This is a genomic window from Amycolatopsis sp. CA-126428 (assembly GCF_002904335.1).
In the GTDB taxonomy this organism is placed as follows: Bacteria; Actinomycetota; Actinomycetes; order Mycobacteriales; family Pseudonocardiaceae; genus Amycolatopsis.
The window spans coordinates 112,375-168,092 of record NZ_PPHF01000157.1 but is presented as its reverse complement, the minus strand read 5'-3'; the positions used below and the strand labels follow the sequence as shown (position 1 = coordinate 168,092).

The following is a 55,718-nucleotide window of genomic DNA, read 5'->3' as shown; positions in this document are numbered from 1 at the left end:
TGATCGAGCACCACCAGGCGGTGATGGCCCACGCGGACTGGCTCATCGACCTCGGCCCGGGCGCCGGCCACGACGGCGGGCGGATCGTGTTCGAGGGCACCCCGGCGCAGCTGGTGAAGGCGCGGAAGAAGACGCTGACGGGCAAGCACCTCGCGGAGTACGTCGCCTGAGTCCCGAACCGGTCGTGAGTGGTAAGGCGGGTTAGAACCCGCCTTACCACTCACGACGAGTCCGGCGTATACCAGGGCGGGCGGTAGGGCTGGCCCCCGCAAACCGGCTGGGGCCCGCAGGATTCCGGCGCGCGCTCCCACGGCGAAGACTCGGGTGGGTGACCACCACAGAGAACCGCGTCGGCAGCGACTTCGCCCGGCTGAGCCACCGCATCACCGCCGCCGGGCTGATGGCACGCCGGCCCGGCTACTACGCCGCCCGGATCGCCGTCGTGGCCGGGTTGTTCGGGGCCGGCTGGGTGGCCTTCGCGCTGCTCGGGAACTCGTGGTGGCAGCTCGCCGTCGCGGTCTTCATGGCCGTGCTGTTCGGGCAGATCGCGCTGCTCTCCCACGATCTCGCGCACAAGCAGGTGTTCCGGCGACGGCGGCCCACCGAAATCGCCGGGCTGCTCGCCGGGAACCTCGGGATCGGGATGAGCTACGGCTGGTGGATGGACAAGCACACCCGCCACCACGCCAACCCGAACCACGAGGAGCTCGACCCCGACGTCGACCCGGACATCCTCGTCTGGTCGAAGGACCAGGCCCGCGCCAGCCGTGGCGTGCCCCGGTTCATCGGGCGGTACCAGGCGTTCCTGTTCTTCCCGCTGCTCACCCTCGAAGGCCTGAACCTGCACTGGTCCGGGATCCGCGCGGTCCGCAAGCCGGGCCTGCGCCGCCGCGGCACCGAAGCCGCCCTGCTCGCCGCGCACTTCGTCCTCTACTCCGGCGCGCTGCTCACCGTTCTCAGCCCCGGGATGGCGTTGCTGTTCTTCGCCGTCCACCAGGGACTGTGGGGTGTCTACATGGGATCGATCTTCGCGCCCAACCACAAGGGCATGCCGACGCTGACCGGGCGCACCGAGCTCGACTTCCTCCGCAAGCAGGTGCTGACTTCGCGCAACGTCCGCGGCGGTGCCGTCACCGACGTCGCCCTCGGCGGCCTCAACTACCAGATCGAGCACCACCTGTTCCCGAGCATGCCGTCGCCGCACCTGCGGCGGGCGCAGCCGATCGTCCAGGCCTACTGCGCCGAGCTGGGCGTCCCGTACCTGCAGACGAGCCTGGTCGAGTCCTACCGGCAGGCCCTCACCCACCTGCATGAAGCTGGGGCGCCTCTCAGGAAGCGTTCGTAGACTCGGGGCATGAGGAAGACCGGATTATGAGGAAGACGGTCGCGGCCCTGCGGGACCTGCCGGCCGCGTTCGGCGCGAAGGCCACCGGCGCCCGGGCCGAGCGGGTCCGCTCGTCGCCGCAGTTCGACGGCAAGGTGTTCCGCAACGCGGCGCCGCGGCACCCGATGACCGCGGGTTCGATGCGGGCCATGTTCCGCGAGATGTTCTTCGGCGAGCACCGTGAGCTGCGCAAACCGGCCGGCGCGGTGCCGCTGGTCGCGGCGGCGCCGGTCGAGTCGGCTGACGGCCTGCACCTGACCTGGTACGGCCACGCGTCCACGCTGGTCGAGCTCGACGGCGCCCGCGTGCTGCTCGACCCGGTGTGGAGCGACCGGGTCTCCCCCGCGGCGTTCGCCGGCCCGCGACGGCTGCACGAGCCGCCGGTGCCGCTGTCGGCCCTCGGCCGGATCGACGCCGTGGTGATCTCCCACGACCACTACGACCACCTCGACCTGGCGACCGTCCGCGCGCTGGTCGCGTCCTCCGAAGCGCCCTTCCTCGTGCCCCTCGGCGTCGGGGCGCACCTGGAGCGCTGGCACGTCCCGGCCGGCCGGATCATCGAGCTCGACTGGCACGAAGAGGCGACGGTGGCGGGCGTCCGGTTCGTGGCGACGCCGGCCCAGCACTTCTCCGGCCGCGGCATCACGAACGACGACACGCTGTGGACGTCGTGGGCGCTGCTGGGCCCGGGGCACCGGGTGTTCTACACCGGCGACACGGGGTACTTCGACGGGTTCGCGGCGATCGGCGCGGAGTTCGGCCCGTTCGACGCGGCCCTGATCCAGATCGGCGCGTACGCCCCGCTCTGGCCGGACATCCACATGACGCCGGAGGAGGGCGTCGCGGCCGGCCTCGACGTCCGGGCGAAGCTGCTGGTCCCGGTGCACTGGGCGACGTTCCAGCTGGCGATGCACCCGTGGGGCGAGCCGGCCGACCGCGTGTGGAGCGAGGCGAAGGAGGCCGACCTCCCGCTGGCGATCCCCCGCCCGGGCGAGCGCATCGACGCCACCGAGCCCCCCGAGGTCGACGGCTGGTGGCAGTCGCTGTGACCCGGCCGCCGACACGCGTGATCAGAGCGTCGACACGCGTGATCAGGAAGCCGACGCGGGCCGCCGCCGTGTCGGCCCGCCAATCACGCGTGTCGACTCGTGGATCACGCGTGCCGGCTGGTTCCGCACGGCGTCGAGGCCGGGAGGGCGCGTGAAGCTGAAGCTGGACCTGCACGACGTCTACAACCGCGGCGGCGAGATCGACCGTGCCCTGCGGGCGATCATCGACGAGGCCGTGGCCAAGAAGGCGCCGCTCGTCGAGATCATCCCCGGCAAGGGGTCGGGGCAGCTGAAGAAGCACGTCCTGCGGTTCCTCGAGCGCAAGGACGTCAAGGCGCTCTACCACCGGGTCGAAAAGGACAAGGACAACTTCGGCCGGGTGTTCGTGCACTTCCGCTGGAAGTGACCTCAGAACCGGCTGTCGTGGCGGGCTTCGGACCAGGCCCGGTCCCAGGCCGCCGCGTGGAAGCGGGCCAGGACGAACCGGACGGTGCCGTACAACCCCGCCAGGGCGCCGGTGATCGCGGCCCACAGCAGGATCGCCGCGAACACCCCGTCGGCCGCCGAGGTCGACGCGGACAGGGGCTCGCCGGTCAGTTCGCCGTGCTGGTCCAGCCACACCGGGACGCGGGTGCCCGCCGGGCTGCCCGGGTCGGCGAGGACGTCGCCGGTGTGGCGGGTGCCGCGGGCGTCGAACCAGGCCGCCGGGACCGTCGTCTGGGCGGCCGGGGCGCCGGCGCCGTCCGTGCCGTAGGACTGGCCGGACGCCGCGGCGAGGGAGACGGCCGTGGCCGGGTGGCGGGTCGTGCGCTCCTGCGCCGCGCGAGCGGTCTGCGCCGCGTACGTCTCGGAGCCCAGCGCCGCCGCGAACGGGATCGCGAGCAACGCACCGGCGACGGCGAGGAGCAGCAGCAGGGCCTCGACGCGGTCGCCCGCCCGGGCCAGGGGGTTGCGGCCCGGCAGCAACCGGCGCCGGAACCGGGCGATCCGTCCGGTGGGCCCACGCATGCGCGACTCACTCCTCCCGGGAAGGTGTCTTCTCGGTAACAGTGTGCGCGCCGGGGCTCGACTTTCTCTCGCGAATGGGATGCGGCCCACCTGTGAAGCCCTCCACAACCACCCGGTGGAGTCAACGCGGTCACAGCCAGTCGTCGGGGCGCGGCCAGGGCATCAGGGCCGAGAGCGCGTCCCGGGCTGGCTCGGTGACGGCGTACCGGCCGCGGTGGAACAGCAGCGGGCGGGCGTCGGACGGGGCGCCCAATGCGGTCACCCGGCCGATCACGACGTAGTGGTCGCCGGCCTCGTGCACCGCCTCCAAGGCGCAGTCGATCCAGGTCAGCGCGCCGTCGAGCAGGGGCGCGCCGGACGGCGCGGGCGTCCAGCCGACGCGGGCGAACTTGTCGTCGCCGCGCGCGCCGAACACCGCGCTGACCTCCTGCTGGTCCTCGGCCAGGACGTTGACCGCGAACCGGCCCGCCGCGGCCAGCACCGGCCACGTCCGTGACGTCCGGGCCGGGCAGAACAGCACCAGCGGCGGGTCGAGCGACAGGGCGGCGAACGACTGGCAGGCGAACCCGGCGAGGGTGTCGCCGTCGCGGCCGGTGACCACTGTGACGCCCGTGCAGAAGTGCCCGAGCACGCTGCGGAACTCGGTCTGGTCGACCGCCACGGACGTCATGCGCCCGGAGGCCGCGCGCCGACGGAGAAGTCGTGGCCCCACAGCGAAACCGCGGTGCTCTCGCGGGCGATCCAGTTGTCGTCGTCGACCTGCCGGCCTTCGCAGCCGAACTCGACGTCGAAGCCGCCCGGGGTCTTCATGTAGAACGACAGCATCAGGTCGTTGACGTGCCGGCCGAGCGTGGCCGACATCGGCACCTTCCGCCGGATCGCGCGGTCGAGGCACAGGCCGACGTCGTCGGTGTTCTCGACCTCGACCATCAGGTGCACGATCCCGCTCGGCGTCGGCATCGGCAGGAACGCCAGGCTGTGGTGGCGCGGGTTGCAGCCGAAGAACCGCAGCCACGCGGGCGGACCGTCCGCGGGGCGCCCGACCAGTTGCGGCGGCAGGCGCATCGAGTCGCGCAGCCGGAAGCCGAGGACGTCGCGGTAGAACCGCAGCGACGCTTCGTCGTCCTTTGTGGACAAGACGACGTGGCCGAGGCCCTGCTCGCCGGTGACGAACTTGTGGCCGTACGGGCTGACCACGCGCCGGTGCTGCAGCGCGACGCCGTGGAACACCTCCTGGGTGTTGCCGGACGGGTCCTCGAAGCTGATCAGCTCGTCGACGCGGCGGTCGGCCAGCTCGTCCGGCGTGCCTTCCTTGTACGGCACCGACGCACTGTCCAACCGCGACCGGATCTCGGCGAGCTCGCCGGCGTTGGCCACCTCCCAGCCGGTGGTCGCCAACCGGTCGGCCGGACCCGGCGAGATCACCAGCCGCGCGGGGAAGTCGTCCATGCGCAGGTAGAGCGCGTCGGGGTTGGTGCCGCTGCCTTCCACCATGCCGAGCACCTTGAGCCCGTACTCGCGCCAGGCCGCCATGTCGGTGGCTTCGATGCGGAGGTAGCCCAGTGACCGGATGCCCATCAGGAACTCCCGAGGAAGTCGAGGGCCAGCCGGTTGAACTCGTCGAACTTCTCCAGCTGGGCCCAGTGCCCGCAGCCGCCGAACACGTGCAGCTGCGCGCGCGGAATCGTCTTGAGTGCCAGCAGCGCGCCGTCGAGCGGGTTGACGCGGTCCTCGCGCCCCCAGATCAAGAGTACGCGCTGGCGCAGGCGGTGGGCGTCCCGCCAGAGCAGGCCTTCTTCGTAGGTTTCGGGATGAGTGAACGACTTGCCCATCGCGCGCATCGCGGCGAGCGACTCCGGGGTGTTCGCGGCGGCGAACCGGTCGTCGATCAGCTCGTCGGTGATCAGCGACTGGTCGTGGACCATGCTCCGCAGGAAGGCTTCCATGCGTTCGCGGCTGGGGTGCGCGCCGAACCGCCTGATGTTCTTGACGCCTTCGGTCGGGTCGGGGGCGAACAGGTTGACGCTCAGCCCGCCCGGCCCCATCAGCACCAGCCGCCCGGCCCGCTTCCCGTGGTTCAGGGCGAACCGCACCGCCGCGCCCCCGCCGAGGGAGTTGCCGACGAAGTGGGCGCGTTCGATGCCGAGGGTGTCCATCAGGCCGGCGATGGCGTCCGCGCTGTGCCGGAAGTACTGGGGGTGCTCGGTCGGTTTGTCCGACCGCCCGAAGCCGGGCTGGTCGATCGCGATCGTCCGGTAGCGCTTGGCGAACTCCGGCACGTTGCGGCCGAAGTTGCTCCACGCCGACACGCCGGGCCCGCCGCCGTGCAGCAGGATCACCGTCTCGGCGTGCTCGGCGCCCGCCTCGTGGTAGTGCAGCGTCAGCGAACCCACCTGGGCGTACTTTCCTTCGGGCGCGGCCATCAGTACATCGCGTTCTCGACGGGGAGCCCGAAGACCCCGGTGCCGTACATGACGTACGCGCGCTCGGCGTCGTTGGCCGCGTGGACGCGGCCGGCGTGCGCGTCGCGCCAGAAGCGCTGGATCGGCGTCCCGCGCTGGATCGCGCGGCCGCCGGAGTTCTCGAAGAGCCGGTCGATCGCCGCGATCGCGCGTTCGGTGCCGCGCACCTGGTCGCGCCGGACGCGCAGCCGCAGGTCCGACGGCAGCCGTTCCTCGCGCTTGGCGAGCTCGTACAGGTCTTCGATGTTGCGGGTCAGCTGCAGCCAGGCGGCGTCGATCTCGCTGGCCGCCTCGGCGATCCGCACCTTGGCGAACGGGTCCTCTTTGGACTGCTCGCCGGCGTAGGCGGCCCGCACGCGCTTGCGCTGGTGCTCGACGTGCGCGTCGTAGGCACCTTGGGCCATGCCGATGATCGGCGCGGTGATCGTGGTCGGGTGCACCGAACCGTACGGGAGGCGGTACAGCGGCCCGGGGTTGACGGCCTGGCCCGGCACCTTGCACTTCGACGTCGCGATGAAGCTCAGCGCCCGGTGCTGCGGCACGAAGACGTCCTCGACGACGATGTCGTTCGACCCGGTGCCGCGCAGGCCGATCGTGTCCCAGACGTCCACAATGGAGTAGTCGGCGATCGGCAGCAGGTAGGTGCAGAAGTCGACCGGCTTGCCGTCCTTGAACGCCGGTCCCCCGAGCAGCACCCACGTGCAGTGGTCACAGCCGGAGGAGAAGCTCCACCGGCCCGAGAGCCGGTAGCCGCCTTCGACGACTTCGGCTTTGCCCATCGGCGCGTACGACGAGGAGATCCGCACGTCCTGGTCGTCGCCCCAGACCTCCTGCTGCGCCTGCGCGTCGAACAGGGCCACGTGCCACGGGTGGACGCCGAGGATGGAGGCCACCCAGCCGGTGGACCCGCACGCGCTCGCGATCAGCTTGACCGCGGTGTAGAAGCTCACCGGGTCGGCTTCGAAGCCCCCGTGGAGCGCCGGCTGCAGCAGCTTGAAGAACCCGGTCTCCTGCAGGGCCTTGACGGACTCCTCGGGGACGCGGCGCGCGTCCTCGGTGTCCTGGGCCCGTTCCCGCAGGACCGGCAGGAGGTCCCGGACCCCGGCGATCACCTGCTCGCTCATGCGCAAGTTCCTCTCTCTGGTTGCTCACTCCAGAGACTAGAACACGTTCTCGTTTTTGTCGAGAACGCCCTGCGCCAAGGCACTGTTGATCCCCGCTCTGCGGCCGGAAAACACGCAGTCCGCCAGCGACAGGCCGCTCACGTAGGACCTGGAACAGAGTCCCACGGCGGTGCGGCCGGCGGCGTACAGCCCGGGGATCGGCTGCCCGGTCGTGCTCCGCACCGCGCCGGTGTCCTCGCCGACGACGAGCCCGCCGAGGGTGAGCATCGGCGTGGGGTACCCGAGGTTCGGCCGCACCGAGATGTCGATGAGCGAGTACGGCGGGTTGTCCAGGCGCCGCACGAACTCGACGGGCTTACCCGCCGGATCCCGGTCGCCGTGGTAGGCCTCGACGCTCGCGCGCAGCCCCTGCGGGTCGACGCCGGCCCTGCACGCCACCTCTTCGACCGTCTCCCCCACGACCCGGCCGCGCCGCAGCAGGTACCGCAGCTGGAGCCATTGGAACCACTGGCTCTGCTTGCGGCCGTCCCGGCGCGCCTCGGCCACGATCGGCGCGTCGACGAGCAGCCAGCCCTTGCTCTCGTGGTCCTCGATGAGCTTTTCCCCGACCGCGGCACCGTAGCGGGACTCGTCGATGACCCGCCGGCCCGCGGCGTCGACGATGATCCCGCCGAGGAACGCGCTGGGCGGGGTGACGAACCGCCACGCGGAGATCCGGCCCAGCTCGCCGGTCGCCCCGCCGGCCTCGACACCCATCCGGATGCCCGAGCCGTCGTCGGCGGACGTGCCGAGCGCCAGCCCGCCGCGGTACTTCGGCGCGTGCTCGCGGACCATCTCTCGGTTCGCGATGAAGCCACCGGCGGCGAGCACGACCCCGCGCCGGGCGGAAATCCGCAGCTCACGGCCATGGGCCCGCTCGAAGCGTTCGACCCGGCGGTGCAGCGACTTGCGCAGCGACGGCACGTAGATCCCGGGCTTCGCCGCGTACTGCGCCAAGCGCCGGTGCCGCGCCCGCACCGACGCGGGGGCGTCGCTCAGGGTGTCGGCGACGAGCCCGGTGACGCGGCCGTCCTCCTGCACGAGGCTCCGGGCGTGCGTCTGGGTCAGCACCCGGATCCCGCGGGCGCGCACGGCCGCCTTGAGCCGCGCCATCAGCATCTTCCCCGAGGTCCCGGGCCCCTTGACCCGGTGCCCGCGCGGAGCCGGCTTCGCCGCGTCGCGGAACCCGCCGGCCGCCTCGCTGCCGGAGTAGTAGAGGTAGTGCGCGTCGCTCGGGTATGACGTCTTGTGCGGGCACAGGCTGCCTTCGAACGGCACGCCGTTGCCCTCCAGCCAGGTGATCATCTCGCGGCTGCCCTCGCAGAACCGCCGCAGCGTCGCTTCGGAGACGACGTCCCCGGCTTCGAGCCGCAAGTAGGCGTACATCGCGTCGACGGAGTCGTCGACGCCCGCGTCGAGCTGCTGGGCGGTACCGCCGCCCGCGTAGACCACGCCGCCGCTGACCGCGCTCGCGCCGCCACCGGCGAACCGTTCGACGATGATGACCTCGGCGCCCGCGTCGGCCGCTTCGAGGGCGGCACAGGCGCCGGCCGCCCCGAACCCCACGATGACCACGTCCGCGAAGAGCTCGTCCATGGTCGCTACCCTAGAACTGAAACACGTTCTCGTCTATGGTGACGGAAGCGGCTCCCAACTGGGTACTCATTTCATGTAACACGTTGCAAGTGAGGTGGCATGACGGAGCAGTTCGACGTCGTCGTGGTCGGCAGCGGCGCCGCCGGGATGACCGCCGCGCTGGCTGCGGCCCACAACGGCCTGAGCGTCGTCGTCCTGGAAAAGGCGGCCTGCTTCGGCGGCTCGACCGCGCGCTCCGGCGGCGGCGTCTGGCTCCCCGGCAACCACGCGCTGCGCGCCGCCGGGATCGAGGAACCACCCGAACGGGCGCGCGAATACCTGGCCTCGATCGTCGGCGACGTCGTCCCGGCCGTCCGGCGCGACACGTTCCTCGCGCACGGCCCGGAGGTGCTGCGGTTCGTCTGCGACCACACGCCGCTGAAGTTCCGCTGGGTCCGCGACTACAGCGACTACCACCCCGAGGCCCCCGGCGGCCGGCCCGGCGGCCGGTCGGTGGAGCCGATGGCCTTCGACGGCAAGCTGCTCGGCGCCGAACTGGCCCACCTCGAACCGCCGTACAGCGCTCCCCCGCTCGGCGTGCCGATCACCCAGGCCGACTACCGCTGGCTGAGCCTCCTCGCGAGGCATCCGCGCGGGGCCGTCCGGCTGCTGTCGCTGGGCCGGCAGTGGCTCGTCGGCAAGCTCCGCGGGCGGCAGCTGCTGAGCATGGGGCAAGCGCTTGCGGCCGGCCTGCGCGTGGGCCTGGCCAAGGCCGGTGTCGAGGTCCGGCTGAACACGCCCCTGGTGGACCTGCGGGTCGAAGGCGACCGCGTCACCGGCGTCGTCACGTCGCAGGGGGTCGTCGAAGCCCGGCGCGGGGTGATCCTCGCCAGCGGCGGGTTCGAGCGGAACCTCGAGATGCGCGAGAAGTACCAGCGGGCGCCGATCGGCGTCGACTGGACCGTCGGCGCGGCCGCCAACACCGGCGACGGCATCACCGCAGGCCTCAAGCTGGGCGCCGCACTCGACCTGATGGACGACGCCTGGTGGGGGCCGACGCTGCCGCTCACCGGCGGGCCGTGGTTCGCGCTGGCCGAGCGGTCGCGGCCGCGCAGCATCATGGTCGACGCGCGCGGCGAGCGGTTCGTCAACGAGTCGGCGCCGTACGTCGAGGCCGTGCACGCGATGTACGGCGAAGGTGACGGGCCCGGCGAGCACATCCCGACCTGGCTCCTGTTCGACCAGCGCTACAAGGACCGGTACATGTTCACCGGCATCGGGCCGCGCCAGCCGCTGCCCGGCCGCTGGTTCAAGGCCGGCATCGCGGCGAAGTCGTCGACGCTGGCCGGGCTGGCGGCGAAGATCGACGTCCCGGCTCAGGCGCTGGAAGCGACGGTCGAGCGGTTCAACGGCTTCGCGCGCCGGGGCGTCGACGAGGACTTCCACCGCGGAGTCAGCAAGTACGACCACTACTACGGCGACCCGCGCAACAAACCCAACCCCAGCCTCGGTCCCCTGGACAAAGCGCCGTTCTACGCGGTGAAGATCGTCCCGGGCGACCTGGGCACGAAGGGCGGGCTGCGCACCGACGAACACGCGCAGGTGCTGCGCGAGGACGGCTCGGCGGTCCCGCGGCTGTTCGCCGCGGGCAACGCCAGCGCGGCCGTGATGGGCCGGACGTACGCCGGGCCCGGCGCGACCATCGGGCCCGCCATGGTGTTCGGCTACCTTGCGGCGACGCGGCTGGCGAACGAAGATCAGGGGACCACGGAAGGGCAGCGATGACGCAGGATTCGGTACGCACCATCTACGCCGGTGAGCCGCCGACCCGGTTCGCCCGCGGCTGGCACTGCCTGGGCCTGGCGCGGAACTTCCGTGACGGGAAGCCGCACGCCATCACCGCGTTCGGCACCAAGCTCGTGGTGTGGGCGGACTCGGCCGGGCAGCTGCACGTGCTCGACGGCTACTGCCGGCACATGGGCGGCGACCTCACCCAGGGCAGCGTCAAGGGCGACGAGGTGGCCTGCCCGTTCCACGACTGGCGCTGGAACGGCAAGGGCAAGTGCGTCTCGATCCCCTACGCCAAGCGAGTTCCGCTGCGCGCGCGGACGCGGTCGTGGACGACGGAGGAGCGCAACGGGCAGCTGCTCGTGTGGCACGACCCGGAGGGCAACCCGCCGGCCGACGAGCTGGCGATCCCGCGGATCGAGGCCGCCGACAGCGCCGAGTGGAGCAACTGGACCTGGGACGAGATCTTCATCGAGGGCTCCAACTGCCGGGAGATCATCGACAACGTCGTGGACATGGCCCATTTCTTCTATATTCATTACGCCTACCCGACGTACTTCAAGAACGTGTTCGAAGGCCACATCGCCACGCAGTACCTCAACACCAAGGGCCGCCCCGACATGGGCATGGCCTCGAACTACGGCGGCGAGGAAAACCTGCTGCGGTCGGAGGCTTCGTACTTCGGGCCGTCGTACATGATCAACAAGCTGGTGAACTCGTTCCAGGGCTACGAGATCGAGAGCGTGCTCATCAACTGCCACTACCCCGTCACGCCGACGTCGTTCGTGCTGCAGTACGGGATGAAGGTGCGGAAGCCGCCGGGCATCTCGGACGAGCACGCGGACAAGATCGCGGCCAAGCTGGCCCGCGGGATCGGCGCCGGCTTCCTGCAGGACGTCGAGATCTGGAAGCACAAGACGCAGATCGACAACCCGCTGCTGTGCGAAGAGGACGGTCCGGTCTACCAGCTTCGCCGGTGGTACCAGCAGTTCTACGTCGACGCCGCCGACGTCACCGAGGACATGACCGGGCGGTTCGAGTTCGAAGTGGACACGACCAAGGCGAACGAGGCGTGGTCGGCGGAGGTCGCGGAGAACCTGGCGCGGCAGAAGACCGAGGCGGAAGTGTGACCACGGCCGAGCGAACCGAGTTCCTGTCGGGCGGGCTGCGGCCGCACGAGTGCCGCAGCTGCGGGACGTGCGTGCTGGTGAAGAAGAACAGCATCCAGCACACGAGCATCCAGTGGACGTCCCGGCCCGCCGACACCTGCCCGGTGTTCGCGGGCGCGGGAGGCCCGTCGGCGCTGCTCGACACGTGCCCGAAGCTGGCCGACAGCATCTCCGACGCGGTGCGCGAAGGCACGCTGGCGGTGGCCGATGGCTGAGCGGGTCTACACGCTGACCGTCGCCGACGTCGTCGTCGAAACGCCGGACGCGCGCTCGGTGGTCTTCGAGATCCCGCCCGAGCACGCGCCGGCGTTCGCCTACCGGGCCGGGCAGTTCCTGACGTTGAAGATCCCCAGCGACCGGACCGGTTCGGTGGCACGGTGCTACTCGCTGTCGAGCGCGCCGCACGAGAACCGCGTGCAGGTGACGGTCAAGCGGACCGACGGCGGGTACGGCTCGAGCTGGGTCTGCTCGTCGTTGAAGCCGGGGATGCGGATCGACGTGCTGGCACCGGCGGGGGTGTTCAGCCCGGCCTCGGTGGACGAAGACTTCCTGCTGTTCGCCGGCGGCAGCGGCATCACGCCGGTGATGGCGATCCTGAAGACCGCTTTGGAGACCGGGTCCGGCCGGGTGGTGCTGGTCTACGCGAACCGCGACGAGAATTCGGTGATCTTCGCGGGCGAGCTGGCGTCGCTGGCCAAGCGGTACGGCGATCGGCTGGTCGTCGTCCACTGGCTGGAGAGCGTGCAGGGGCTGCCGGACGTCTCGCAGCTGCGCGGGCTGGCGTCGGCGTACACCTCGCACGAGGCTTTCCTGTGCGGCCCGGCGCCGTTCATGGCCGCCGTGCGGGAGGCGCTCGGGCAGCTCGGCGTGCCGCGGGACCGGGTGCACGTCGAGAAGTTCACGTCGCTGACCGGGAACCCGTTCGAGGACGTCGCCGAGGAGCCCGAACCGGAAGCGGAGCCGGAGTCGGACGAGGCGCCCGCGTCGCTGACGGTCGAACTGGACGGCGAGACCCGGTCCATGGCGTGGCCGCGGCGGCGGAAGCTCCTGGACCACCTGCTGAGCGCGGGCCTCGACGCGCCGTACTCGTGCCGCGAGGGACAATGCAGTGCGTGCGCGTGCCGGGTCGTGTCGGGCGAGGTGAAGATGCTGCACAACGAGGTCCTCGACGCCGAGGACATGGCGGACGGCATCGTGCTGGCCTGCCAGTCCCTGCCGGTCACCGACGAGGTCTCGATCAGCTACGAATAGGAGCTCCCGCGTGCCCATCGATCCCGCGATCGCGATCGGCGCCGAGATCGGCGAGGTGAACTTCGCCTGGACGTCGTCGGACGTGCTGCTGTACCACCTGGCGCTCGGTGCGGGCCCGGACGAGCTGCGCTACACCTACGAGCAGGACCTGGTGGTGCTGCCGACGTTCGCGACGGTCGCGGCCAACCTGCGTGTGTTCGACCCGCCGGCGGTGTCGTTCCCCGGGGTGGAGATCGACCTGGCGAAGGTGCTGCACGGCAAGCAGGAGATCACCCTGCACCGGCCGATCCCGGCGTCGGGCAAGGCGGTGGCCCGCTCGCGGATCGCGGACGTGTACGACAAGGGCAAGGCCGCGGTGGTGATCCAGGAGGTCGCGGTCACGTCGTCCTCGGGTGATCCACTGTGGACGGCCCGGTCGAGCATCTTCGCCCGCGGCGAGGGCGGGTTCGGCGGCTCGCGGGGGCCGTCGGATCGCATCGACTGGCCGACGCGTTCGCCGGATTTCGTGCTGGAGACGCCGACCCTGCCGCAGCAGGCGCTGCTGTACCGGCTGTGCGGCGACCGGAACCCCCTGCACGCCGACCCGGCGTTCGCCCGGGCGGCGGGGTTCGACCGGCCGATCCTGCACGGGCTGTGCACGTACGGGATCGTGGCGCGGGTGCTGGTGAACGAGTTCCTGGACGGCGACCCGGCGCGGGTGGCGTCGTTCGCGACGAAGTTCGCCGGGGTGGTGTTCCCGGGCGAGACGCTGCGGACCCGGGTGTGGCGCGCGGAGGACGGACGGCTGCTGGTGACGACGTCGGCGGCCGAGCGGGACGACGCGCCGGTGCTGGCGGACACGGTGCTGGTGTCCACTTCCTGAGCGGTGCCGCCGGGGCCGCTACCGTGGTGGGGAGACCTCGGGAGGACGAATGCCGGAATACTTCGTGGTGCGGGGAACGGTCGAATCGGGCGACAAGCGCGGCCGCGAGCTGGGCTTCCCCACGGCCAACATCGCCCTGCGCGACCAGGACGGCTCCCTGGGCGACGGCGTGTGGGCGGGCTGGATCGGCCGAGCGGACGGCACCCGCCTCCCGGCGGCGATCTCGGTCGGCCGCCGCCCGACGTACTACGGCGCGGACGGGTACCGCCTGCTCGAGGCCCACGTCCTGGAGTTTTCGGGCGACCTGTACGACGAGACGCTGGTGGTGTGGCTGGGGTCCCACTTGCGGGAGCAGGAGAAGTACGCCTCGGCGGAGGACCTGATCACGGCGCTGAAGAACGACATCGCGGCGGCCACCCAGTGGACGGCCGAGCACCCGGCGGCTTCGCTCCCGGAGCCGGGGGAAAGCGCGCTGGGCGAGGTGCGGCGGATCGCGAGCTGAAACCTGCCGCGGCCCGAAACTGTCGGTGGTCTCCGGTAACGTGAAATCCGGGGGACCCCCGGGCCGGGGACCTCTCGGTGCCGTGCTCACCAATCGCGTGCTCACAAAGCCGAGGCCAGCAGCATGTAGCCCATCCCCGCCCCCATGACCGTCCGGCACACCGCGCGTGACGCGTGCCCGGAGCCGGCGGCCGGTCCCGCGGTGGGTGAGCCCCGCACCACCAGCACGCCGGACCACGCCGCGTCGGCCACGAAGTACCCCGCCGCCACCACCGCGATCAGCGGCACCGCCAGCCGGGCGTCCATGGTGGCCATGGTCAGCCAGGGCCCGTGGTCCCCGCCGCCGTGGGGCATCGCCGTTACCATGTACAGCATCGCCGCCGCCGACAGCGCGTGGTGCGCGCACGTCCGGCTCCGCCACCAGGCCACCGCGAACCAGGCCGTCGTCAGCGCCAGGACCGCCTGCCAGCCCGCCGCCGGGATCGGGCCGCCGACCGGGGAGAACATCGCCACCATCGCCACCACCAGCAGCAGTTCCGCCAGGTCGCCGTGGCGGACCCGGTGGCCCAGGCGTGCGTAGTCGAGGCGGACCAGCCGCAGCACGCAGGGCAGCGTCAGCGCCGCGAACACCGCCGTGAGCGCCCAGTCGACGACCATCGCCAGTTCGGCCTCACTCTCCGTCGCAGGTGGTGTCTCCACCGTGACACCCACGCCGGTCGCGCACCAGCCGTCATTGAGGTGACACTCAGTCACCCGTCAGGAGGAGTCCGCTCGTCGGCACGCCCGTCCCCGCCGTGACCAGCACCCGGGCCGCGCCCTCGACCTGGTTGGCCGCCGTGCCGCGCACCTGGCGGACGCCCTCCGCGATGCCGTTCATGCCGTGGATGTACGCCTCGCCGAGCTGGCCGCCGTGCGGGTTGAGCGGCAACGCGCCGTCGAGCTCCAGCGCGCCGCCGGCGATGAAGTCCTTCGCCTCGCCCCGGCCGCAGAACCCCAGTTCCTCCAGCTGCATCAGCACGTACGGGGTGAAGTGGTCGTACAGGACGGCGACGTCCACATCGGACGGTCCGAGCCCGGACTGGCCCCACAGCTGCCGGCCCACGACGCCCATTTCCGGCAGCGCGGCCAGGTCGTCGCGGTAGTAGCTGGTCATCACGTACTGGTCGGGCCCGCTCCCCTGCGCCGCCGCCGCGATCACCGCGGGCGGGCGGGCGAGATCACGGGCTCGCGAAACGCTGGTGACGACCAGCGCGACGCCGCCGTCGCTCTCCTGGCAGCAGTCGAGCAGGTGCAGTGGCTCGGCCACCCAGCGTGACGCCTGGTGCTCTTCCAGGGTGATGGGCCGGCCGTGGAACCACGCGTTCGGGTTGGTCGCCGCGTGCTTGCGGTCGATGACCGCCACGCGGCCGAAGTCCTCGCTCGTCGCGCCGTAGTCGTGCAGATAGCGCCGGGCCACCATGGCCACCGTCGCCGCCGGGGTCGCGATGCCCATCGGGTAGTGGAACGCGTTGTCCACCCCCGAGGAGTTGACCTGGCCGGCCGCCGCGGACGACACCTGGCCGAAGCGGTGCCCGGACCGCTCGTTGAACGCCCGGTAGGCGACGACGACGTCCGCGACGCCGGTCGCCACCGCCATCGCGGCCTGCTGCACGGTCGCCGCCGCGGCACCGCCGCCGTAGTGGATCCGGCTGAAGAACTTCAGTTCGGGGATCCCCAGCTCGCGCGCGACGGCGATCTCCGCGTTTCCGTCCATGGTGAACGACACCAGACCATCCACATCGGACGGTGACAGCCCGGCGTCGGCGAGGGCGTGGGAGATGCATTCGGCCGCCAGCCGCAGCTCGCTGCGCCCGGAGTCCTTGGAAAACTCCGTCGCGCCGATCCCGGCGATGGCCGCCTTCCCGGAGAGCGTCACGGCAACGTCACCTCCACGGTCCCGGCGACGTGCTCGCCGAGACTGTCCACACCGGACACCGAGACGACGACGTCGTTGCCCGCACGGGAGACCACCCGGCCGGTGAACGTCAGCGTGTCGTAGGCGTAGCAGGGCACGCCGAGCCGGATCTTGATCGACCGGATCAGCGCCTCGGACCCGGCCCATTCCGAGACGAACCGCTGGACCAGCCCGGTGTCGGTGAGGATGTTGAGGAAGATGTCCTTCGAGCCGCGGGCCACGGCCGAGTCGCGGTCGTGGTGGACGTCCTGGAAGTCACGGGTGGCCAGCGCCGTGCTGACGACGAACGTCGGTGTCGCCTCGATCGTCAGCGGCGGCAGCTCGGTCCCTTCGGCGACGACGGTCATCGGGCCACCTTCCACGCGGGCAGGGTCAGGTCGTCGTCCACCTTGACGAACGCCGCGACGACCGGCAGTCCGATGTGGACCTCGTCCGGGGACGCGTCCAGGAGTTCGGCCATCACGCGGACCCCTTCTTCCAGTTCCACCAGGGCCACGACGAACGGGAGTTCCTTGCCCGGCACCGGCGGGTGGTGGTGCACGACGAAGGAGTACACGGTCCCCCGGCCACTGGCGACGACGTAGTCGGGCTTGGTGTCCAGCGAGCCGTCGGGCGGCATCGGCCCCGGCGGGTGCCGCAGCGTCTCGCCCCAGCGCTGGATCCGCAGCTCCCCCTCGCGAAGACCGTCCCAGAAGAACTCCGTGTCCCGGCTGATCACCGGCCGCAGCACCGGCGCCGGCGGCGGCTTCGGGGCGGGCGGGCGGAACTTCAGGACCCGGAACACCATCTCGGCGACGGCTTCGGAGCCGACGGACCAGGTCGTCCGGGTGGTGACGAACCAGCCTTCGCCCAGCGCCGTCCGCTTCGGGCCGACGACCGTCTCCAGGCGGGTCGCCGCCGCCACGTGTTCACCCGGCCGCAGGTACCGGTGGTAGGTCTGCTCGGAGTTCGTGGCCACCACGGAGGTGAACCCGGCCTCGTCGAGCACGGCCATCATCGCGCCGAGCGGGTCGTCGTCGGCCCGGCTGCCGTGCAGGCCGTTCATCGTCCACACCTGGGCCATCGCGGGCGGCGCGACCAGTCCCTTGTGGACACTGGCGGCGGCGTACTCCGGGTCGGTGTAGACCGGGTTGCGGTCGCCGATCGCCTCGACCCAGTTGTTCACCATGGCCTGGTTGACGGGATCCCGGGCCAGCCGCGGCGAGGACTCCCCCTGCGCGGCGATCGCGGCGGCGGCTTCTTCGATGGTCATCGTGGCACCCTCGGCAGGCCCAGGCCGATCGAGGCGATCAGCTCCCGTTGGATTTCGCTGACGCCGCCGCCGAAGGTCAGCACGATGTTGCGCTTGGCGGTGAGGTCGAGCCAGTCCGCCAGCTCGGCGGTGTCCGGATCGGCCAGGTCGCCGTGGCGCGCGACGACTTCCTCGAGGTTCCGGCCGATCCGCTGGATGGCCTCCGAGCTGAACACCTTGGTCGCCGACGCGTCGGCCACGCCGACCGGCGCACTCGCCGCGGACACCGCCACCTGCCAGTTCAGCAGTTCGTTCACCCTGGTCACGGCCATGGCCTCGGCGAGCACGGCCCGCACGTCGGCGAGGTCCAGCAGGCCGTGCGCGCTCGCCCACGCGTGCACGCGGTCGTACAGGCCGCCGATCCGCCCGGCCGGCCCGAGCATGACGCGCTCGTGGTTGAGCTGCGTCGTGATCAGCCGCCAGCCCGCGTTTTCCTGCCCCACCAAGCGGTTCACCGGCACGCGGACGTCCGAATAGTACGTCGCGTTGACGTGGTGGGCGCCGTCGCAGGTGATGATCGGCGTCCACGAGTAGCCGGGATCGCTCGTGTCGACGATGAGGATCGAGATGCCCTTGTGCTTCGGCGCGTCCGGCGCGGTCCGCACGGCGAGCCAGACGTAGTCGGCGTCGTGCCCGCCGGTGGTGAAGATCTTCTGGCCGTTGACGACGTATTCGTCGCCGTCGCGCACCGCCGTCGTCCGCAGCGACGCGAGGTCGGTGCCCGCTTCCGGCTCGCTGTAGCCGATCGCGAAGTGGATCTCCCCGGCCAGGATCTTCGGCAGGAAGAAGGACTTCTGCTCGTCCGTGCCGAACTCCTGCAGCGTCGGCCCGACCGTCTGGAGCGTGACCGAGGGCAGCTGGACGTCGGCGCGCGCGGCCTCGTCGACGAACAGGTGCTGTTCGATCCCGCCGAAGCCCTGGCCGCCGTACTCGACCGGCCAGCCGACGCCGAGCCGGCCGTCGCGGCCCATCCGGCGGACGATCTCGCGGAACACCGGCCCGTGCCGCTCGCGCCGCATCGCCTGGCGTTCCTCGGCGCTGATCAACCCGGCGAAGTACTCGCGCAGTTCGGCGCGCAGCTGTCGTTGCGCCGTGGTCAGTTCGACGTGCATCCGCTCACCCCGCCACTCGTTCGCCGAGCCGGCCGAGCCGGTGCGCGGCCCCGCCCAGCGTCCGGCCGAGATCCTTGACCGCCGACGAATACCGGTGCAGCGGATAGGTTTCTTCGACACCGACCCCGCCGTGCAGGTGGTGGCAGGTCGCCAGCGCTTCCGGGGCCCGCGAGGCGAACCAGTAGGCGGCGACGTCCAGGTCGGCGTCGGCGTCGAGGCCCGAAGCCAGCCGCCACACCGCGGACGTCACGGCGAGGTGCACGGTCCGGGCGGCCACGTAGACGTCGGCGATCTGGCCCGCCACGGCCTGGAAGGCGGAGAGGGGCCGGCCGAACTGGGTCCGCTCGCCGACGTGCTTGACGGTCAGCGCCAGCGCGCCGGCCAGCAGGCCGTCGCCGAGGGCCAAGGCGCCGGCCAGCGCGAACCGGTGCAGCGCCGCCACGGCACCGCGGTCGAACAGGAGGTCCGTTTCCTCGACGGCGACGTCGTCGAGCCGGACGGTGTACTCCGGTGTGTCGGAAGAGGTGGGCGTCCGGACGAGCGTGACCCCGTCGGCGCGCGGGTCGACGAGGTAGACGGCGCTGCCGTGCGCGGTGGTCACCGGCGTGAGGATCCGGGTGGCTTCGGCGGCGTACGGGACCGCGGTCTTCACGCCGCTGAGCAGCCACTTCCCGTCTCCGGCCCGCGCGGTCGCGGCGGGCTCGGCGGCCAGGGGCGCGGAGGGCTCGTTCAGGGCGGCGGTGAGCAGTGCCTCCCCGGCCGCGACCGGCGGCAGCAACTCCGCGCGCTGGGCCGGGGTGCCGAGCGACTCGATCGGCAGGACGCCCAAGGCGAGCGCGGCGTACGCGGGCACCGGCGCGGCGGCCCGGCCGACCTCGGTCAGGACCTGGGCGACCTCGGTCACGCCCAAGCCGTCGCCGTCCAGCTCCGGCGGCAGGGCCAGGGCGAGCAGGCCCGCCGTAGCGAGGGCGCGCCAGGGATCGTCCGGCGACCCGAGCACTTTCGCGGCGAGGGCGGCGATCTCGGTCTGCGTTTCGTCAGGGGCGAAGTCCACGCCTGTCCTCCGGATCGGGCGCAATATTGAAACCTGTTCTAGTCTTAACCGGAAAGGACCGGCTCGGCAACCCCCGGAGGAGGCTGGATGGCGGCGACGCGGCGGCTGGTCACCGTGCCGCCGACCGCGGGCGTGCCCGAGCCGGTCTCCCTGGAGCTGCCCGGCCGCGGGCGCACCGTGGTCACCGACATCGGCCCGCGCGACGCGCCCGCCCTGCTGCTGTTGCATTCGGTGGCCTGCACCGGCCTCCTGACCTGGTACCCGGCTCTCGACCTGCTGGCGCGGCAGCACCGCGTCGTCGTGTTCGACCAGCGCTGGCACGGCCGGGGCATCCGCTCGCCCGAGTTCCGGCTCGCCGACTGCGCGGACGACGTCACCGCGGTCGCCGACGCGCTCGGCATCGGGCGGTTCACCCTCGCCGGGTACTCGATGGGCGGTATGGTCGGCCAGCTCGTCGCCCGCGCCGAACCAGAACGTGTTACCGGACCGGTGCTCTGCTCGACCGCGAGCACCTTCCGCCGCGGGCTGCGCCAGCGGATCGCCCTCGACGTGTTCGGCCGGACCGTGCGGCAGCTACGCGAGCGCGCGAAACCGCCGGCCGCCCCGGCCGGGGTGCCGCGCGCCCGCGTCGAAGACCACCGGTGGGGGCTGCGGGAGTTCCGGTCGACGACGCCGTGGGCGATCGCGGTCGCCGTCGACGAAATCGGCCGGTTCGACTCGACGCCGTGGCTGCCCACGCTGGCTGCCGGCCGCGGTCGTCGTGACCGCCCGCGACCGGTTCATCGCCCCCGCCCACCAGCGGTCCCTGGCCCGCCGGATCCCCGGCGCGGCCACCTACGAGGTCGCGGCCGGGCACGCGGCCTGCGTGCTGGCCGCCGATCGCTGGGTGCCCGCCCTGCTCGCCGCGGTCCACTCCCTCCGAGGAAGGAACTCCTGATGGGACGCTTCAGCCTGCCCGACCAGAAGCCCGAGGGCCTGGATTCCCCGGTGACGGCGAAGGTGATGAAGTACGCGGCGAAGGCGCAGGTGGCCGTCTTCCGGCTGACCGGCGGCCGGGTCGGCAGCACGTGGCGGATCGGGGCGGGGTTCCGCAAGCCCGTGCCGACCCTGCTGCTGGAGCACCGCGGCCGCAAGTCCGGGCGCCGGTTCACCACCCCGCTGCTCTACCTGCGCTCCGGCGACGACGTCGTCATCGTCGGCTCGCAGGGCGGGCTGCCGCGGCACCCGCAGTGGTACCGCAACCTGCTGGCGCACCCCGAAACCCGCATCGACCTCAAGGGCCGTCGCGGCGTCCCGGTCACGGCCCGGGTCGCCGGGCCGCCGGAACGCGCCGAGTTGTGGCCGCGGCTGGTCGAGCTGTACGCGGACTTCGCCAAGTACCAGGCCTGGACCGAGCGGGAGATCCCGGTCGTGGTGCTCAGCCCGCGGCCTTGAGCAGTTCGGAGAGCGCGTCCGGGAGCGCGTCGGCGAGCGGCCACAGGTCCTTGACCAGCTCCCGCGCGCCGAGCAGGCCGACGTGCAGCTTCCCCGCGTTGGACAGCACCGTGACGTTCAGCCCGGCGCCGTGGAAGACCGGGCCAAGCGGGTAGAAGCCGGTGATCCGCGCGCCCAGGAAGTACAGCGGCATCGGCGGCCCGGGCACGTTGGAGACGACCAGGTTGTGCACCACCGGGTGCTTTTCGGCCAGGCGCAGCGCCGAATACGCGCGCACGGCGAGCCCGAACGCCGTCGCGGCCGAGAACTGCGCCCAGTCCTGCAGCATGTCGGCGTCGATGTCGTGGTGGTGTTCCTTCGAGCGCCGGTTGGCCTCGGCGAGGAAGAACACGCGCGCGGCCGGGTCGGGCAGGTGCGTCGGCAGGGAGGCGAAGAACGCCGAGACCTTGTTGCTGCCGTGCTCGCGTTCGGTCCGGTCGTGCACCGAAACCGGGACGGTCGCCACCAGCGGATCCTCCGGCAGCTCCCCGCGCGCGACGAGGAACTCCCGCAGCGCCCCGGCGACGAGCGCGAGCACGACGTCGTTCACCGTCACCCCGAAGGCGTTCTTGACGTCCTTGACGCCGGCGAGGTCGAGCTGGGCGAAGGCGACGCTGCGGTGCCCGGTGATCGTGCCGTTCAGCGACGTCCTCGGCGCGGTGAACGGCACCGGCATTCCCTTGCCGCGCAACGCCCGGCCGACCCACCGCGGCACCAGCCCGACGAGGTCGGGCAGCAGCCGTGCGACCTCGGCGGGCCGCTTCACGACGCTCTCGACCCCGGAGCGGAGCAGGTCCAGCGGCGAGGGCATCGCGGCGTTCCGGTGCTCCTCGATCTCCGGCATCGGCTCGTCCGGTTCGAGCCCGGCGAGGGAAGTGATCAGGCTGGCGCCGCTGACGCCGTCGACGCTCGCGTGGTGCATCTTGAGCAGCACGGCGAGGCGCCCGTCGGCCAGGCCTTCGATGACGTACAGCTGCCACAGCGGGTGCGCGCGGTCGAGCTGCTGCCCGGCGATGTGGGCGCAGAGGTCGGCCAGCTCGGCGCGGTCGCCGGGGGCCGGGACGCCGATGCGGTGCACGTGGTGGTCGAGGTCGAAGTCCTCGTCTTCGACCCACACGGGGTGGCTGAGGTTCCAGAGTGGATTGTGCAGTTTGCGGCGGAACGCCGGGATCATCCGGACGCGCTCGTCGAGGCGTTCCTGGAGCTTCGCGAAGCTGTAGCCGCCGGGGACGGTCGAGCCGTCGAGGATGAGCAGCCCGCAGACGTGCAGGACCTGCGACGACGTCTCGAGGTAGAGGAAACTCGCGTCGAGGCCGCTCAGTCTCTGCATGGCGCCAGGGTAAGCCACGTCCGGTGAGCGGCGCGTCACCCTACTCACCGGTACAATCGCGGTGGTGCAGCCGAATTTCCTGATCCGTCGCGCGGTCCAGCTCGGTCTCACCGCCAACGCCCTCCGCCCGCTGCGGGCCCGGTCCACGACGATCCCGGCGTTCTTCGCCGGGTGGCTGACCGGCGAGCTGGCGCCCCAGTTCCTGGCGCTGACGGCGGCGGATTCCCTGCTCCACGTGGCCCGCCACGGCACCGGCGACCGCTCGACGAAGGCGGGCCTGGCGATGGCGGCCGCGTCCGCCGCCGGGCTGGCCGCGCTGATCCGCACCGGGCACGGCGCCCGCGAGGAGATCGAGAACGCGCTGACGTCGGCGCTGGGCGAGGACTACGCGTCGGAGCTGGGCCGCTCGGACCTGGGCCTGCCGTGGGGTGAGCTGGCGCTGCCGTTCCGGATGGGCGCCCCCGACGTCCGCATCGACCGCAACATCGCGTACGCCCCGGGCGGCAAGCGGTTCCTGCTGGACGTGTACCGCCCTGTCGAGCCGGTTTCGGGCGCGCCGGTGCTGCTGCAGGTCCACGGCGGTGCGTGGGTGATCGGCAACAAGGAGGAGCAGGGCCGGCCGCTGATGCGCTACCTGGCGCGCCGGGGCTGGGTGTGCGTCGCGATCAACTACCCGCTGGCACCGGCACACCGCTGGCCGGCGCACATCGTCGCGGCGAAGCAGGCGCTGGCGTGGATCCGCTCATCGATCACTTCGTACGGCGGCGACCCGAGTTTCGTGGCGGTGACGGGCGGCTCGGCGGGCGGCCACCTGTCGGCGCTGCTGGCGTTGTCGCAGAACGATCCGGCGTTGCAGCCGGGTTTCGAGGACGCGGACACGAGCATCCAGGCATGCGTCCCCCACTACGGGGTGTACGACTTCGCGGCAACGTCCGGCGCCCCGGCGAGCAAGTACCGGCTGGAGAGCCTGATCGCCCGCCGCGTGTTCGCCCCGGACCGTGACCCGGTGGCGCACTTGGACGACTACATCGCGGCGTCCCCGCTGGATCGGATCACCTCGGACGCACCACCGTTCTTCGTGATCCACGGCCGGGACGACTCGCTGGTCCCGGTACGGGAGGCACGCGAGTTCGTTTCGCGGCTACGGGAGAAGTCGCGGCAGCCGGTGGCGTATGCGGAGCTGGCGGGGGCGCAGCACGCGTTCGACGTGTTCACGTCGGTGCGTTCGGCGCACGTGGTCCGCGGGGTCGCGCGGTTCCTGGACCACACGTACAACGGTTGGAAGGCCGAGCACCGGTAAGCGCCTGCGCTCAGGGGCGTGCGGTCCCGCGCGAAGGTCAGTAGGCGAGGTCCACCGGGCTTGCCGAGGGCGGGCCGTCGAGGCGCCACTCCGGTCCTTCGCGGACGAAGCGGTACCAGCGTGCGTCGCGGCCGTAGCGCAGTTGCAGCTCTCCGTGGGTCACTCGGTTGCGCCAGATCTTCGGCTTGCCCGGGAGGCCCGCGTCGGCCAAGAGCGACTCGGCTTCCGCGAGGGGGCCCGGGCCGGGCTGCCAGGTCTCTCGCAGGGCCGCCAAGCCGTCGCGGCCTGCTTCGCGCCAGGCCTCGGCCCAGCGGGTCAAGTCTCGTGGGAGCACTCCAGCCGAAGCGGCGAGGGCGGTGATCTCCGCGCCGGACCGTCCCGCCGCTCGGCGGGCGAGGTCTTCGTCGAACGTCAGCTCCGCCGCCGTCGGACCGCCGGTCAGGAGGTCGCGGGCGAGGGCGGCCGCGTCGGCCGCGAGGGCGGCCAGCCCCGCCGCCGTCCAGCCCGTGCCCGGTGGTGGGTCGAGGTCCAGGACCGCCGGCGGTCCGGGGATCCGCGGTGGTGGGGGCAGGGTCGGGATCGCGCCCGGCCGTCGTGCGTAGGCGGCGCGCGGGGTCAGTCCTTCATCGACGCGCTTGGGGAGCTTCGGTTTCTCGCCGCGCGCCGGCGAGCGGCGGGCGCGGAGCTCGGCCAGCACGTCGGCCCGCGGGCGCCCGCGCAGCAGGAAGAGCGTGAACGGGTCGCGGTCCACCTCGTCGGCGACCAGGTAGTACACCGCGGCGACGTGCTTGCACGGGTTCGCCGAGTCCGGGCACGAGCACCGCGGCCGCAGGTCGCCCGGGCCCGGCAGCAGGTCGACGCCCGCTTCGCGCGCCTGCTCGGTGAGCGCGCCCGGCAGCTCGCCGTCGAGCAGCGCCGCCGCGTGGCCGAGCTGGGTGCCGACCACGCCGAGCAGGGTGTCCCACTCGCCGTCGGTGAAGGTGCGCATCGTGATCGTCACCTTGTACGGCTCCGGCCGGCTGCCGCGCACCCGGGCGCTCACCGCGCCGGCCCCGGCGTGCAGCTCGCTGACCGTGCCCTTCCGCGCGTACGTCCGCCCGCGGGGCAGCCGGTTCGGGTCGAGCTTCGCGCGCTGCTCCAGCGCGTCGACCCAGGCCCGGCCCCACCACGTCGTGCCGAAGTTCCGCCTCGGTGGCATCACCCGCCCCCGAGCCGGACCAGGTCGGCGAGCTCGTCGTCGGACAGTTCGGTGATCCAGTCCTCCCCCGCCCCGACGATCGACTCGGCGAGGCCGCGTTTCTTTTCGAGGACCTGCGCGATCCGCTCCTCGAGGGTGCCTTCGGCGATGAGCCGGTGCACCTGGACCGGCCTGTCCTGCCCGATCCGGTACGCGCGGTCGGTGGCCTGGTCCTCCACCGCCGGGTTCCACCAGCGGTCGTAGTGGATCACGTGGGTGGCCCGGGTCAGGTTGAGCCCGACGCCGCCCGCCTTGAGCGAGAGCAGGAAAACCGGGATCTCGCCGGCCTGGAACCGGTCGACCATGTCCTGGCGCTTCGCCGGCGAACTGGCGCCGGAGAGCAGTTCGGTGGGCAGCCCACGGTCCTTGAGCCGCCGCTCGAGCAGGCGGCAGAGCTGGACGTACTGGCTGAACACCAGGACGCTTTCGCCTTCGTCGAGGATCACGTCCAGGAGTTCTTCGAACGCCGCGAGCTTGCCGGAGCGGCCGGTGAGCGCGCCGTGCGGTTCCTTGAGGAACTGCGCCGGGTGGTTGCAGATCTGCTTGAGCTCGGTGAGCAGCTGCAGCACCTGCCCGCGCCGCTTGATGCCCTGCGTTTCCCGGATTTCGGCGAGGTTCTCCCGCACGACGGCCTCGTAGAGCGTGGTCTGCTCGGCGGTCAGCGGGACGAACCGGTCGGTCTCGGTCTTGGGCGGCAGTTCCGGGGCGATGTCGGGGTCGGACTTGCGCCGCCGCAGCAGGAACGGCCGGACGGTGGTGGCCAGCCGCTCGGTGACCGCCTTGTCGCGGTCGCGTTCGATCGGCCGCGCCACGGTGCGGCGGAAGCGGTCGAGCGGGCCGAGCAGGCCGGGCGTCGTCCAGTCCACAATGGACCACAGCTCGGTGAGCCGGTTTTCGACCGGGGTGCCGGTGAGGGCGACCTTGGCTTGCGCGGGCACCTTGCGCAGTTCCTTGGCCGTGGCGGAGAGCGGGTTCTTGACGTGCTGGGCCTCGTCGGCCGCGATCAGCCCCCAGTCCACTTCGGACAGCGTTTCGCGATCGCGGCGGAGGACGCCGTACGTGGCCAGGACGACCTCGTCGGGCGCGAGGTCGTCGAGGTGGCGGCCGCCGCCGTGGAACCGGCGGACGGGGATTTCGGGGGCGAAGCGGGCGAACTCGCGCTCCCAGTTGCCGAGGAGGGAGGTGGGACAGAGGACAAGGGTGGGGCCGCCGGTGGTTCGCGGGACCCCGGCACCGCCCGGCGAGACCTCCGCGCCAGTGGACGGGAACTCAGCACCAGCCGACCGAGCCTTGTCGCCATCGGGCGCTGCCGTGCGACCAGCGGACAGCGGCTGCACGCCGGCGAGCACTGGCCCATCGCCACCCGGGACCGGCTCGGCCCTCGGCAGCGGCTCCGCTGCCGAAGATGCGGGCAAGTCGGACGGTGCCAAGCCCGGCCTCAGCTCTCCAGACCGCGCCAGGTCCCGGCGATGCAGGTGGAGGGCGATCAGCTGGATCGTCTTGCCCAGGCCCATGTCGTCGGCCAGGCAGGCGCCCAATCCCAGCCCCGTCATCGTCGCCAGCCAGGACAGCCCCGCCTGCTGGTACGGGCGCAGCGTCGCGTGCAAGCCCGGCGGTGGCGCCACCAGGGTGTCCGCCCGGTCGCGGATGCGCGAAGCCAGCCCGCCCAGCGCCGGGGGTGCCGCGAACTCGACGCGTTCGCCGTCGAGCTCCAGCTCGCCCGTCAACGCCGCGGCCAGGGCCTCGCCCGCGTCCAGCTTGCGGGTGCGGCCCCGCACCCGGGCCAGGAGCTGCGGGTCGACCCGGACCCACTGGCCGCGCAGGCGGACCAGCGGCCGCTTGGCTTCCGCGAGCGCCGCGACCTCGGCCTCGGTCAGCTGCTCGCCGCCGAGGCTCAGCTGCCAGCGGAACTCCAGCAGCGAACGCAGGGCGAACTCCGCCTCCGTGACGCTCGCCGGTGCCTGCGTCGCGCTCGCCTTCGCCTTCACCTCCGCCGCGAACAGCCCCTTCGACCAGAGCACCTCGATACCGGCGCCACCGAGGTCGCGGGCGCCGTCGGTGAGCAGGTCGACGACCTCTTCGTCGGACAGCTCCAGCGAAGCGGGCGTCGCCTGGGCCAGCACCCGGCCCAGCGGCGCCCAGGCCCGCGCGCCGCGGCGCAGGCCCAGCAGCAGCTGCGTCTCGACCTGGTCGCCGAGGCGGTTCAGGACCGCGTCCGGGGCGTCCCACAGCGTTGCCGCCTCCACCACCAGGCTCGGCTCGGCCATGCTGCGCACCGCCAGCACCCCGGCGAACGAGTCGTCGTCGAGGCCCTCGACCCGCAGGAGCACCTGGATCCCGCGGGGCTCGCGGGCCTCCAGCTCCGCCAGCCAGGCCGCGCCGTCCGGGCCGAGCAGGGCCGGTTCACGGGCCGCGAACGCCGGATCGCCCGCGCCCACGGGAGCTGCCGGGCTGCGCACCAGCAGGTCGGCCGTCGCGTCCCAGAGCGCGCGGACCAGGGAATCCGGCGAGTGCAGGCGGATGCGTTTCAGCCCGGTCAGGGGCAGCGCGTACGCCTCCGGTGGCAACGCGCCGGCCAGCCCCCGCAGCAGTTCTTCGTCGGCGGCGTCCAGCGGGCCGATCCGCCAGGCCGCCGCCCCGCCCGGCGAGGCGGCCGGCCGCAGCCGCCCCCGGGCGACGAGGTTCACCCCGGCGTTGACGGCCGCCGACCACGCCGCGACCGCCGGGCTGGCCTCCTCCCCCACCGACAGCAGCCGGGGCAGCGCCCGCTCCAGGGGGACCAGCTCGGCGTCGACCTTCGTCCGCGCGAACTTGGCTCCCCGGGGCAGCACGAGCTCGATCGTGGTCCCGCCGGCCACGTCGTCGCCCCACAGGGCCAGCACCCCGTCCCGCGGGGGATCCGCGGGGAGGTAGGTGGCCTGGGTGCCTGCGCTGAACTCCACGACCGCAACGCTAGAACACGGCACCGACAGTTTTGCCCTCGGCAGCGCGAACGGGCCGTTCGCACCGTTGCACAACGCAACCCACCCGTGCGCCGCGGGGCATCACGCGTGCTTCAAGAGGCATCACGCGTGATTGGCGGGACGACACGCGTGATGGGCGGGGCATCAGCCGCGGGGCAGGCCCAGCAGGCGTTCGGCCGTGAGGGAACGCAGGACCTGGGTCGTGCCGCCCGCGATCGAAAGGCAGCGGGTCAGCAGGAATTCGTGCTGCGGCGAGCCGTCGGCGAGCAGCGCGCCCGAGCCGGCCAGCTCCAGCGCGAACTCCGCCACCTCCTGCCGGTGCTGGACGCCGAGCAGCTTCCGGACGCTCGACTCCGCACCCGGGTCCTGGCCCTCCAGCCGGCGCAGGGCCGCCCGCAGGTCCAGCACCGAACCCGCGACCCCGTCGGCCACCAGGGAACCGAGCCGGTCCAGCGCGACGTCGTCCAGAACCGCCGCGTCCACTGTGGACACCAGGGTCTGCACGCTCTCACCGACCGCCGACCCGCTGCCGATGGCGACCCGCTCGTTGGCCAGCGTCGTGCGCGCCAGCCGCCAGCCGCCGCCCGGCGGGCCGACGACGTCGGCGTCCGGCACGAACACGTCGTCGAGGAACACCTCGTTGAACACGGCCTCGCCGGTGATCTCGCGCAGCGGCCGCGTCGTGATGCCGTCGGCGCGCATGTCGACCAGGAAGTACGTGATGCCCTTGTGCTTGGGCGCGTCCGGGTCGGTGCGGGCGAGGCAGATGCCCCAGTCGGCTTCGCGGGCGAGTGACGTCCACACCTTCTGCCCGGACAGCCGCCAGCCGCCGTCGACGCGCCGGGCCGCCGTCCGCAGCGCCGCCAGGTCGGACCCGGCGCCGGGCTCGCTGAACAGCTGGCACCAGGTGAGCTCGCCGCGCAGGGTGGGCCGGGCGAACCGGGCGCGCTGCTCGTCGTTGCCGTGCTCGAGGATCGTCGGCACCGCCCACGCGCCGATCACCAGGTCCGGACGGCGAACCCCGGCGGACGCCAGCTCGGCGTCGATCCGCAGCTGCTCCGCGGCATCGGCGCCGCGGCCGTAGGGCGCCGGCCAGTGCGGCGCCAGCAAACCGGCGTCGGCCAAGGCGACCCGCTGATCGCTGGAGGGCAGCTCGGCGATCCGCGCGACCTCCTCCCGCAGCGAAGGATCGTCACCGACGTCGACACCCAGCGTCCGCTCGGTCCCGGAAAGCGCCAGCGACGCCGCCCGCCGCCGCCACGACCCGCCGAGCCACTGCCGCAGGGCCACCGCCCGGCGCAGGTACAGGTGGGCGTCGTGCTCCCAGGTGAACCCGATGCCGCCGAGCACCTGGACGCAGTCCTCGGCGTTGGCGACGGCCGCGTCGAGGGCGACGACGGCCGCGCTCGCCACCGAAAGCGGGTGCTGACCGGAGGCCGCGTCCCAGGCCAGCGCTTCGGCGGCTTCGGCACGGCACAGCATCTCGGCGCACAGGTGCTTGATCGCCTGGAACGCCCCGATGGGCTTGCCGAACTGCTCCCTGACCTTGGCGTACTCGACGGCGACGGTCAGGCACCGCCGCGCCACGCCCGCCGCCTCGGCGGCCGCCAGGGTCGCCGCCGGCGGAGCGACCGGCGGCAGGGTGAAGACATCGCCACGGACGCCCGAGAACCGGATCCGCGCCAGCGGGCGCGAGAAGTCGAACGCGGCCAGGGGCTCGACGCTCACCCCGGGCGTGCCGGGAGCGAGCAGGACGTGGCCACCGTCGGCCGGCACGAGCAGCCAGGTCCCGGCGTCCGCGCCGGGCACCGGCCCGGTGACGCCGTCGTCGAGCGACGGCGCGTCCAGCAGGACCGCGACCGTGGCCTCCCCCTCGGCCAGTGCCGGAAGCAGCTCCTTCGCCTGGGGCACGTCGGCGAGCAGCAGCCCGGCGAGCGCGGTGCTCAGCACCGGCCCGGGAACGAGTTCTTCCGCCGCCGCGGCGAGCCCGGCGGCGAGGTCGGCGACGCTGCCGCCGGCCCCGCCGGCCGCCGCGGGCAGCGCGACACCGAACAGGCCGAGCGCGGCGAACCCGGCCGGGATTCCCGCGCCGGAACCGGTTTCCGCGGCGCGCACCGCCTCGCGGGGGTGGTGCGCCGCGGACCAGGCGTGGATCGCCTGGGCCAGCGCGGCCTGTTCCTCGGTGAGCGCGACCGGCATGGGGCCTCCTCGCGGTTTCGGCGACACTACTCGCGAGTGTAGAACGTGTTACAGTTTTTCGGCCAGTGGGTCAGCTGTCGCGAGGTTCGCCAGGACAGGTAATCTACGTCGTGAACTGGAACAAGTTCCGAAGGACGGGGGAATGCCGATGCCAGGCAAAACCAAGGCCCGCGGCAACGGCCTGAGCGCGATCGGCGCCGACGAGCTCGGCTCGGCCGCCCAGCGCGACCGCCGCCGCCGGATCATCGACGCCACCCTCGCCCTCGCGTCGAAGGGCGGCTACGACGCCGTCCAGATGCGCGCCGTCGCCGAGAAGGCCGACGTCGCCCTCGGCACGCTGTACCGGTACTTCCCCTCGAAGATCCACCTGCTCGTCTCCGGGCTGGCCCGCGAGTTCGAGCGCGCGCAGGAGAAGCTCGAGCGCCAGGCCATCCCGGGCGACACGCCCGCCGAGCGGCTGATGTTCGTGCTCGGCCGCAACACGCGCATGATGCAGCGCGACCCGCACCTGACCGAGGCCATGGTCCGCGCGTTCATGTTCGCCGACACCTCCGCCGCCGCCGAGGTCGAGCAGGTCGGGCGGCTGATGGAGAACATGTTCGCCAAGGCGATGGGCATCGCCGAGCCGGCCGAGGCCGACCGGGACATCTTCCACGTGGTCGCCGACGTCTGGATGGCGAACCTGGTCGCGTGGGTGACCCGCCGCGCCTCGGCGGCCGACGTCGCCAACCGCCTCGAACTGTCGGTGCACCTGCTGCTCGACAAGTAACCGCGCCGCCTCAGCGGTGCGCGGCGGCCACCTCGGCCAGCTCGTCGAGGGCCTTGAGCGTCTCCGCTTCCGGCAGCGTGTCCAGCAGGAACGTGTACCGCTCGACGCCGGCCTCGCGGAAGCCGTCGATCACCTTCGGCGTCGTCGGCCCGCCGAACACCGCGAACTGCACGTCTTCACGGCCCTGCTCCGCCAGCCATCGACGGACGCGCTGCGCCTCCTGGTACTTCGTGTAGCCCCGGAGCAGCCAGCCGTCGCCGTACTTGGCCAGGCGGTTCAGGGCGGCTTCGCTCTCGCCACCGATGTAGATCGGGACGTGCGGCTTCTGGACCGGCTTCGGCCAGCTGAAGATCGGGTCGAGGTCGATGTGCTCGCCGTGGAACTCGGCCTCGTCCTTGGTTCAGATCTCCTTGAGCGCGGCCAGCTGCTCGTCGATCAGCGCGCCGCGCGTCTTCGGGTCGGTGCCGTGGTTGCGCATCTCTTCCCGGTTCCAGCCGACGCCGACGCCGAACAGCGCGCGGCCGTCGGAGATCACGTCCAGCGACGCGACCTCCTTGGCCGTGTGGATCAGGTCGCGCTGGATCAGCAGGGCGATCCCGGTGCCGAGCAGCAGCTCCGACGTCGCGGTGGCCGCGGCGGCGAGCGCCACGAACGGGTCGAGCGTGCGGTAGTAGACGCGCGGCAGGTCGCCGCCGCCCGGGTACGGGCTTTCCCGGCTCACCGGGATGTGCGAGTGCTCGGCGAGGAACAGCGAGTCGAAGCCGCGCTCTTCCAGGGCCGCACCCAGCACGTCCGGCCGGATGCCCTCGTCGGTCACGAACGTCGAAATTCCGAATTTCATACCCAAGGACTACCACCGGGTTGACAGGAGGTGCAGGATGGAGTGATCTCATCACACGTTGAATAAGGGGGCGGTCATGGACGTACAGGACATCGACTTCGAAGAGCTGTACCAGGGCACCACCCCGATCGGCCGCAAGATGCCGTGGGACCTCGGCGCGCCGCAGCCCGCGGTCGTCGCGCTGGCCGACGCCGGGGAGTTCACCGGCGAGGTGCTCGACATCGGGTGCGGCCTCGGCGACAACTCGGCGTTCCTCGCCTCCCGCGGCGTGCACGTCACCGGCCTGGACGGGGCACCGTCGGCGGTCGAGCAGGCCCGCACCCGCGCGCCGGGCGTCCCCTTCGCGGTGGCCGACGCGACGAAGCTGGAAGGCTACGAAGGCCGCTTCGACACGGTCCTCGACAGCGCGCTCTACCACTGCCTGACCGAGGACGACCGCCGCGCGTACCTGGCGGCGCTGACCCGTGCGACCCGCCCGGGCGCGACGCTGCACCTGTTCTGCTTCTCGGAGGACGTCCCGGACGGCTTCCCGGCGCCCTACCTGATCAGCGAGGCGAACCTGCGCGAAACGGTCGGCAAGAACTGGACGATCGAGCGCCTCGAGCCGGCCGTCTACACGACGTCGATGACGGCGGAGGAGCTGCGGCAGAGCGTCCGGGTCGTGCTCGGCGAGGAACCGGGCGGCCTGACCGGGATGGACACCGACGCGGACGGGCGGGTCCTCGTCCCGGTCTGGCGGCTGAAGGCGGTACGTTCGACCCCGTGATCGTGGAGTCGGCGGTGGTTCCGCGGACCTCCGCCGCGCCCTGCGCCGATCGGCTGATCCTCGGCGAGCACGTGCTGGGGGTCGCCGACGGCGCGACCGGCAAGCCCTGGGACAGCGGACCGGACGGTGCCGCGCTCGCCGAAGCGGTTGCCGGGCACCTGGCCGCCACCGCGGCCGGCACCGGCGCCCGCGTGGCGACGGACAGCGCGACGGCCCTCGTCCGGTCGCTGCCGGCCGCAGCCGGGGCGGGCCCCGGCGAGGGCTCGGCGGTGACGTTCTGCGTCCTGCACCGGCCCCGGCGCGAGATCTGGCGGGTCGGCGAAGGCCGGGTCCTGCTGGACGGGACGCCGGTACCACCGCGTCCGACCGGCGAGCGGGTGGTGGCCGAGGCCCGCGCGCTGGTGCTGCGGCGGCACCTCGCCGACGGCGTCCCGGAAGCGACGCTTCTCGCCGAGGACCCGGGACGTGCCGCGGTGCAGGAGCTGCTGCGCGCGCTCGGCGGGCTGCGCAACCGGCCCGTCGCGCGCTATGGCTACGGCGCGGTCGACGGACAGGACGTCCCGGACGACTTCGTCGAAGTGATCCCGGTGCCGGCCGGGGTCCGGGAGATCACCCTCGCCACGGACGGGTATCCGGAAGCGGCGCCGACGCTCGCGGAAGCCGAGCGCTTGCTCGCCGGACGGCTGGCGCGCGACCCGCTGATGATCGAGGACCCGCCGGAGACGAAGGGACTGCGCCCGGGCGCGGATTCGTTCGACGACCGGGCCTACCTGCGGCTCAGCCCAGTTTGAGCCAGGCCGCCGCGCCCGCCGGATCCCGGTCGAGCCACTGCCGGATCAGCTGGATGTTCACGGCCAGCGGGAAGGACAGCCGGCCGCGGTACCGGCGCTCGATCTCGTCGAGCGCCACGAGCAGTCCCGGAACGCCGTCGTAGGGGTCGAAGTCGACGGTCCGGTGGTCGAAGGTGAAGAGCTTGTCCTTGCGGGTGATCCGGGTGGTCACCCGGCCGAACGAAGCGATCCCGTAGGCCGCGGGCCCGTCGGGGAACTCGATGAGCTCATGCAGCGAATCCTTCTCCCGGAACTCACAGGTGGCGAGCCGCGTCCGCCACGAGTCCCGCGTCCAGCTCCGGATCGTGCACGGCTTCATCGCCGTTCGCGGCGAACTTCGCCCAGCGGTCGTAGGGGGCTTTTGTAGGGCAGCTGGGCGCGCAGGAGCCCGGCGCTGATGCTGAACGCCCACGGCCGGCGGGTGAAGACGATCCGGGCGGAGGCGAAGGGCGTTACCGGACTTCCCACGGCCGCGGCCGCTACACGTTGCGGCGATACTGCCCGCCGACCTCGAAGAAGGCTTCGGTGATCTGACCGAGCGAGCACACCCGCGCCGCGTCCATCAGCACGCCGAACAGGTTGCCGCCGCGGGTGGCCGCCTCGCGGAGGGCCTTCAACGCCTGCTGGGCCTCCTCGTGGTGGCGGTGCTGGAAGTCCGCGAGGCGGTCCAGCTGGGACTTCTTCTCGTCCTCCGTCGCGCGGGCCAGCTCGACCTCGACGTTCTCCTCACCGGCGTGCGGGTTGCGGAACGTGTTGACGCCGATGATCGGCAGCGAGCCGTCGTGCTTCTTGCGCTCGTACAGGATCGACTCGTCCTGGATCTTGCCGCGCTGGTAGCCCGTCTCCATCGCGCCGAGGACGCCGCCGCGCTCGCTGATCCGGTCGAACTCGGCCAGCACCGCCTCCTCGACCAGGTCGGTCAGCTCGTCGATGACGAAGGAACCCTGCAGCGGGTTCTCGTTCTTCGACAGGCCCCACTCCTTGTTGATGATCATCTGGATGGCCATCGCGCGGCGCACCGACGACTCCGACGGCGTCGTGATCGCCTCGTCGAACGCGTTGGTGTGCAAGGAGTTCGCGTTGTCGTACAGCGCGCACAGCGCCTGCAGCGTGGTGCGGATGTCGTTGAAGCTCATCTCCTGGGCGTGCAGCGACCGCCCGGACGTCTGCACGTGGTACTTCAGCTTCTGCGACCGCTCGTTCGCGCCGTAGCGCTCGCGCATCGCCACCGCCCAGATCCGCCGGGCCACCCGGCCGAGCACCGAGTACTCCGCGTCCATGCCGTTGGAGAAGAAGAACGACAGGTTCGGCGCGAAGTCGTCGATGTCCATGCCGCGGGCCAGGTACGACTCGACGTAGGTGAAGCCGTTGGACAGCGTGAACGCCAGCTGCGAGATCGGGTTCGCCCCGGCCTCGGCGATGTGGTAACCGGAGATCGACACCGAATAGAAGTTCCGCACGCCGTGCTCGATGAACCACTCCTGGATGTCGGCCATCATCCGGAGGCTGAACTCGGTCGAGAAGATGCAGGTGTTCTGGCCCTGGTCCTCCTTGAGGATGTCGGCCTGCACCGTGCCGCGGACGGTGCGCAGGACCCACTCGCGCAGTTCGGCGGCTTCGGCGTCGGACGGCTCGCGGCCGTGCTCCTCGCGGAACGCCGTCCGCTTCTGGTCGATCGCCGTGTTGAGGAAGAAGGCCAGGATCGTCGGCGCCGGGCCGTTGATGGTCATCGACACCGACGTGTTCGGCGCGGTCAGGTCGAAGCCGTCGTAGAGGACCTTCATGTCCTCGAGCGTCGCGATGGACACGCCCGACGTGCCGACCTTGCCGTAGATGTCGGGGCGGGTGTCGGGGTCGTGGCCGTAGAGCGTCACCGAGTCGAAGGCCGTGGAGAGCCGCTTGGCCTCCGAGTCCGCCGAGAGCAGCTTGAACCGGCGGTTGGTGCGGAACGCGTCGCCCTCGCCGGCGAACATCCGCGCCGGGTCCTCGCCGTCGCGCTTGAACGGGAAGACACCCGCGGTGTACGGGAAGTAACCCGGCAGGTTCTCGCGGCGCAGGAACGACAGCAGCTCGCCGGACTCGGTGTAGCGGGGCAGCGCGACGCGCGGGATCCGGTTGCCCGACAGCGTGTCGCGCCACAGCTGCGTGCGCAGCTCCTTGTCGCGGATCTTCACGACGAGCTCGTCCTGCCGGTATTCCCCGGCGAGCGAGCGGAACCGATCGAGGAGCTTCGCCGACTCCCCGTCCACATCGGACTCGGCGGCGGCGAGCAGGCCGTCCAGCGCATCGGTCGACGCGTCCACCTTGGACAGTTCGGCGCGCGCCAGCGCCAGCGCCTCGCGCTTGCGGATCGCGGCGACCTGCGCTTGCGTCTTCGCGTGGTAACCGCGCAGGGTCTCGGAGATCTCGGCCAGGTACCGGGACCGGTTGCCCGGGATGATCGTCGAGGCGTCCGTCGAGACCTTGCCTTCGACCTTCGGCAGCGTCCCCGCGGACACGCCGAGGCCCCGTTCGGCGAGCATCCCCCGCAGGTGCTGGTACAGCGCGGTGACGCCGTCGTCGTTGAACTTCGCCGCGCTCGTGCCGTACACCGGCATGTCCTCCGGCCCCGACGAGAAGGCCTCGCGGTTGCGCACCAGCTGGCGCGCGACGTCGCGGCGGGCGTCCTCGGCACCGCGGCGCTCGAACTTGTTGATCGCGACGACGTCGGCGAAGTCGAGCATGTCGATCTTCTCCAGCTGCGACGCGGCGCCGAACTCCGGCGTCATCACGTACAGCGACTCGTCTACGAAGTCGACGATCCCGGCGTCGCCCTGGCCGATGCCCGGCGTCTCGACGATCACCAGGTCGAAGCCGGCGGCCTTGCAGGCCAGGATCGACTCGTGCAGCCCGGCCGGGATCTCCCCCGACGTCGTGCGCGTGGCCAGCGAACGGAAGTAGACCGGCGCTGTGCCAGTGCCTCTAGGGCCGGCGGGCCCGTTGTCGAGGCAGTTCATCCGGATGCGGTCGCCGAGCAGCGCGCCGCCGCCCTTGCGCCGCGACGGGTCGACGGCGAGCACCGCGATCCGCAGCTTGTCCTCCTGGTCGAGGCGGAACCGGCGGATCAGCTCGTCGGTGAGCGACGACTTGCCCGAGCCGCCGGTGCCGGTGATGCCGAGCACCGGTACCTCGCGCTTGCCCGCGGCCTCGGTGATGCCGCCCAGCAGGTCGCCGGGCAGCTGGCCGGCCTGCAGCTGGGTGATGACGCGCGAAAGCGAGGCGACGTCGCCGGAGAGCACCTTGTCCAGCGAAGGGGCTTCGGCCGCGAGGTCGACGTCGCAGGCCTTGATCATGAAGTTGATCATGCCCGGCAGGCCCATCTCGTAGCCGTCCTCGGGCGAGAAGATGCGGGCGACGCCGCGCGAGTGCAGCAGCTCGATCTCCTCGCGCACGATCACCCCGCCCCCGCCGCCGAAAACCTTGATGTGGCCGGCGCCGCGCTCGCGCAGCAGCTCGACGAGGTAGGAGAAGTACTCGACGTGCCCGCCCTGGTACGCCGAGATGGCGACCCCCTGGACGTCCTCGGCGATGGCCGCGGTGGCGACCTCGTCGACCGACCGGTTGTGCCCGAGGTGGACGACCTCCGCACCCTGCGACTGCAGGATCCGCCGCATGATGTTGATCGACGCGTCGTGGCCGTCGAAGAGGCTCGACGCCGTGACGAACCGGACGGGGTGCGCGGGGCGGTACAGCTCGCTGCTCATCCCTCCAAAATACTTTGACTTCCTACTATTGGAAACCCGAGGTCCGGTGACGCGGCTCTCACGGCACCTCGGAAGAACCTCGACACCGGCCTGCTCGGAGCTATATTTAACGAATTCGTTAATTAACAGGATGGTGAAATGACCGACACGTTGAGCCGGACGTTCTCGGCCCTCGCCGACCCGACCCGGCGCGCCATCCTCGCGCGCCTGTCGGCGGGCGAGGCGACGGTGAACGAGCTCGCCGAACCACTCCCGATGACCCTGCCCGCGGTGTCCCGGCACCTGAAGGTGCTGGAGGAGGCCGGGCTGATCACCCGCGGCCGCACCCGCCAGTGGCGGCCCTGCCGGCTGGAGGCCAAGCCCCTGGAAGGCGTCGCCGACTGGGTGGCGACCTACCGCCGGTTCTGGGACGGCGGGTTCGACCGCCTCGAAGAGCACCTGCGGACCCTGACCGGCGGGCCCGGCGATGCCTGACCTGACCATCACCCGCGTGTTCGACGCACCCCGCGAACTGGTCTTCACCGCGTGGACCGAGCCGGACCGGCTGGCGAGCTGGCTGGGGCCGCACGGCTACACCGGCTCCGCCGTCACCCTCGCCACCCGGCCCGGCGGCGCCTGGCGGGCGTGCATCCGCTCCCCCGAGGGCGACGAGCACTGGATGCACGGCGTCTACCGCGAGATCACCGCCCCCGAACGGCTCGTGTTCACCTTCGCCTGGGACACCGAAGGCGATCTGCGCACCGAGACCCTCGTGACGATCGGCTTCGCCGACCTCGGCGGCAAGACCGAGATGACCTTCGTCCAGACCGGCTTCCCGACCGCCGCCGACCGCGACGGCCACGACGAGGGCTGGACCTCCAGCTTCGAGGACCTGACCGGCTTCATCCGAGGAAAGGACGCCCGATGACCGCCACCTTGCCCCCGATCGTCTCGCCCGAAGAGTGGCAGGCCGCGCGAGACGCGCTGCTCGTCAAGGAGAAGGAGCTCATGAAGGCGGCCGACCACCTGGCCGCCGAACGCCGCCGGCTGCCCATGGTGCCCTTCACCAAGGCCTACGAGTTCGACTCGGCCGAGGGGAAGAAGAGCCTGCTCGACCTGTTCGACGGCCGCCGCCAGCTGATCGTCTACCACTTCATGCTGCACCCGGGCGACGAGGCGGGCTGCCCCGGCTGTTCCCTGGTCGTCGACAACCTGCCGCACCTGGCGCACCTGCACGCCCGGGACGTCACGCTCACCGTCGTCGCGCCCGCCACCCTCGCCGAGATCGACCGGTACCGGACGCGCATGGGCTGGGACGTGCCGTGGGTGTCCGCGCACGGCAGCACCTTCACCGAGGACTGCGGCGTCGGGGCGGGCTTCGGCGTCAGCGTCTTCCTCCGCGACGGCGACGACGTGTACCGGACTTATTTCACCTCCGGCCGGGGCGGCGAGACGTTCCTGGCGTCGCACCGGTACCTCGACATCACGCCGCTGGGGCGCCAGGAGGCGTGGGAGGAGGAGAGCCGCGGCGACGACGCTCCCAGCTCGTGGTGGCGCCGGCACGACGAGTACTGAAGTTTCGTTCGCCCGCCGTGTCCGGTCCGCGTCCGCGGCTCCGACGACGGCTGCGTCGAGGGCCCGGACGGCGAATTCGACCGGCCGGTCATGGGCCCGGAGCTGTCGGCGTACTGGCCGGACGCCGAATCGATCTCGGACCACCCGCACGACATCGCGTTCGCGCCCGTCTGGCGGGAGACGCCGAAGGTCGTCTTCTCGCGGACGCTGGAGAAGGCGGACTGGAACACCCGCGTCGTCGGCGGTGACCTGGGCGCGGTCGTGGCGGCCCTGAAGGCCGAACCGGGCGAGGACCTGCTGCTCATGGGCGGCGCGGAGCTGGCCGCCGAGCTCACCGCCCGCGGCCTGATCGACGAGTACCACGTGTTCGTCCACCCGGTCGTCCTCGGCGGCGGCAAGCGCCCGTTCGCCGAGGGCACCGCGCGGCTCGGCCTGGCGCTCGTGGAGTCGCGCACCTTCGACGGCCAGGTCGTGCTGCTGCGCTTCCGCCGCGCGTGAAACTGGCCCGGGCCCCGACGGCGTCAGCGGGCGTTCGCCGCCCGCAGCGCGATCCACTGCCGCATGGCGTACTCGACCAGCGTGATCAGCGTCTGCTTGGTCGACTCGCGATCCCGCGCGTCACAGCGGACGATCGGGATGTTCGGGTCGATCGACAGCGCCTCGCGGACGTCGTTGATGTCGTGCTCCAGCACGCCGTCGAACGTGTTGACGCCGACGATGTACGGCAGGCCCCGGTCTTCGAAGAAGTCGATCGGGGCGAACGAGTCGGCCAGCCGCCGCGTGTCGGCCAGCACCACCGCGCCGATGGCGCCGCGGACGAGGTCGTCCCACATGAACCAGAACCGCTGCTGCCCGGGCGTGCCGAACAGGTAGAGGATCAGGTCCGCGTCCAGCGACACCCGGCCGAAGTCCATCGCCACCGTGGTCGTCGACTTGTTCGGGGTGTGGTCGAGGTTGTCGACGCCGACGCTGGCGTCGGTCATCATCGCCTCGGTGGTCAGCGGCACGATCTCCGAGACCGACCCGACGAAGGTCGTCTTCCCCGCACCGAAGCCGCCAGCCACCACGATCTTGGCGGATGTCATGGTCGGGGGCGCGGTGTCCCGCGGTGCCTTAAAGCCGACGGAGTCCACTCAAAACCCTTTCCATCAACACCAGATGTGCCTCGGCGCCGTCATTGCCCGTAATCGTCTTGTGCACCGTGACCAGCCCCGCGTCGGCCGCGTCGCTGATCAGCACCCGGGCCACCCCCAGAGGAACCCGCAGCGCCGAAACGATCTCGGCGACCGAACGGGGGGTCCGGCACTCTTCCATGATCGAGATGCACTCGATCTGCTCCGCGGCCACTTCGGGGAAGCCACCGGTGGCAGCGTAGTCCTTCGCGGAGATCAGTGTCTCCAGCTCCAGGGCGTAGTTCGCCCGGGTGCGGCCTCCGGTCAGCGCGTAGGGCCGGACGATCGCCGTCAGCTCCTCGGGCGCGGGCGGCTGCTCGAACACCGCGGGCATCACGAATTCGCCGCTGGGCGGGCCCGGGTCGAACAAACCGCCTGGTCTGGGGCTGTCCCCGTCGGTACTGCCGGGTGGAGAGACTAAAGAGGTCACACGATCTCCTTGGTCGGCCGACGGCGCGGGCGCCGGCGGATCCGCGGCCGCGTGCGCACCGGCGGCCGGGGGTTGCGGGGACTCCTTGCTCTTCTTGCGCTTCCGGCGGGCACGGCCGGAATCCAGCGTGAACCCGTTGAGGACGTCGGCGAACGTGCCGTCGTCCCCACGCCCGGCGGGGCTGCGCCCCGCGGGTGGTTCGCCGTCGAATCCGGACCCCGTGCTCATCGCGCCATCATCCCACCGGTTCGCCGATCAGCGACCCCCCGGAGCCCTGAAGCTGAGCGCGCAGCTCCGGGGTGAGGATCTGACCGACCCGGTCGACGAGCATCGTCATCTCGTAGGCGACCTGCCCGATGTCGCAGTTGGGGGCGGCGAGCACGGCCAGGCAGGAGCCGTCGCTGATCGACATCAGCACCATGATCCCCAGCTCCATCTCGACGACGGTCTCGTTGACCGCGCCGGCTTCGAAGCAGCGGGCCGCGCCCTGGGTGAGGCTGACCAGCCCGGAGGCGACCGCGGCGAGCTGGTCGGCCCGGTCGAGCGGAAGCCGGTTCGACGCGGTCAGCAGCAAGCCGTCCGCCGAGACGACCACGGCGTGGGCCACCCCGGGCACCCGCTCCGCGAAGTCGTTCACCAGCCAGCCGAACTGGTTCTGCGTCGGCTGAGCGCTACTCGGCGAGGTCATTCACCCTCCAAGGTCTCGTGGTTGGTCTCGGCCGCCTGCGCGGTGCGGTGGCGTCCGCGCTCGATGCCCTGCTGGAAACTCCGCAGGCGGCCGCGCACGTCGTGTGCGTCCCGTTGTGGTCGGGGGGCCGAGGCCCCGGTGGACGGTCCGGCGCTGCCCGGAAGCAGCTGCTCCCCGCGACGGCGCCGGGGCAATCCTGCCGAAGTGAAGGTGGGCGGTGTCGACTGGGACACCGCTTGCACCGCGCGCCAGCCGTCGTCGGTGCCGAAATTCCACTCGGCGGTGGCCTCGACGGCGGTCTCTTCACGGCGCGGAGCGGGCGTCTCCGGGGCCTTCCGGCTGGGCAGCGAGGACGGCGGCACAGCGGGACGGCCGTTGGCGACCGGCAGCTGCCCGGAGTCCCGGAAGACGGCGGGGTCAGGCCCCGGCCGGGGCCGGCTCGGCTGTGGCAAGGGCCGCTGCGGGAGCTTGGCGGTGGCTCGGCTGGGCTGCGGGAGCTGGGGGCGGGCGGTTTGGTCCGGGGACGGCGAGGGGGCGGCCGGTCGCGAGTCTTCGGCGGGCGGCTGGGGGGTCGGCTGGGTGCCGTCCGCGAAGATGTCGCCTTGCAGCTTCGGCTGTGCCGGGGTGCCGGACTGCTCAGGCTGCTCGGGGGCCTCGGGCTGTTCTGGGGTCTCCGGCTGCGCACCGGCTGGGGGCGCCGGGGCTTGGCGGGCCGCGGCGGCCGGTGCGTCGCCCGGCTGCTGCTCAGCTCCGGACTGCGTGAACATCTCCGGGGCGGCCCCGGTGGAATCCGCACCCGGCGAACCAGCCTGCCGGGCCGCGCCCGGCTGCGTGAACATCTCCGGCACAGCCTGCGCCGAACCCGCGCCCGACCCGGCAGCACCCGGCTGAGCCACGCCCGGCTGCCCGAACAACTCCGGCGCGGCCTCTGCGGCTTCAGCACCCGGCGAATCGGCCCGCTGAGCCGCGCCCGGCCCGAACATCTCCGGCGAACCCGCGTCCGGCCCGGCAGCACCCGGGGAACCGGCCTGCTGAGCCGCGCTCCCCTGCCCGGCCGCTTCCGGTGTGCCTTGCGCCGGGCCGGAACTCTGCCCGGCCGCCTGCCCGGCCGCCTGCCCGGCCGCCTGCCCGGCCGCCTGCCCGGCCGCCTGCCCGGCCGCCTGCTGGGCCGCCGCTGCCTGCTGGGCCGCCGCCGCGTCCTGGGCCGTCCCCAATCCCGGCACCGTCGGCGAAGCCGGGGCCGGCTGGGTCGCGCGCTGCTGGCCCCCTCGCGGCCGCTGGGCCGCGGCCTGGCGGCGGCCACGGGTCACGCCCTGCTGGAAGCTGCTCAGCCGCCCCCGCACGTCGGCCGGGTCGCGGACCGGGAGGTCCGGGCCCGTCGGGGCCGGCTTGGGGGTCGCCGCCGGGCCGGAGGGAGTTGCGCTGCCCGGGAGCAACTGCTCGCCGCGGCGGCGGCGCGGGAGGCCCGCCTCGGTGAACGCCGTCGGCTCGGCCTTCGTCCGCTCCTGGACCGTGCGGAAGTTCTCGTCGCTCGGGAAGTCCCAGCTGCGGCGCTCCTCCGGCGCCGCCTCCGCCGAAGCGGCCGGTTCCTCGTCCGCGGCCGGCTTGTCCTCGCGGAACCACGCCGACAGCATCTCGTCGAAGATCGGCGTCGTCTCCGAGCGGTCCGGCGCCGGGGCCGGCGGGGGCGGCTCGGAGCCCGCCGTCGCCTCCTGCCACCAGTCGCTGAGCGTCGTTTCGTTGGCCGTGAACAGGTCCTTGCCCGCGGGCAAGTCGTCGCCCCTCGGCGGTGGCTGCGGCAGCGGCAGCACCGCGGGCACCTGCGGCAGGGCCGGGCGCTGCGGCGGGACGTCGTCGTCCTTCTCGATCGGGGCGAACAGCGCCGTGCCGGAGATCTCCAGGTCCGACGGCGGGCGCACGCCGGACAGCCCGGCCAGGTCGCTCGCCGACGGCCACCGCTCCTCGCCCATCGCCGGCTGCGGGGGCACCACCGGGCGCGGGCGGGTGTGGCCGTTGACCGGGCGGCGCGGCAGCTGGTTGCCCGCCGCCGGGCTCGCCGGGTGCTGCTGCAGCGCGCCGATCGGGCCGGTGGCCGGGCCGTCGGTCACCGGCATCACCAGCTCCGCCGGGACCACTACAGTGGCGCGGACGCCGACGATGTCCTTGCCGCCGTGCAGCGACACCCCGATCCGGTGCCGGCTGGCCAGCCGGCCGACGACGAACAGGCCCATCCGCCGCGACGTCACCAGGTCGACCGACCCGGCCTCGGTCAGCCGGGTGTTGGCCTCGATGACCTCGCACTCGTTCATCCCGATGCCCTTGTCCAGGATGTCGATGTGGAGCGAGCCGTCCTCGCCCAGCCGGGACGCCACGGTCACCGTGGTCTCCGGCGCGGAGAACGCCGCGGCGTTGTCCAGCAGCTCGGCGACCAGGCGCATCAGGTCGCTCGCGGCGTAGCCGACGATCCGGGCCGGGGGCGGCGGCTGCACCTGGACCCGCTGGTACTGCTCGATCTCCGACACCGCGGCGCGGAGCATGTCGGTGGTGCCGACCGGCTTCCCGGACCGGCGGCCCGGCTCGGCGCCCGACAGCACCATCAGGTTCTCGTTGTTGCGCCGCATCCGGGTGGCGAGGTGGTCGAGCTGGAACAGCGTCGCCAGCTGGTCGGCGTCCTCTTCGTCCCGCTCGAGCTGCTCGATCAGCTGCAGCTGCCGCTGCACCAGGCTCTGGCTGCGCCGCGAGAGGTTGACGAAGACACTGCCGTAGCCGGTCCGCATCGCGGCCTGCTCGGTGGCCAGCCGCAGCGCCTGGTGGTGCACCTTGTCGAAGGCGCGCGCCACCTCGCCGACCTCGTCGTCGGTGTGCACCGGGACCGGCCGGACGTCGGTGCCCTGCGCGCGGCCCTCCTGGATGTTGCGGACCGCCTCCGGCAGCGCGGTCTCGGCGACGTCGAGGGCGCTGCGGCGCAGCACCTTCAGCGAGCGCAGCAGCTGGCGGGTGATGAGGAAGACGACCGCGACGGCCAGCACCATCGCGGCGAACAGCAGTACCGCGAGCAGGCCGGCCCCGCTGCTGGACTCGTCGACCAGGTCCGCCGCCGTCCGCGCCGCCGACGCGCCGAGCCGGTCGGCGATCGAGCCGATCTGCGTGCGCATCGCCGCGGAGGCGGCGGTCCAGTCCGCGGCCGGCAGCGCGCGGAACGCGTCGTCCACCGCGCCGCTCTGCGCGTTCAGCACCGTCTCGACCATCCGGGCCCGGCTCTGCGCCTGCGCGCCTTCGGCGATCGCCGCGAAGTCGCGCTGCAGCGTGTCGCCCGCGGCGGAGCGGAAGTCGACGAGCCGGTCCGCGAGCCGCAGCTCGGCGGCGCGCAGGGTGGCCAGCTCGCTCGGCGTCAGGTTCGCGCGGCCGATGCCGTAGGAGACGAGGGCCTGGCTGAGCGACACCTGCTCGCCGGCGACCAGCAGTTCGTGCAGCCCGGCGGGCAGGCCGCCGAGGGTGCCGTCGCCGGCGCCCGCGGTGGCCGCGGTGTCGAGGCTGATCAGCGACCCGGTGAGGGCGGAGTACGCCGTGATGGCCTGGCCGGGGTCGAGCTGACCGCCGTCGACCTGACGGCGCAGGAAAGCGAGGTTGCCGACCTGCGCGGAGGCCGTGCCGGCGGCACCGGACACGCCGGGTTCGGCCTGGGCGGCGCGAGCCTGCTCCGCGGCGAAGGGGCCGGTGGCGGCGTCGGTGGCCTTGCGCGCCGCGGCCAGCTCGGGGGTGCCGCCGACGGTGCCCGCGGTCAGCATCGCCGAGGTGACCGTGCGTTCCTGCTGGAGGGCGGTGGTGAGCGAGCGCACGCCGCCGCCGAGCGCGACGAGCCGGTCGAGCCGCTGGTACTCGTCCGAGCGGCCGACCTGCGCGGCGATCGTCGCGATGCCCAGCACCAGCGCGAGGACGATCGGCACGACCGTGACGGCCGAAAGCTTGACGGGCAGGCCCCAGTCGCGCCACTGCACGAGCGCGCGCCACACGGCCTTTCCCTTGGACCGCCGGGGCGCTCGGCCGAGCAACTCCCCGACGGGCACCTGACCTTCTCCTGCAACGGTCACGTGAGTGACTCCCTGTCCGGCGTCATGGATCCGCGTCGGCGGCGCGGCGTCCCGGCTCGCGACGGGCCGCCGGACGGCCGTGCCGTCCCCGCCCTGCCGCTTCCCCGGCGCCCTCGCTCGTCCCCGGCCGCCCCGCCGTCCGCGGGCCCGTCGCCGGGCAGGCACCGCCTCGTCGCCTCGCGCCCGGGACCCTGCTGCCCGGGACTATGCACGTGCATGTCGCAACTTGCGTTGTGCACGGTGATCGAGATCAACTTTATCGGTGCCAATCGATCGCTGCGGTGAGCTGGGCCAAAGAATCGTACCCCCGATGCCGTACCGGTCAATTGTGTTCCCCACTCGGGCGCTGACCTGCGAAAAGCGCTTTCGCGACCGGACACCGGCCAGGACATTTCGCCTCACCGCCCCCGAAGAGGGAATTTCGGTTACCGGACGCGGGGGCCCGTCGCATCCGGCCATCACCCGATTAGCCCAGGCAGGGTAGCAGTATCCCTCGGTCGATCTACACTGCGTACCACCAACGGGTGGGTCAAGGCTCAAGATGTGCCCGATGTTGTGGCGTTCCGCGTTCCCCGGCCCCGACCCGGTGATTTCTTTCGAAACCCGCCGCTGACCAGTGGCTCTTCGCCGCCCACCCGGCGGGCGGGCCACCCACGCGCCGGATCAATCCCGGGAAACGGCTACTTTCCGTGACCAGGCCTGCGAGCCGACCGGCGCCGTTAACCCGTTCGCCGCAGCGCTCTCCCATCAATGCAACGTCCCGTCACAATTGTTTTCGGCATTACGGACGTTCTCCGCGGTGCGTTGTCACCCGCGTTGTGGCCGGTCACCCATTCGACACCGGGGCGGGAATACGAATACCGGCTCGCGGACCGGCCGGACGGTCCGGCCGCCTTCGGCAGCCGCCGGATGGCGTAGTTACGATGTGCCCTCGCAGTCCGCAAGGGCGGCCCGGTGCCCTGTCCGCAGGCACCCGGGCCCGCCGCCACGGAGGCACTCTGCCGGAGGCACCATGTACGACGTAGCGCGGCCCACACCGGCCAACGCCCTCGAGGAAACGAGCCGGATCCCGGTCCTGCCCGCCGGGGTCCCACCCCACCGGCCCGCCTCCCCCTCGGCCCCCGACTACACCGCGATCCAGGCCAGCCCCGAGTTCGTCGCGCTGCGCCGCCGGTTCCGCGGCTTCGTCTTCCCGCTGAGCTTCGCCTTCTTCGCCTGGTACATGACGTACGTGCTGCTCGCCGCGTACGCGCACGACTTCATGAGCCGCAAGGTGGTCGGTCAGGTCAACGTCGCCATCCTGCTCGGCCTGGGCCAGTTCGTCAGCACCGCGCTGATCACCTGGCTCTACCTGCGGTACGCGCGCCGCCGGCTCGATCCGCGCGTCGCCGCCCTGCGGGCGCGGGCGGGCCTGGCGGAAGACCAGCGCCGATGACCGCGCTCGCCGCGGCCGGGCAGCCCGCCAGCGACCCGGTCGTCAACACCGTCGTCTTCGCCCTGTTCGTGGCGATCACCCTGTACGTCGTCTACCGGGCCGGCAGCCGGACCTCCTCGACGTCGGACTACTACGCCGCGGGCAGCGCCTTCACCGGCCGCCAGAACGGCATCGCCCTCTCCGGGGACTTCCTCTCGGCGGCGTCGTTCCTCGGCATCGCGGGCGCGATCGCCGTCCACGGTTACGACGGCTTCCTCTACTCGATCGGCTTCCTGGTCGCCTGGCTGGTGGACCTGCTGCTGATCGCCGAGCTGCTGCGCAACACCGGCCGGTTCACGATGGGCGACGTCGTCAGCTTCCGGATGAACCAGCGCCCGGTGCGGGCCGCGGCGGCGACGTCGACCCTGGTGATCTCGCTGTTCTACATGCTGGCGCAGATGGCGGGCGCGGGCGGCCTGGTCGCCCTGCTGCTCAACATCCACACCCGGCTCGGGCAGGCGCTGGTGATCGGCGTGGTCGGGCTGGTCATGGTGCTGTACGTGCTGGTCGGCGGGATGAAGGGCACCACGTGGGTGCAGATCATCAAGGCCGGCGTGCTGATGCTGGCCGTGGTGCTGATCGCGGTGTTCCTGTTCGGCAAGTTCGGCTTCAGCTTCTCGAACCTGCTGCAAGCCGCGACCGAGAAGAGCCCGCTGGGCGAGCACCTCCTGGAACCCGGTGGCTCCTACGGCAAGGACAACACCACCAAGCTCGACTTCGTGTCGCTCGCGCTGGCCCTGGTGCTCGGCCTGTCGTCGCTGCCCCACCTGCTGATGCGCTTCTACACGGTGCCGAACTCCTTCGAGGCGCGCCGCTCGGTCGTCTGGGCCACCGTGTGCATGCTGATCTTCTACGTGTGCACGCTGGTGATCGGCTTCGGCGCGGCCGCGCTGGTCGGCGCGGACGAGATCAAGAGCGCGCCGGGCGGGGAGAACTCGGCGGCGCCGCTGCTGGCGCTGCACATCGGCGGGACGCTGCTGCTGGGCGTGATCGCCGCGGTGGCGTTCGCGACGATCCTCGCGGTGGTGGCCGGGCTGACGATCACCGCGTCGGCCTCGTTCGCCCACGACGTCTACGCGAACATCTTCAAGCGCGGCAAGGCCGAGCCGGCGGACGAGGTCCGGGTGGCGCGGATGACCGCGATCGTGGTGGGCGCGCTGGCGATCGTCGGCGGCGTGCTGGCGAACGGGCAGAACGTCGCGTTCCTGGTGGCGCTGGCGTTCGCGGTGGCGGCCTCGGCGAACCTGTCGACGCTGCTGTACTCGTTGTTCTGGAAGCGGTTCAACACCACCGGCACGCTCTGGGGCATGTACGGCGGCCTGATCGCGTGCCTGCTGCTGGTGCTGTTCTCGCCGGTGGTCTCGGGCGCTCCGGACTCGATCTTCCGGAGCATCGACTTCGCCTGGTTCCCGCTGAAGAACCCCGGCCTGGTGTCCATCCCGTTCTCGTTCCTGTGCGGGTTCGTCGGAACGCTGGTGGGCCGGCCGAAGGCGGACGCGGAGAAGCAGGCGGAGATGGAGGTCCGCTCGATGACCGGCATCGGGAGCTGATCCCCCGCCCGGCCCGCGTCACGCGCGCAGGCCGTCCAGGATCACGTTCAGCACGCGCCGGCCGTCCTCCGGGCTGCAGTTGCGCACGGCCATCCCGGCGCCGTGGCCCAGCCGGAGGACGTCCGCCCCGACGACGTCCGGGCGGACCAGGCCGGCCTCCTGCGCCGCTTCGACGAGCACGCCGGTCGCTTCGCGAAGCCGCTTCTGGCAGTACTGGAAGGTTTCCGAGCCGGAATCGATGGACTCCTTGAGGATCGTCGCCAGCTTGTGCCGCTCGACGACCCAGGTGACCTGGGCGAGCAGCCACGCTTCCAGGGCCTCCCACGGCGGCAGCTCGTCGTGCAGCACGAACGCGCGGTCGGCGAGCACCGTGATCTCGTCGCGGTAGACCGCTTCGAACAGCTTTTCCCGGGTCGGGAAGTGCCGGTAGAGGGTGCCCGCGCCGACGCCGGCCTTCTTGGCCACGTCGTCCAGCGGCACGTCGGCGCCGTGCGCGGTGAAGAGGTCCTTCGCCGTCGCGACGATGCGCTCGTAGTTGCGCCGCGCGTCCGCGCGCATCGGACGCTCACCCGCCTCGGGCATCCCGGCCTCCTCGCCACTTAACCGGAGAGATTCTCCGAATTCACTTGCGCATCCGGAGACACTCTCCATATTATCGGATCACAGCCAAGCGGAGAACATCTCCGCTTCATCTCTTACTCCTTGGGGGAGTATCCCTTGCCGCACCAGACACTCGACCGCGTGCCCGCACCGGTCCGGGGCCGGCGCAGCGGGCTGGTCCTCGCGATCATCCTGACCTGCCAGCTCATGCTCGTCCTCGACGCGACGGTGATGAACGTCGCGCTCCCGCGCATCCAGTCCGACCTGGGGTTTTCCGCCACCGGCCTGTCCTGGGTGATGACGGCCTACAGCCTCGTCTTCGGCGGCCTGCTGCTGCTCGGCGGCCGGGCGGGCGACCTGTTCGGCCGGCGGCGGATGTTCGTCGCGGGCACCGCGCTGTTCACCCTCGCCTCGCTGGCCGGCGGGCTCGCCGACTCGGCCGCGCTCCTCATCACCGCCCGCGTCCTGCAGGGGGTCGGCGCCGCGATGGCGGGTCCGAGCACCCTGGCGCTGGTCACGACGACGTTCACCGAGGCCAAGGCCCGGGTCCGGGCGCTGGCGCTGTTCTCCGCGATGTCCAGCGGCGGCTTCGCGATCGGCCTGATCGTCGGCGGCCTGCTCACCGAGTGGATCTCGTGGCGCGCCGCGCTGTTCATCAACGTCCCGTTCGGCGTGGCGATCGCCCTGCTCGCCCCGCGGTTCGTGGCCGAGCCCGAACGCCGCCGCGCGCACCTGGACCTGCCCGGCGCGATCACCGGCACCCTCGGCGTCGGCGCGCTCGTGTTCGCCTTCACCCACGCCGCGTCCGACGGCTGGGGCAACCCGGTGACGCTCGGCTCGCTCGCCGGCGGCCTGGCGCTGCTCGCCGGCTTCGTCGCCATCGAAGCCCGCACCGGGACACCGCTGGTCCCGCCGCGGCTGTTCGCCGACCGCAACCGCAGCGCGGCCTACGTCAACTTCTTCCTCGGGCCGATGGCGATGATGTCGATGTTCTTCTTCCTGACCCAGTTCATGCAGGACATCCGGCACTTCGCGGCGCTGGCGACCGGGTTCGCGTTCCTCCCGATGGCGGTGCTGATCTTCACGATGAGCCGGCTCGTGCCGCGGCTGCTCCCCCGCTACGGCCCGAAGCCCCTGGCCGTGACCGGCTCGCTCCTGATGGTCACCGGCGTCGGCTGGCTCACGCTGCTCACCACGAACAGCACGTACTTCCCGGCGTTGCTCGGGCCGCTGCTGCTGATGGGCCTCGGTGGCGGGCTGTCGTTCGCGCCGCTGAACGTGATCGTGATGGCCACCGTGCCGAACGAAGACGCGGGCGCCGCGGGTGGCGTGCTGCAGACGATGCAGCAGGTCGGCAGCACGCTCGGGCTGGCCGTCCTGGTCACGGTGTTCGGCTCGGTCACCCGCTCGGCGGGCACGACGGGCGCGCAGCTGACGGTCGACGGCATGACGGCGGCGTTCTCGACGGCCGCGGTGTTCGCCGCCTGCACGGTGCTGGTGGCGCTGACCTTCCGCCGCCGGCTCCCGGCTACAGCTTCTGCCCGGCCTTGACCTTGTGCGTCACCCGGCGCTCGACGAGGAACGAGACGAACGGGACGCAGCCGGCCAGCAGCACCAGCACGGTGCCCTTGATCGACCAGCGGGCCTTGATCGCCAGGTCGATGGTGAGCACCAGGTAGATCATGTAGAGCACGCCGTGGATGGGCGAGTAGATCGCCGACGGGGTCGGGTTGCCGAAGGCGTACCGCAGCACCATCACGAAGCAGAGGCCCAGCAGGCCGACACCGGTGACGTAGGCGGCGGTGCGGAACCGCACCAGGGGGCCGGCGAGCGGCACGGCGGTCCGGGCGCCTTCGGTGCTGGTGGTCATCGGGTCGTCCTCACTCTGCGGCCTGCTGGTCGCGGGCGTTCAGCTCGCGCAGGTAACGGTTGTAGGCGGCCAGCTCCTCGTCCTCGTCGGTGGTCACCTCGGCGACGTCCGGACGGGGGCGGGGAGCGGGCACCGCGGGCTTGACTTCCGGCTCGACGGGCTGTTCGGCCGCTTCGGTTCCGGCTTCGGCTTCGGCCTTCTGCCGGAGCTTGCGGATCCGCCAGAACATGAAGGCCGGGAAGAGCCCGAACAGCGGCCACTGCAGGACGTAGCCGAGGTTTTGGAAGGTGCCGTTCGCGGAGGTGAAGCGGTCCCACTGCCACCAGGCGAGCCCGCAGCAGACGAGCAGGCTCACCAGGCAGGTCGCGACGATCGCGATCCGTCGTCCCCACGGGGAGGCCGCCGGTGGCGGGGAAGCTGGCACGCTCCGACGCTAGCACTGGCCGGCTGAGGGACGACGCGCGGTCGCGGCCGAGGTGGCCGGGCTCTCAGCCCTGCTTGCGCACCGACTGGGCGGCCTTCGCGTACCCGTCCGCCAGCCCGAACACCTTCTGCGCGTACTCCGTCGAGTTGTTGTAGGACAGGATCCCCGCCCACCACCCGCCCGGACTGGCCATGTCCCGGCCGCCCGCGCAGAGGTACCGCGCCGCCGCCAAGGCCGCGTCGTCGATCTGCTGGGGGTCGCCGAGGCCGTCGCCGTTGCCGTCGGAGGCCCACTTGCGCCAGGTGCCCGGGATGAACTGCATCGGGCCGACCGCCCGGTCCACCCCGGCGTCGCCGTCGTAGCGGCCGCCGTCCGTGTCGCCGATCGCCTGGACCCCGGCCGATCCGTCGAGCGGGACACCGGTGATCGGCTTGGACGGGCGGCCGTCGGCGCCGAGGACCGCGCCCGCGTACTGGCCGTGGTTGGACTCGATGCGGCCGATGCCCGCGAGGGTGGCCCACGAGATCTTGCAGCCCGGCTGGTCCGCGCGCAGCGCCAATTCCGCGTTGCCGTAGGCCTGCAGGGCCCGCGCCGGGACCCCGGTGGCCGCCGCGACCTGGGCCGCCCACTGGGACAGCGTCGCCGGACCCGTGCTGTGGGCCTGCTGGGGAGACGTCTGCTGCTCCGCCCCGCCCGCCACCGCGCCGCCGGCCGGGGCGACCGAGCCCGGGCGGACGTCGGCCGCCTTGACCTGCAAGGCGGGGATTTCGGTGGTGGTCGGGCTCGCCTCCGGCGTCGCGGCGCGGGTGACGAGCCAGATCCCGCCGCCGGCCACCGCCAGCACGGCGAGGACCACGAGCAGCCGGGTGAGCACGGCGACGCCCGGAGAGCGCGGTGCCGGTGCGGCGGGGACGGCTTCCTCGGCACTCGGGCCGATCGGGTCGTCCTCGGTCTTTCCGGTCCTGGTGCGCACGAAACTCCGGTCCTCCAGCGTGATGTCGACGAACTGTCAACGAGCCCGCGCAGGTTGGCGTTACGCGGGTCGTCTCGATCGTCTCATCACACCGGGTCACCCGGCCGGGTGGAAAACGTCTCGTCAGGCGGATTTCTGCTGCCGCGCGAGCCGCGCCACGCACCAGGCCGGGGCGCTGCCGCGGCGCAGGTGCTGCAGGACGGTCATCGGCCCGAGCCGGCGGCCCAGGTCGGACGGCGCGAGCCCGGCCGCCCGGTAGTCGAGGGCCCGCTGGTCGAGCGGGCTGATGCCGGCGTCCCACCACTCCTCGGCTTCGGCGACGCCGCCGACCATCTGCCACCAGCCCGCGGCGGCGGTGAGGAGCTCTTCGGGCACCTCCGGCAGCCGGCTGCGCATCGCGGCGAGGTAGCCGGGATCGGCCGACTCGACGGGGACGAACCGCGACTGTCCGGTCCGGGCTCGCTGGCCGGGGATGCCCGGGGCTTGCGCCGGAGCGTCGGCCAGCCACGCGGAAGCGATGCGGTCGACCTCCTGCTCCTCGGGAGTCCTCTCGCGCTCGGCGGCCCACTGCCGGATCAACGCGTCCACTCCGGGATCTCCGGTCATCCCTGCCTCCTATGTAGGTCCCCGACGGACAGGCCCTGACGCCTGTCCCACGCGGTGGTGCCGCACGCACCAACCTGCACCTTGCTGAGTGGAAACTGCCTGCGTACCGGGGGTCTCCGGGGGGATGGCGAACTACCCGATCACGCAATGTGAGCACCGTAGGGCCGGGGTGGTCGTCTTCGCCAGACCCCGGGTGCCACGAATTCGACGACCTGCGCGTTTTCGGCCGCAATCCACCCGGATGGTCGAGTGTCGGAGTCCGAAATCCGAGATCGGTGACGCTGGGTGATTTACCGTCCGTTAACACGCACGGTAGCCACCGGCACCGCCCGTGGCGGCGCCGGTACTCGGAAGCACCAGGTCAGGAGAAGAGGGCGCGGAAGAACGTGACGATCGCTTCGGCGCCGTCCTTGAGCCAGCCGAGCACGCGGTGCACGAAGTCGGCGGACTGCGTGGGCTGGGTGATCAGGAGGAAGAGCACGAGCGCGACCACGCCCACGATGAGAATCTTCTTGACGCCGCCCGACATGCGCTTCCTCCCCGGCTCGCCGTCCCCGTCCTGGGAGTGGCCACCCCAATACTGTAGGGAAGGCGTGCGTGGAAGACACCTCGATCAACCCAGGAGCGGCCATGTCCCGGAACGTGCTGGTGCAACGGGACGGCCCGGTGACGACGATCACCATCGACCGCGCGGCCGCGCGCAACGCCGTCGACGGGCCCACGGCCGCGGAGCTGGCCGACGCCTTCCGCGCGTTCGACGCCGACCCGGACGCGGCCGTCGCGGTGCTGACCGGAGCCGGCGGCGCGTTCTGCGCGGGGGCCGATCTGAAGGCGATCGGCACCGAGCGGATGAACCGCACTCGCCCGGACGGGGACGGCCCGATGGGGCCCACGCGGATGGCCCTCGGCAAGCCGGTGATCGCGGCGGTCCACGGGCCGGCCGTCGCGGGCGGGCTCGAGCTGGCGCTGTGGTGCGACCTGCGCGTCGCGGACGCGACGGCGGTGTTCGGCGTGTTCTGCCGCCGCTGGGGCGTCCCGCTGATCGACGGCGGGACGGTCCGGCTGCCCCGTCTGATCGGCCAGTCGCGCGCGATGGACCTGATCCTCACCGGCCGTCCGGTCGACGCCTCCGAGGCCGTCGAGATCGGCTTGGCCAACCGCCTGGTGCCGGCCGGCGAGGCGGTGACGGCGGCGCAGGAGCTGGCCCGCCAGCTGGCGGCGTTCCCCCAGGCGTGCCTGCGCGGCGACCGCCGGTCCGCGCTGGCCCAGTGGGGCGAGTCCGAAGAGGACGCCCTGGCGGCGGAGTTCACGGCAGCAATGGGCCAAGGCATCCTGGCGGCGGAGGCGGTCGAGGGCGCCGCCCGCTTCACCGGCGGCGAAGGCCGCCACGGCACCTTCACGTGAGGCATCACCCGTGATCGGGAGGTCAACTCGCGTGATTGAGGAGTCGACTCGCGTGATTGGAGGGTCGACACGCGTGATTGGAGGGTCGACACGGGCGGGCCTTCGAGTCCCGCCGTGTCGACCTCCGGATCACGCGTGTCGACCTCTGGATCACGGGTGTCGGCGTTTCGATCACGGGTGATGTCCGCTCGGTGATGGGGGTTGCCTCTAGCGAGCTATCTTGCGCAGAGGCGTGCCGGTTCCGGTCAAGCGGCCGATAAGGTCTCCGGATGGACGACGACGGTGTCAGAGTCGAGCTCCGGCCGGTGGCCGAAAGCGATCTCGGCCTCCTCGAACGGCTGACCAACGATCCCGTCGCCGCCGGCGAGCACCAGTGGTTCGGCTGGCACGATCCCGGCTACCTGCGCCGCCGGTGGCTGGAAACCGGGATGCTCACCGCCGAGACCGGGATGCTCGTGCCGACGCTCGGCGGCCGCGTCCTCGGGGTCGTCTCCTGGCACCGCACCCGGACCGGGCCGACGTCCTACTGCTGGAACATGGGCCTCGTGCTCGTCCCGGAAGCGCGCGGCCACGGCTACGGCACCGAGGCCCAGCGCCTGCTCGTCGACTACCTCTTCGCCCACACCCAGCTCAACCGGGTCGAAGCGACGACCGAGGCCGGCAACCGCGCCGAACAACGCTCGCTCGAGAAGGCCGGCTTCACCCGCGAAGGCGTGCTTCGCGGCTACGGCTTCCGAGACGGCGAGTGGCGAGACCACGTCGTCTACTCGGTCGTGCGCTCCGATCTGAAGAACGATTAGGCGATCACGCCCGCCGATCGCAGGGCGCCGAGATCCGTGACGCCCAGTTCGGCGAGCACCGCTTCGGTGTCGGATCCCTTGGCACGCGGTGCTTCCGGCGTCGACGGCGGCGTCCGGCCGAACCGCGGCGCCGGGGCCGGCTGGACCAGGCCGCCGATCTCGACGAACGTGCCGCGCGCCGCGTTGTGCGGGTGCGACGCGGCTTCGGCCGGCGCGAGGACCGGCGTCAGGCACGCGTCGGTGCCTTCGGCGCGCGCGACGAGGTCGTCCCGCGTGTACTTGCCGATCGCCGCCGCGAGGATCTCCCGGAGGCGGGGCCACTGGGTCTTGTCCACGTGCACGGGCAGCGAATCCGGGTCCAGTTCGAGGACCTTCACCAGGTCGCCCCAGAACCGCATCTCGATCGCGCCGACGGCGACGTACTTGCCGTCCGCGGTTTCGTAGGTGTCGTAGAACGGGGCCCCGCCGTCGAGCATGTTGTCACCGCGGTCGCCGCCCCAGAGCCCGGCGGCGGCCATGCCGTGCAGGCTCGTGGTGAGCAGCGCGGCGCCGTCGACCATCGACGCGTCGACGACCTGGCCGCGCCCGGACGTGTTCCGTTCGTACAACGCGGCCAGGACGCCCATCGCCAGCATCAGCCCGCCACCGCCGAAGTCGCCGACGAGGTTCAGCGGCGGCACCGGCCGCTCGCCCGCGCGCCCGATCGGCTCGAGCGCGCCGGCGATGCCGATGTAGTTGATGTCGTGCCCGGCCGCCTTGGCCAGCGGCCCGTCCTGGCCCCAGCCGGTCATCCGGCCGTAGACCAGCCGCGGGTTGCGGGCGTGCACGACGTCCGGGCCGAGCCCGATCCGCTCGGCGACACCGGGCCGGAACCCCTCGATGAGGACGTCGGCCGTGTCGCACAGCTTCAGCACCAGCTCGACGCCTTCGGGCGTCTTGGTGTTGATGCCGACGGACCGGCGGCCGCGGGCGAGCGGGTCGGCCGGGATGCCGAGCACGTCCTCCCCC

At 72.1% G+C, this 55,718-nt stretch carries 52 protein-coding genes and 3 pseudogenes (2 of these 55 only partly in view); 25 read left to right on the top strand and 30 right to left on the bottom strand.

Annotation, left to right across the window (positions count from 1 at the left end; all coding sequences use genetic code 11):
* From C2L58_RS40680 to C2L58_RS40665, 4 genes and pseudogenes are all read left to right on the top strand, one after another.
* A pseudogene (locus C2L58_RS40680) lies at positions 1–170 on the top strand (ATP-binding cassette domain-containing protein); it begins 2,189 nt to the left of the window's first position.
* A 158-nt stretch (positions 171–328) separates the two neighbouring features.
* Complete coding sequence (locus tag C2L58_RS40675; protein WP_103342941.1) at positions 329–1,345, top strand: fatty acid desaturase family protein; 1,017 nt, start codon at positions 329–331, stop codon at positions 1,343–1,345.
* 26 nt (positions 1,346–1,371) lie between these two features.
* Positions 1,372–2,433: an MBL fold metallo-hydrolase gene (locus tag C2L58_RS40670; protein ID WP_103342940.1), complete on the top strand. Its 1,062-nt coding sequence runs from the start codon at positions 1,372–1,374 to the stop codon at positions 2,431–2,433.
* Positions 2,434–2,584: 151 nt separating this feature from the next.
* Entirely contained in the window at positions 2,585–2,839 is a 255-nt protein-coding gene (locus C2L58_RS40665; protein WP_013224398.1) for a Smr/MutS family protein, read from the top strand.
* Positions 2,840–2,841: 2 nt separating this feature from the next.
* On the opposite strand, the gene C2L58_RS40660 is transcribed toward C2L58_RS40665, so the two are convergent.
* From C2L58_RS40660 to C2L58_RS40635, 6 genes are all read right to left on the bottom strand, one after another.
* Positions 2,842–3,441 carry an Rv1733c family protein gene (locus C2L58_RS40660; protein ID WP_103342939.1) on the bottom strand — a complete coding sequence of 200 codons (600 nt, stop codon included), beginning with the start codon at positions 3,439–3,441 and terminating at the stop codon, positions 2,842–2,844.
* 130 nt (positions 3,442–3,571) lie between these two features.
* On the bottom strand, positions 3,572–4,111 hold the full coding sequence (gene hsaB / locus C2L58_RS40655) for a 3-hydroxy-9,10-secoandrosta-1,3,5(10)-triene-9,17-dione monooxygenase reductase subunit (protein ID WP_103342938.1): 540 nt from the start codon (positions 4,109–4,111) through the stop codon (positions 3,572–3,574).
* Positions 4,108–5,019: an iron-dependent extradiol dioxygenase HsaC gene (gene hsaC, locus C2L58_RS40650; protein WP_103342937.1), complete on the bottom strand. Its 912-nt coding sequence runs from the start codon at positions 5,017–5,019 to the stop codon at positions 4,108–4,110. Before hsaC ends, hsaB begins: the two co-directional genes overlap by 4 nt.
* Positions 5,019–5,864, bottom strand: coding sequence for a 4,5:9,10-diseco-3-hydroxy-5,9,17-trioxoandrosta-1(10),2-diene-4-oate hydrolase (hsaD, locus tag C2L58_RS40645; RefSeq protein WP_103342936.1), 846 nt, complete (start codon positions 5,862–5,864; stop codon positions 5,019–5,021). Before hsaD ends, hsaC begins: the two co-directional genes overlap by 1 nt.
* Positions 5,864–7,027: a 3-hydroxy-9,10-secoandrosta-1,3,5(10)-triene-9,17-dione monooxygenase oxygenase subunit gene (gene hsaA / locus C2L58_RS40640; protein WP_103342935.1), complete on the bottom strand. Its 1,164-nt coding sequence runs from the start codon at positions 7,025–7,027 to the stop codon at positions 5,864–5,866. The genes hsaD and hsaA overlap by 1 nt, the downstream gene beginning before the upstream one ends.
* Positions 7,028–7,063: 36 nt before the next feature.
* Positions 7,064–8,662 (bottom strand): FAD-binding protein, encoded by a 1,599-nt coding sequence (locus tag C2L58_RS40635; protein WP_103342934.1) that lies wholly within the window; start codon positions 8,660–8,662, stop codon positions 7,064–7,066.
* A gap of 99 nt (positions 8,663–8,761) precedes the next feature.
* On the opposite strand from C2L58_RS40635, the gene kstD reads away from it, so the two are divergent.
* From kstD to C2L58_RS40605, 6 genes are read left to right on the top strand one after another with little or no spacing between them, the layout of a single operon-like run.
* On the top strand, positions 8,762–10,426 hold the full coding sequence (gene kstD, locus C2L58_RS40630) for a 3-oxosteroid 1-dehydrogenase (protein ID WP_103342933.1): 1,665 nt from the start codon (positions 8,762–8,764) through the stop codon (positions 10,424–10,426).
* On the top strand, positions 10,423–11,559 hold the full coding sequence (locus C2L58_RS40625; protein WP_103342932.1) for a Rieske 2Fe-2S domain-containing protein: 1,137 nt from the start codon (positions 10,423–10,425) through the stop codon (positions 11,557–11,559). Before kstD ends, C2L58_RS40625 begins: the two co-directional genes overlap by 4 nt.
* The gene (locus C2L58_RS40620; protein ID WP_103342931.1) at positions 11,556–11,813 is read left to right on the top strand and encodes a hypothetical protein; all 258 of its coding nucleotides are present in this window, start codon (positions 11,556–11,558) and stop codon (positions 11,811–11,813) included. Before C2L58_RS40625 ends, C2L58_RS40620 begins: the two co-directional genes overlap by 4 nt.
* The gene (locus C2L58_RS40615) at positions 11,806–12,849 is read left to right on the top strand and encodes a ferredoxin--NADP reductase (RefSeq protein WP_103342930.1); all 1,044 of its coding nucleotides are present in this window, start codon (positions 11,806–11,808) and stop codon (positions 12,847–12,849) included. Before C2L58_RS40620 ends, C2L58_RS40615 begins: the two co-directional genes overlap by 8 nt.
* Before the next feature lie 10 nt (positions 12,850–12,859).
* On the top strand, positions 12,860–13,711 hold the full coding sequence (locus tag C2L58_RS40610) for a MaoC/PaaZ C-terminal domain-containing protein (RefSeq protein WP_103342929.1): 852 nt from the start codon (positions 12,860–12,862) through the stop codon (positions 13,709–13,711).
* Between the two features lie 49 nt (positions 13,712–13,760).
* The gene (locus C2L58_RS40605) at positions 13,761–14,213 is read left to right on the top strand and encodes a riboflavin kinase (protein ID WP_103342928.1); all 453 of its coding nucleotides are present in this window, start codon (positions 13,761–13,763) and stop codon (positions 14,211–14,213) included.
* Between the two features lie 101 nt (positions 14,214–14,314).
* On the opposite strand, the gene C2L58_RS40600 is transcribed toward C2L58_RS40605, so the two are convergent.
* The 6 genes from C2L58_RS40600 to C2L58_RS40575 form a co-directional block, all read right to left on the bottom strand.
* Positions 14,315–14,869 (bottom strand): DUF5134 domain-containing protein, encoded by a 555-nt coding sequence (locus C2L58_RS40600; protein ID WP_103342927.1) that lies wholly within the window; start codon positions 14,867–14,869, stop codon positions 14,315–14,317.
* Between the two features lie 88 nt (positions 14,870–14,957).
* Positions 14,958–16,127 (bottom strand): lipid-transfer protein, encoded by a 1,170-nt coding sequence (locus C2L58_RS40595; RefSeq protein WP_103342926.1) that lies wholly within the window; start codon positions 16,125–16,127, stop codon positions 14,958–14,960.
* A complete protein-coding gene (locus C2L58_RS40590; RefSeq protein ID WP_103342925.1) occupies positions 16,124–16,513 on the bottom strand; it encodes a MaoC family dehydratase in 390 nt (129 codons plus the stop codon). The genes C2L58_RS40595 and C2L58_RS40590 overlap by 4 nt, the downstream gene beginning before the upstream one ends.
* On the bottom strand, positions 16,510–17,418 hold the full coding sequence (locus C2L58_RS40585; RefSeq protein WP_103342924.1) for a bifunctional MaoC family dehydratase N-terminal/OB-fold nucleic acid binding domain-containing protein: 909 nt from the start codon (positions 17,416–17,418) through the stop codon (positions 16,510–16,512). Before C2L58_RS40585 ends, C2L58_RS40590 begins: the two co-directional genes overlap by 4 nt.
* Entirely contained in the window at positions 17,415–18,569 is a 1,155-nt protein-coding gene (locus C2L58_RS40580) for an acyl-CoA dehydrogenase family protein (RefSeq protein WP_103342923.1), read from the bottom strand. Before C2L58_RS40580 ends, C2L58_RS40585 begins: the two co-directional genes overlap by 4 nt.
* Before the next feature lie 4 nt (positions 18,570–18,573).
* Positions 18,574–19,623, bottom strand: coding sequence for an acyl-CoA dehydrogenase family protein (locus tag C2L58_RS40575; protein ID WP_103342922.1), 1,050 nt, complete (start codon positions 19,621–19,623; stop codon positions 18,574–18,576).
* 87 nt (positions 19,624–19,710) lie between these two features.
* On the opposite strand from C2L58_RS40575, the pseudogene C2L58_RS51065 reads away from it, so the two are divergent.
* Both C2L58_RS51065 and C2L58_RS40565 read left to right on the top strand, forming a co-directional pair.
* Positions 19,711–20,340: pseudogene (locus tag C2L58_RS51065) on the top strand (alpha/beta fold hydrolase); the annotation flags it as partial.
* 219 nt (positions 20,341–20,559) lie between these two features.
* Complete coding sequence (locus C2L58_RS40565; protein ID WP_199191674.1) at positions 20,560–21,057, top strand: nitroreductase family deazaflavin-dependent oxidoreductase; 498 nt, start codon at positions 20,560–20,562, stop codon at positions 21,055–21,057.
* Here the strand turns inward: C2L58_RS40565 and C2L58_RS40560 are convergent.
* A complete protein-coding gene (locus C2L58_RS40560) occupies positions 21,041–22,426 on the bottom strand; it encodes a WS/DGAT/MGAT family O-acyltransferase (RefSeq protein ID WP_103342921.1) in 1,386 nt (461 codons plus the stop codon). The genes C2L58_RS40565 and C2L58_RS40560 overlap by 17 nt on opposite strands.
* Before the next feature lie 64 nt (positions 22,427–22,490).
* Here C2L58_RS40560 and C2L58_RS40555 point away from each other — a divergent pair, with 64 nt between their 5' ends.
* Complete coding sequence (locus tag C2L58_RS40555; protein WP_103342958.1) at positions 22,491–23,726, top strand: alpha/beta hydrolase; 1,236 nt, start codon at positions 22,491–22,493, stop codon at positions 23,724–23,726.
* 37 nt (positions 23,727–23,763) lie between these two features.
* Here C2L58_RS40555 and C2L58_RS40550 read toward each other — a convergent pair whose 3' ends face one another.
* From C2L58_RS40550 to C2L58_RS40540, 3 genes are all read right to left on the bottom strand, one after another.
* Positions 23,764–24,924: an SWIM zinc finger family protein gene (locus C2L58_RS40550; protein ID WP_103342920.1), complete on the bottom strand. Its 1,161-nt coding sequence runs from the start codon at positions 24,922–24,924 to the stop codon at positions 23,764–23,766.
* Positions 24,924–27,905, bottom strand: a complete 2,982-nt coding sequence (locus C2L58_RS40545) for a DEAD/DEAH box helicase (RefSeq protein ID WP_233226202.1) — start codon at positions 27,903–27,905, stop codon at positions 24,924–24,926. Before C2L58_RS40545 ends, C2L58_RS40550 begins: the two co-directional genes overlap by 1 nt.
* Positions 27,906–28,070: 165 nt before the next feature.
* Positions 28,071–30,125, bottom strand: coding sequence for an acyl-CoA dehydrogenase family protein (locus tag C2L58_RS40540; protein ID WP_103342919.1), 2,055 nt, complete (start codon positions 30,123–30,125; stop codon positions 28,071–28,073).
* A 142-nt stretch (positions 30,126–30,267) separates the two neighbouring features.
* Here C2L58_RS40540 and kstR point away from each other — a divergent pair, with 142 nt between their 5' ends.
* Positions 30,268–30,894 (top strand): cholesterol catabolism transcriptional regulator KstR, encoded by a 627-nt coding sequence (gene kstR, locus C2L58_RS40535; protein WP_103342918.1) that lies wholly within the window; start codon positions 30,268–30,270, stop codon positions 30,892–30,894.
* A gap of 10 nt (positions 30,895–30,904) precedes the next feature.
* On the opposite strand, the pseudogene C2L58_RS40530 reads toward kstR, so the two are convergent.
* Positions 30,905–31,735 (bottom strand): annotated as a pseudogene (locus tag C2L58_RS40530) (LLM class F420-dependent oxidoreductase).
* A 76-nt stretch (positions 31,736–31,811) separates the two neighbouring features.
* Between C2L58_RS40530 and C2L58_RS40525 the strand changes: the two are divergent.
* A complete protein-coding gene (locus C2L58_RS40525) occupies positions 31,812–32,501 on the top strand; it encodes a class I SAM-dependent methyltransferase (protein ID WP_103342917.1) in 690 nt (229 codons plus the stop codon).
* Entirely contained in the window at positions 32,498–33,292 is a 795-nt protein-coding gene (locus C2L58_RS40520) for a hypothetical protein (RefSeq protein ID WP_103342916.1), read from the top strand. The genes C2L58_RS40525 and C2L58_RS40520 overlap by 4 nt, the downstream gene beginning before the upstream one ends.
* Here C2L58_RS40520 and C2L58_RS40515 read toward each other — a convergent pair.
* Positions 33,279–33,650, bottom strand: coding sequence for a hypothetical protein (locus tag C2L58_RS40515; protein ID WP_103342915.1), 372 nt, complete (start codon positions 33,648–33,650; stop codon positions 33,279–33,281). The two genes, C2L58_RS40520 and C2L58_RS40515, sit on opposite strands and share 14 nt — an antisense overlap.
* Positions 33,651–33,810: 160 nt before the next feature.
* Complete coding sequence (icmF, locus tag C2L58_RS40510; protein ID WP_103342914.1) at positions 33,811–37,074, bottom strand: fused isobutyryl-CoA mutase/GTPase IcmF; 3,264 nt, start codon at positions 37,072–37,074, stop codon at positions 33,811–33,813.
* A gap of 138 nt (positions 37,075–37,212) precedes the next feature.
* On the opposite strand from icmF, the gene C2L58_RS40505 reads away from it, so the two are divergent.
* The 4 genes from C2L58_RS40505 to C2L58_RS40490 all read left to right on the top strand — a co-directional run bounded on the left by C2L58_RS40505 (position 37,213) and on the right by C2L58_RS40490 (position 39,126).
* Positions 37,213–37,548, top strand: coding sequence for an ArsR/SmtB family transcription factor (locus C2L58_RS40505; RefSeq protein WP_103342913.1), 336 nt, complete (start codon positions 37,213–37,215; stop codon positions 37,546–37,548).
* On the top strand, positions 37,541–37,981 hold the full coding sequence (locus C2L58_RS40500; RefSeq protein ID WP_103342912.1) for an SRPBCC family protein: 441 nt from the start codon (positions 37,541–37,543) through the stop codon (positions 37,979–37,981). The genes C2L58_RS40505 and C2L58_RS40500 overlap by 8 nt, the downstream gene beginning before the upstream one ends.
* The gene (locus C2L58_RS40495) at positions 37,978–38,628 is read left to right on the top strand and encodes a DUF899 domain-containing protein (protein ID WP_103342911.1); all 651 of its coding nucleotides are present in this window, start codon (positions 37,978–37,980) and stop codon (positions 38,626–38,628) included. Before C2L58_RS40500 ends, C2L58_RS40495 begins: the two co-directional genes overlap by 4 nt.
* A 90-nt stretch (positions 38,629–38,718) precedes the next feature.
* Positions 38,719–39,126, top strand: a complete 408-nt coding sequence (locus C2L58_RS40490) for a dihydrofolate reductase family protein (protein WP_103342910.1) — start codon at positions 38,719–38,721, stop codon at positions 39,124–39,126.
* A gap of 23 nt (positions 39,127–39,149) precedes the next feature.
* On the opposite strand, the gene C2L58_RS40485 is transcribed toward C2L58_RS40490, so the two are convergent.
* Genes C2L58_RS40485 through C2L58_RS40470 form a run of 4 tightly spaced genes read right to left on the bottom strand, consistent with a single transcriptional unit; the run spans position 39,150 to position 44,985 of the window.
* Positions 39,150–39,713 carry a GTP-binding protein gene (locus C2L58_RS40485; RefSeq protein ID WP_013224365.1) on the bottom strand — a complete coding sequence of 188 codons (564 nt, stop codon included), beginning with the start codon at positions 39,711–39,713 and terminating at the stop codon, positions 39,150–39,152.
* A gap of 28 nt (positions 39,714–39,741) precedes the next feature.
* Positions 39,742–40,458, bottom strand: coding sequence for a DUF742 domain-containing protein (locus C2L58_RS51060; RefSeq protein ID WP_233226201.1), 717 nt, complete (start codon positions 40,456–40,458; stop codon positions 39,742–39,744).
* 7 nt (positions 40,459–40,465) lie between these two features.
* On the bottom strand, positions 40,466–40,918 hold the full coding sequence (locus C2L58_RS40475; protein WP_004561253.1) for a roadblock/LC7 domain-containing protein: 453 nt from the start codon (positions 40,916–40,918) through the stop codon (positions 40,466–40,468).
* Entirely contained in the window at positions 40,915–44,985 is a 4,071-nt protein-coding gene (locus C2L58_RS40470; protein ID WP_103342909.1) for a sensor histidine kinase, read from the bottom strand. Before C2L58_RS40470 ends, C2L58_RS40475 begins: the two co-directional genes overlap by 4 nt.
* A gap of 1,036 nt (positions 44,986–46,021) precedes the next feature.
* On the opposite strand from C2L58_RS40470, the gene C2L58_RS40465 reads away from it, so the two are divergent.
* Positions 46,022–46,444, top strand: a complete 423-nt coding sequence (locus C2L58_RS40465; RefSeq protein WP_103342908.1) for a DUF485 domain-containing protein — start codon at positions 46,022–46,024, stop codon at positions 46,442–46,444.
* Positions 46,441–48,033 (top strand): solute symporter family protein, encoded by a 1,593-nt coding sequence (locus C2L58_RS40460; protein ID WP_103342907.1) that lies wholly within the window; start codon positions 46,441–46,443, stop codon positions 48,031–48,033. The genes C2L58_RS40465 and C2L58_RS40460 overlap by 4 nt, the downstream gene beginning before the upstream one ends.
* Before the next feature lie 18 nt (positions 48,034–48,051).
* Here C2L58_RS40460 and C2L58_RS40455 read toward each other — a convergent pair whose 3' ends face one another.
* Positions 48,052–48,615, bottom strand: a complete 564-nt coding sequence (locus C2L58_RS40455; RefSeq protein ID WP_103342906.1) for a TetR/AcrR family transcriptional regulator — start codon at positions 48,613–48,615, stop codon at positions 48,052–48,054.
* Positions 48,616–48,750: 135 nt separating this feature from the next.
* Here C2L58_RS40455 and C2L58_RS40450 point away from each other — a divergent pair, with 135 nt between their 5' ends.
* Positions 48,751–50,184 carry an MFS transporter gene (locus C2L58_RS40450; protein WP_103342905.1) on the top strand — a complete coding sequence of 478 codons (1,434 nt, stop codon included), beginning with the start codon at positions 48,751–48,753 and terminating at the stop codon, positions 50,182–50,184.
* Here C2L58_RS40450 and C2L58_RS40445 read toward each other — a convergent pair.
* The 5 genes from C2L58_RS40445 to C2L58_RS50095 form a co-directional block, all read right to left on the bottom strand.
* Complete coding sequence (locus tag C2L58_RS40445; protein ID WP_013224358.1) at positions 50,162–50,503, bottom strand: DUF3817 domain-containing protein; 342 nt, start codon at positions 50,501–50,503, stop codon at positions 50,162–50,164. The genes C2L58_RS40450 and C2L58_RS40445 overlap by 23 nt on opposite strands.
* 10 nt (positions 50,504–50,513) lie before the next feature.
* Positions 50,514–50,927, bottom strand: coding sequence for a hypothetical protein (locus C2L58_RS40440; protein ID WP_369904316.1), 414 nt, complete (start codon positions 50,925–50,927; stop codon positions 50,514–50,516).
* A gap of 64 nt (positions 50,928–50,991) precedes the next feature.
* The gene (locus C2L58_RS40435) at positions 50,992–51,900 is read right to left on the bottom strand and encodes a lytic transglycosylase domain-containing protein (protein ID WP_103342903.1); all 909 of its coding nucleotides are present in this window, start codon (positions 51,898–51,900) and stop codon (positions 50,992–50,994) included.
* Between the two features lie 123 nt (positions 51,901–52,023).
* Complete coding sequence (locus tag C2L58_RS40430; protein WP_103342902.1) at positions 52,024–52,506, bottom strand: transcriptional regulator; 483 nt, start codon at positions 52,504–52,506, stop codon at positions 52,024–52,026.
* 361 nt (positions 52,507–52,867) lie between these two features.
* Positions 52,868–53,035 carry a hypothetical protein gene (locus C2L58_RS50095; protein WP_014466828.1) on the bottom strand — a complete coding sequence of 56 codons (168 nt, stop codon included), beginning with the start codon at positions 53,033–53,035 and terminating at the stop codon, positions 52,868–52,870.
* A 101-nt stretch (positions 53,036–53,136) separates the two neighbouring features.
* Here C2L58_RS50095 and C2L58_RS40425 point away from each other — a divergent pair, with 101 nt between their 5' ends.
* Complete coding sequence (locus tag C2L58_RS40425; RefSeq protein WP_199191673.1) at positions 53,137–53,910, top strand: crotonase/enoyl-CoA hydratase family protein; 774 nt, start codon at positions 53,137–53,139, stop codon at positions 53,908–53,910.
* Positions 53,911–54,179: 269 nt separating this feature from the next.
* Positions 54,180–54,710, top strand: coding sequence for a GNAT family N-acetyltransferase (locus C2L58_RS40420; protein ID WP_103342900.1), 531 nt, complete (start codon positions 54,180–54,182; stop codon positions 54,708–54,710).
* On the opposite strand, the gene C2L58_RS40415 is transcribed toward C2L58_RS40420, so the two are convergent.
* On the bottom strand, positions 54,707–55,718 hold the 3' portion of the coding sequence (locus tag C2L58_RS40415; RefSeq protein WP_103342899.1) for a CaiB/BaiF CoA transferase family protein. Its footprint extends 125 nt past the window's final position; only the last 1,012 of its 1,137 coding nucleotides appear in the window; the start codon falls outside the window, past its right edge; its stop codon occupies positions 54,707–54,709. The two genes, C2L58_RS40420 and C2L58_RS40415, sit on opposite strands and share 4 nt — an antisense overlap.

Coding starts and splice junctions, on each gene's coding strand:
- C2L58_RS40670 (WP_103342940.1), top strand. CDS start 1,372: ATGAGGAAGACGGTCGCGGCCCTGCGGGACCTGCCGGCCGCGTTCGGC.
- C2L58_RS40660 (WP_103342939.1), bottom strand. CDS start 3,441: ATGCGTGGGCCCACCGGACGGATCGCCCGGTTCCGGCGCCGGTTGCTG.
- hsaB (WP_103342938.1), bottom strand. CDS start 4,111: ATGACGTCCGTGGCGGTCGACCAGACCGAGTTCCGCAGCGTGCTCGGG.
- hsaC (WP_103342937.1), bottom strand. CDS start 5,019: ATGGGCATCCGGTCACTGGGCTACCTCCGCATCGAAGCCACCGACATG.
- hsaD (WP_103342936.1), bottom strand. CDS start 5,864: ATGGCCGCGCCCGAAGGAAAGTACGCCCAGGTGGGTTCGCTGACGCTG.
- hsaA (WP_103342935.1), bottom strand. CDS start 7,027: ATGAGCGAGCAGGTGATCGCCGGGGTCCGGGACCTCCTGCCGGTCCTG.
- C2L58_RS40635 (WP_103342934.1), bottom strand. CDS start 8,662: ATGGACGAGCTCTTCGCGGACGTGGTCATCGTGGGGTTCGGGGCGGCC.
- kstD (WP_103342933.1), top strand. CDS start 8,762: ATGACGGAGCAGTTCGACGTCGTCGTGGTCGGCAGCGGCGCCGCCGGG.
- C2L58_RS40625 (WP_103342932.1), top strand. CDS start 10,423: ATGACGCAGGATTCGGTACGCACCATCTACGCCGGTGAGCCGCCGACC.
- C2L58_RS40615 (WP_103342930.1), top strand. CDS start 11,806: ATGGCTGAGCGGGTCTACACGCTGACCGTCGCCGACGTCGTCGTCGAA.
- C2L58_RS40605 (WP_103342928.1), top strand. CDS start 13,761: ATGCCGGAATACTTCGTGGTGCGGGGAACGGTCGAATCGGGCGACAAG.
- C2L58_RS40600 (WP_103342927.1), bottom strand. CDS start 14,869: ATGGTCGTCGACTGGGCGCTCACGGCGGTGTTCGCGGCGCTGACGCTG.
- C2L58_RS40590 (WP_103342925.1), bottom strand. CDS start 16,513: ATGACCGTCGTCGCCGAAGGGACCGAGCTGCCGCCGCTGACGATCGAG.
- C2L58_RS40585 (WP_103342924.1), bottom strand. CDS start 17,418: ATGACCATCGAAGAAGCCGCCGCCGCGATCGCCGCGCAGGGGGAGTCC.
- C2L58_RS40580 (WP_103342923.1), bottom strand. CDS start 18,569: ATGCACGTCGAACTGACCACGGCGCAACGACAGCTGCGCGCCGAACTG.
- C2L58_RS40565 (WP_199191674.1), top strand. CDS start 20,560: ATGGGACGCTTCAGCCTGCCCGACCAGAAGCCCGAGGGCCTGGATTCC.
- C2L58_RS40560 (WP_103342921.1), bottom strand. CDS start 22,426: ATGCAGAGACTGAGCGGCCTCGACGCGAGTTTCCTCTACCTCGAGACG.
- C2L58_RS40550 (WP_103342920.1), bottom strand. CDS start 24,924: ATGCCACCGAGGCGGAACTTCGGCACGACGTGGTGGGGCCGGGCCTGG.
- C2L58_RS40540 (WP_103342919.1), bottom strand. CDS start 30,125: ATGCCGGTCGCGCTCACCGAGGAACAGGCCGCGCTGGCCCAGGCGATC.
- kstR (WP_103342918.1), top strand. CDS start 30,268: ATGCCGATGCCAGGCAAAACCAAGGCCCGCGGCAACGGCCTGAGCGCG.
- C2L58_RS40525 (WP_103342917.1), top strand. CDS start 31,812: ATGGACGTACAGGACATCGACTTCGAAGAGCTGTACCAGGGCACCACC.
- C2L58_RS40515 (WP_103342915.1), bottom strand. CDS start 33,650: ATGAAGCCGTGCACGATCCGGAGCTGGACGCGGGACTCGTGGCGGACG.
- icmF (WP_103342914.1), bottom strand. CDS start 37,074: ATGAGCAGCGAGCTGTACCGCCCCGCGCACCCCGTCCGGTTCGTCACG.
- C2L58_RS40505 (WP_103342913.1), top strand. CDS start 37,213: ATGACCGACACGTTGAGCCGGACGTTCTCGGCCCTCGCCGACCCGACC.
- C2L58_RS40500 (WP_103342912.1), top strand. CDS start 37,541: ATGCCTGACCTGACCATCACCCGCGTGTTCGACGCACCCCGCGAACTG.
- C2L58_RS40495 (WP_103342911.1), top strand. CDS start 37,978: ATGACCGCCACCTTGCCCCCGATCGTCTCGCCCGAAGAGTGGCAGGCC.
- C2L58_RS40490 (WP_103342910.1), top strand. CDS start 38,719: ATGGGCCCGGAGCTGTCGGCGTACTGGCCGGACGCCGAATCGATCTCG.
- C2L58_RS40485 (WP_013224365.1), bottom strand. CDS start 39,713: ATGACATCCGCCAAGATCGTGGTGGCTGGCGGCTTCGGTGCGGGGAAG.
- C2L58_RS51060 (WP_233226201.1), bottom strand. CDS start 40,458: ATGAGCACGGGGTCCGGATTCGACGGCGAACCACCCGCGGGGCGCAGC.
- C2L58_RS40475 (WP_004561253.1), bottom strand. CDS start 40,918: ATGACCTCGCCGAGTAGCGCTCAGCCGACGCAGAACCAGTTCGGCTGG.
- C2L58_RS40465 (WP_103342908.1), top strand. CDS start 46,022: ATGTACGACGTAGCGCGGCCCACACCGGCCAACGCCCTCGAGGAAACG.
- C2L58_RS40460 (WP_103342907.1), top strand. CDS start 46,441: ATGACCGCGCTCGCCGCGGCCGGGCAGCCCGCCAGCGACCCGGTCGTC.
- C2L58_RS40455 (WP_103342906.1), bottom strand. CDS start 48,615: ATGCCCGAGGCGGGTGAGCGTCCGATGCGCGCGGACGCGCGGCGCAAC.
- C2L58_RS40445 (WP_013224358.1), bottom strand. CDS start 50,503: ATGACCACCAGCACCGAAGGCGCCCGGACCGCCGTGCCGCTCGCCGGC.
- C2L58_RS40430 (WP_103342902.1), bottom strand. CDS start 52,506: ATGACCGGAGATCCCGGAGTGGACGCGTTGATCCGGCAGTGGGCCGCC.
- C2L58_RS50095 (WP_014466828.1), bottom strand. CDS start 53,035: ATGTCGGGCGGCGTCAAGAAGATTCTCATCGTGGGCGTGGTCGCGCTC.
- C2L58_RS40425 (WP_199191673.1), top strand. CDS start 53,137: ATGTCCCGGAACGTGCTGGTGCAACGGGACGGCCCGGTGACGACGATC.
- C2L58_RS40420 (WP_103342900.1), top strand. CDS start 54,180: ATGGACGACGACGGTGTCAGAGTCGAGCTCCGGCCGGTGGCCGAAAGC.